This window comes from Amycolatopsis sp. NPDC057786 (genome assembly GCF_042797905.1).
GTDB lineage: Bacteria > Actinomycetota > Actinomycetes > Mycobacteriales > Pseudonocardiaceae > Amycolatopsis.
Map to the genome: position 1 here is coordinate 1 of NZ_JBHVKW010000061.1, position 51698 is coordinate 51698.

Sequence of the window (51698 nt, forward strand, 5' to 3'; positions counted from 1 at the left end):
GTTCTAACCCGAAACGCCACTCACGACCACCTGCACCCCGCGTCAGCCCAAGGTGCCGCCGACCTTGACGTGGCCCTTCAGCAGGTTGCGCGCGATGGTCCGGCGCTGGATCTCGTCGGTGCCCTCGTAGATCCGCAGCAGCCGCAGTTCGCGATACCAGCGCTCGACCGGCAGTTCCCGCGTGTAGCCCATCCCCCCGTGGATCTGCAGGACGCGGTCGACGATCTCGTTCGCCTTCACGCCGCCGTACAGCTTCGCCATCGACTGCGCGTGCCGCGAGTCCAGCTTCTGGTCGACCTGCCAGGCGGCGTGCAGCACCAGCCAGCGCAGGGCCTCCAGCTCGGTGCCGGAATCCGCGATCATCCACTGGATGGCCTGGCGCTCGGCGATCTTCTGCCCGAACGTCTCCCGCGTGTTCGCGTGCTCGATGGCCATGGAGATCAGCCGCTCGCAGGAGCCGATCGCGCGGGCGGGCAGCAGGTAACGGCCGGCGCCGATCCACTGCATCGCCAGGTCGAAACCGTGGCCGAGCTCGCCGAGGATCTGCGTCTCCGGCACGCGGACGTCCTCGAAGACCAGCGACGCCGGGCCCCATTCGCCCATGGTGTCGATGTACTCCGACTTCCAGCCGGCGTCGCGGTCGACGAGGAAGCAGGTGACGCCGCCGTTCGCGCCCTTCTCGGGGTCGGTGATCGCGAAGACCATCACGAAGTCGGCCTCGTTACCGCCGGTGATGAAGGTCTTCTCGCCGTTGATGATCCAGTCGGTGCCGTCCTTGCGGGCGGAGGTCCGGATGGCCTTGGCGTCCGAACCCGCACCCGGTTCGGTGATCGCGAAACACGACTTGCGCTCGCCCGAGATCGTCGGGAGCAGGTAGCGCTCCTTCTGCTCGTCGTTGGCGTAGTACAGGATGTTGTCCGCGGCGCCGCCGAAGCGGAACGGCACGAACGTGCGGCCGAGTTCGGCCTCCAGCAGCGCGGTCATCACCGCGGACAGGCCCATGCCGCCGTACTCCTCGGGCGTCTGCACCCCCCAGAAGCCGGATTCCTTGGCCTTCAGCTGCAGCTCGCGCAGCTCGTCGCCGGTCAGGCCGGGCTGACCGGCGCGTTCGCGGCGCAGCACCTCCTGCTCACGCGGCATGAGGTCGCGCTGGACGAACGTGCGGACCCAGTCGCGCACCTCGCGTTCCTCGACGCTCAGAGAGAAATCCATGGTCAGCCCGCTCCTGTTCGACAGTGACTAAGCGCTCGCTTAGCTCAAGCGTACCGCTTCGGTTGTCGATCGCCGAGGAGTTGTCATAAGTTTTCGCAACCTGTCCCCACCTCGTCGAAGGGCACCCATGAGCACGGCAGCACCCGCGGCGAAGCGGGATCGCACTCATTACCTCTACATAGCCGTCATCGCGGCGGTGGCCCTCGGCATCGCCGTCGGCATCCTGTTCCCCGAGGTCGGCAAGGAACTGAAGCCGCTCGGGACCGGGTTCGTGAACCTGATCAAGATGATGATCTCGCCGATCATCTTCTGCACGATCGCGCTCGGCGTCGGCTCGGTGGCGAAGGCCGCGAAGGTCGGCCGCGTCGGCGGGCTCGCGCTCGGCTACTTCCTGACCATGTCGACGGTCGCGCTGGTCATCGGCCTGGTCGTCGGCAACATCCTCCAGCCGGGCACCGGGCTGCACCTGACCCCCGAGATCGCCGAAAAGGGACAGGACCAGATCGCCAAGAGCGAGGGCACCGTCGACTTCCTGCTCGGGATCATCCCGAAGACGCTGGTCTCGGCGTTCACCGAAGGCGAGGTGCTGCAGACGCTGCTGGTCGCGCTGCTCGCCGGGTTCGCGCTGCAGAAACTGGGCACGAAGGGCGAGCCGATCCGCCGCGGTATCGAGCATATCCAGCGGCTCGTGTTCCGGATCCTGGCGATGATCATGTGGGCGGCCCCGGTCGGCGCGTTCGGCGCGATCGCCGCCGTCGTCGGCGAGACCGGCTGGAAGGCGCTGCAGAGTCTCGCGGTGATCATGCTCGGCTTCTACATCACCTGCGCGTTGTTCGTGTTCGTGGTGCTCGGGCTGATCCTCGGCCTGTTCGCCAGGGTCAACATCTTCAAGCTGCTGAAGTACCTCGGCCGTGAGTTCCTGCTGATCCTGTCGACGTCGTCGTCGGAGTCGGCGCTGCCGCGGCTGATCGCGAAGATGGAGCACGCGGGCGTCTCCAAACCGGTCGTCGGCATCACCGTGCCGACCGGGTACTCGTTCAACCTCGACGGCACGGCCATCTACCTGACGATGGCGTCCATCTTCATCGCGGACGCGCTCGACAAACCGCTGACCATCGGTGAGCAGATCTCCTTGCTGGTGTTCATGATCATCGCGTCGAAGGGCGCGGCCGGGGTCACCGGCGCGGGGCTCGCGACGCTGGCGGGTGGGTTGTCGTCGCACCGGCCGGAGCTGGTGGACGGCGTCGGGTTCATCGTCGGTATCGACCGGTTCATGTCCGAGGCCCGCGCGCTGACGAACTTCGCGGGCAACGCCGTCGCGACCGTGCTGATCGGCACTTGGACCAACGAAGTCGACCGCGAGCAGCTGGACCGGACGCTGGACGGCCGATCGCCGTTCGACGAGGCGACGCTGCTCGACGAAAACGCGAGTGATGCCAGTGTCGAATCGGGTAGAAAGGAGACGTGATCGAATGCGCGGTCCGCTGGTCGGAGCCCCTGCCCGCCGAACCCCGGTTCCTGGCCCTGCTCGACGAGCTGGAGCAGGGCCGGTACGGAAACTACCGCCAGGACATCGACAAACGCCGGTTCCTGACCGGCAGGGTCCTGGCGAAGACGGTCGCCGCCGAGCGGCTCGGCATGGCCGTCGAGGACGTGAGCTTCGACGCGACCTGTGACGACTGCGGCAAACCGCACGGGCGCCCCAGGGTCCCCGGTGCGCCGCTGATGCTGTCGATCTCGCATTCCGGCGACCTCATCGGCGTCGCGGCCACCGCGGGGACGCCGGTCGGCCTCGACGTCGAGACGGCCACCAGGCGGGCCGAGGACTCGCTCATGGAGTACGCGCTGACCCCCACGGAGCTGGCCGCGATCTCCGGGCTGTCCGACGACGAACGCGCGACGGCGTTCTTCACCTACTGGACGCGCAAGGAAGCCGTCATGAAGGCCACCGGGAAGGGCCTCAAGATCCCGCTGCAGAGCATCACGTTCTCCGGCCACGGCGAGCAGGCGCGGCTGGTGCGGTCGAGCCATCAGGCCCTCGACCCGGAACGCACCCGGCTCGCGGATCTGAAGGCGGCCGAGGGCTACCGGGCGGCCGTCGCGCTGCTGACGTCGGACGACATCTCGGTCACCGAAGCCTTCGCGACCCTCTGACCCGGACCGCATTCAGAGGACTGAACGCGTCAGATCTCCAGGCCCATGGCGGCCAGCAGCGTGCGGAACTTCGCCGACGTCTCGTCGAGCTCGGTCCGCGGGTCGGAAGCGGGCACGATGCCGCCGCCGGCGTACAGCCGCATGGAGGTGTCGGCGATCTCCGCGCACCGGATCCCGACAGCCCATTCGCCGTCCCCGGCCGCGTCGACCCAGCCGACGGCACCCGCGTAGTACTCGCGGTCGAACGGCTCCAGCTCCTGGACCAGCGAGCGCGCGGCCCCGGTCGGCGTGCCGCAGACGGCGGGAGTGGGATGCAGGGCGGCGGCGAGGTCCAGCGCGGTGACGTCCTGGTCGATCAGCTCGCCGGTGACCGTGGTCGAGAGATGCCAGATCGCCGGGGTCGAGACGAGTTCCGGGCCGCGGACGTCGAGGGTGCGGCAGAACGGCCGCAGGATCTCGACGACGGACTCCACCACGACGGCGTGTTCGACGTGGTCCTTTTCGGACGCCAGCAGCGCCTCACCGTTCGCCTTGTCGATCGCCGGGTCCGCGGACCGGGGCATCGACCCGGCATGCGGCCGGGACACCACGGCACCGCCGGTGCGGGAGAGCAGGAGTTCGGGAGTGGCGCCGACCAGCGTGCGCCCGCCGGGCAGCTGCGCGGCGTAGGTGGTGTGCCGGGGGTTCCCGTTCGCCAGGTTCCGGACGACGTCGGCGACCGGGACGGCTTCGTCGAAGTCGAGATCGAGCGCACGGGCCAGGACGACTTTGCGCAGGTCACGGTCGCTCAACGCGGTGACGGCCGCGCGGACGGCGGCCAGATGCGCCTCGGGTTCGGGCACGGGGGTGACCTTGACCGGCTGGGGAAGCGCGGTACGCGGCAGGACGGCCGCGTGGTCGGAAGACGCGCGATGGATCGCACGGGGCAGGACCAGATGCCCCGGCATCGAGGTGGTGTCGAAGGGCAGCACACCGACCGCGATCGACGCGCCCGAGTCGGTGAACAGCCCGGGGAGCACCCCGGACAGCCGCGACGGCTCGGTCTCGGTCGCGGTGGCCACGACCCCGCTCGCGAGGAGCGCGTGCCGTGCCGTGGCCAGGAGGAAGTCGCCCCGCTCGTAGCGGGCGGCGAGGTCTGCCGGGGTCGCCGGTGCGGTACTGGTCGTCACCCCACCAGCGTCCCAGGCTCCGGCTGAGACCAGGGGAAAGTGTTGCCCGGGCAACAGCCTCTCAGGCAACACCTTCCCCGGGACAGCCCGTGACCTGGGCGGTGTCTCTCAAAAGCGCGCTGCCGGATTTCCGCAGCCGGGCCGTGGCAACGGCTGGTCACTCGCCCAGCCATGTCAGCGGCCCGCCTCCGCGATATCCGAGGCTTCCGGCCGAGAGAGACGCGCCCGCGTTACTTCAGCGCCTCGAGAAGGGCCTCGCGCTGCCGCTCGCCCAGGCCGGCGGCACGCCGGTCCGGGTCGATCCCGGCCTGTTCCAGCAGGGCGGCGACCTTGACCGCGCCCAGGCCGGGCACGGCCTTCAGCAGCTGCGTGACCTTCGTCTTGCCGATGGTCTTGTTCTCCTTGGCCTGCTTGAGCACCTTGTCGATGCTCTCCTTGCCGGACTTGATCGACGCAAGCAGCTCGGAGCGCGCTTTGCGAGCCTCAGCCGCCTTGGCGAGGGCATCGGCGCGCTGCTCCGGAGTCAACGTGGGCAGAGCCAACGTAGTAGTCCTTTCATCTCAGGTCTCCGCTTTCGCGGCCGACGGCCTTTAAACCATGCTTGCAAGAGCAAGCGCTGGCCAGCCGTCTCTGTACCACGGCTCCAGTAAACGCCACCCGTTCCTCGGCCGTGAAACCGACACGCACTTATTACCCCTCGACCACGCCGCGGGCAACCCGCCCCAGCCTGCGGAAACACGCCGTTCGAGCGGCGATTCGCCCGCGTTCATCACCCTTATGAGCGATGTCATCACTTCGCACAGTCGGCCATTTTTCGTTTCATGGCAGGAAAAATACGAATTATTGATGATCTTGATCCGAACTGGCGAACACCCGTTAGCGCGACACTGTGACCGAACGGTTGCCTGCGATGTTACTGACCGGTTCACCCCTCCCGGATTAGAGTCGGCGCAACCCCAGTTCACCGGAGAACGAGCACCACGGGAGTACGCGATGTTGAGCACGATGCAGGACGGGCAGCTGTCACTGGGCAGGCTGCTCCGCCACGGCACCACGGTGCACTCCGAAAGCGAAGTCATCACCTGGACCGGTTCAGAAGCCCGTCGCGAAACCTACGGCGAGCTCGGCAGGCACGCCGCGCGCCTGGCCAACGCCCTCCGGAGCCTCGGCGTCACCGGCGACCAGCGCGTCGGCACCTTCATGTGGAACAACGCGGAGCACATGGCCGCGTACCTGGCCATCCCGGCGATGGGCGCGGTACTGCACACGCTGAACATCCGGCTGTTCCCCGAGCAGCTCGTCTTCGTCGCCAACCACGCCGAGGACCAGGTCGTCATCGTCGACGGCACGCTGGTCCCGCTGCTGGCCAAGCAGCTGCCCGAGCTGAAGACCGTGCGTCACGTCATCGTGGCCAACGGCGACGCCTCCAGCCTCCCGGCGCCCGACGGCGTCCAGGTGCACTCCTACGCCGAGCTGCTGTCCGGCCAGCCGGACAGCTTCGACTGGCCCGAAGTGGACGAGCGGTCGGCCGCCGCGATGTGTTACACGTCGGGCACCACGGGTGACCCGAAGGGCGTCGCGTACTCCCACCGGTCGATCTGGCTGCACTCCATGCAGGTCACGATGTCCGACAGCATGCGGCTGGCCCAGCACGACAAGGCACTCGCGATCGTCCCGATGTTCCACGCGATGGCGTGGGGCATGCCGTACGCGGCGATGATGGTCGGCGCCTCGCTGCTGATGCCGGATCGCTTCCTCCAGCCCGCGCCCATCGCCCAGATGCTCGATGCCGAGAAGCCGACCTTCGCCGGCGCCGTCCCGACGATCTGGCAGGGCCTGCTCTCCCACCTCGACGCGAACCCTCAGGACATCTCGCATCTGCGCGAGGTCGTCGTCGGCGGCTCGGCGGCGCCGCCGTCGCTGATGCACGCGTTCGAGGACCGCTACGGCGTGCCGATCCTGCACGCCTGGGGCATGACCGAGACGTCGCCACTGGGCAGCGTCGCGCGTCCGCCCGCCGCCGCGACCGGCGAGAAGGCGTGGGAGTACCGCTACACCCAGGGCCGGTTCCCGGCGTCCGTCAGCGCCAGGCTGATCGGCGACAACGGCGAGGAACTGCCGTGGGACAACGAAAGTGTCGGCGAGCTGGAAGTGCAGGGCCCGTGGATCGCGGCGTCGTACTACAGCGGCACGAGCGGTGACGAGCCCGACCCGGAGAAGTTCCACGACGGCTGGCTGCGCACCGGCGACGTCGGCAGGATCAGCCCGGACGGCTATCTCACGCTGACCGACCGCGCGAAGGACGTCATCAAGTCCGGCGGCGAGTGGATCTCGTCGGTGGAGCTGGAGAACCAGGTGATGGCGCATCCCGCGGTGGCCGAGGCGGCCGTGGTCGGCATTCCCGACGAGAAGTGGGACGAGCGCCCGCTGGTCGCCGTCGTCCTCAAGGAGGGCCAGAGCGCCACGGCCGAGGAACTGCGCGAGTTCTTGTCCGACAAGGTCGCGAAGTGGCAGCTTCCGGAGAATTGGACCTTTGTGGACGAAGTCCCGAAGACCAGTGTCGGCAAGTTCGACAAGAAGCGGCTGCGGGCGTTCCACTCCGAAGGCAAACTCGACATCAGTCAGCTCTAACGGGTTAATCTCCCGCGCGCCTGCCCTTCCGTGAAGGCCATCTTGAGGGACGCTGGTCCCCGAAGGTGGCCTTCACGGCTTTCGGCGAAGGGTTTGTTGGTGCGCAAGACAAACAGGCGAACGTTCCTGGCACTGGCGGGGACGACCCTGCTCTCCGCCTGCGGGTCCAACACCGTCCGAACAGGAAACCCGCCACCTTCGACGGCCTACTCCGCCGGGGTGACCAAGCCGAAACCGAAACCGGTGGACCTCGCGCAGTGGTACCACCCGTATCCCGAGGCCGGGGTCCAGGAAGCCGTCACGCGTTACGCGGCCGCGTACCAGAAGTCCAAGGTCGCGGTGCAGTGGAATCCCGACGACTACGAGACGAAACTGAACGCCGCGCTGCAGGCAGGCCCGGTCCCCGACATCTTCGAAGGCCAGGTCACCGTCGATCGCGTCCGGCAAAACCTCCTCGTCCCACTGGACGACGTGATCGGGCCCGTACGCGGGGATTTCAACCCTTCGGTACTGGCGGCGCGGACGGTCGACGGCAAGGTCTACGGGATCCCACAGGCACTCGACACCCAGGTCCTCTTCTACCGCAAGAGTTTCCTGCAGGAGGCCGGGGTCCAGCCGCCGCAGACACTGGACGAACTCGTCGACGCGGCGAAGAAACTGTCCAAGGACGGCGTGAAAGGACTGTTCGCCGGGAACGACGCGGGCGCGGCGGCGCTCGCCGGGCCGCTGCTGTGGTCGGCCGGGCTCGACTACGTCAAGGACGGGAAATCCGTCGGCTTCGACGATCCGCGCGCCGCCACGGTGTTCGCGAAACTCCACGAGCTCAACGGTTCATTGCTGCTGGGCGCTTCGACGGACTGGGCCGATCCGCTCCCGTTCATCGACGGGCTCACGGCCATGCAGTGGACCTGGCTGTGGAACCTGCCGAAGATCCAGGACACCGTGAAGGACGACTTCGGCGTCCTGGCCTTCCCCCGGCTCGACGCGGCGGGCGCACCGTCCGTCCCGGTCAGCGGATTGAGCGCGATGGTGCATTCCAAGAGCCTGAACCCCAACGCCGCCAAGGACTTCGTCAAGTGGCTGTGGCTGGAGCGCACCGACTTCCAGCAGGAGTTCGCCACCAGGTTCGGATTCCATCTGCCCGCACGACTGAGCGTGCTCGACAAGGTCGCCGCGGCGGCCGACGCCGCGAAGCTGGTCAAGGAGAACGGCCGCGCCGCCGGTCCACTGTGGACACCGACGGCGAACACCGCGCTCGTCGACGCGCTGGGCCGGATCGCCCGCGACGGCGCCGACCCGGTCGCCGAGACCAAGGCCGCCGTCGAGGCCGTCAAAGCCGAACTGGGTCGCCTGGCGGCCTAAGCCGTCGCGAATGCAGGTCCCTATTCCCACACACCACTCACCCTCGGTGACACTTCAGCCGCCAGTGCTCACCTTCAGTCCCCGGAGACGCCCCAGATCGCCAGCTCCACCGCGACGTCGTTCTCGTACAGCAGCGCGCAGTTCGCGCTCCACCGCGGGCGCCGCTCGTACGGCAGCCGCCCCGCCTTGTCGAGTTCGTCGAAGTCGGCGACGGACGGCTCCTCGGTACCGAAGGCGGCCACGAGTTCGGCGTCGGTCAGTGGCCGGATCGTGCCGAAGTCGTCCTCACCCGTGGCGCTGATGAACTCGTGGACGTCCAGCACTGAGTGGGTCCCGGACTCCTGGACGCTCTCCACCTCGTACAGCTCGTCGATCGAGTCCGGACGGCCGAGTTCGTCCTCCTCCCAGAGGTAGTCGCCCTCCTCGAAGACGCGTGCCTTCATCGCGTCCAGCGCCGCTTCCGGATCGCCGTCGAACCGGCCGCGGACGGACCAAGCCGAAGCACCCACCCGGCCACCTCCCACGCTCGCCAAGCGGCCAGCGTAACCAGCCCGCTTGGCTGCCCCGGCATTCCACCGAACGTGACAAATTTTCGCATTACCCTTTTCTGGCGTTCACCTCACGGCTAACGTCTTGCGGCATCGTCCTTCCGCGACATCCATCCGCGACGACTGGGGGCACCGCCATGTCCGTCATCTCGAGGCGCACCTTCACCGCGGCGGGCGCCGCCGGCGTCGGCCTGCTGCTGTGCACGCCGACCGCCAACGCGCTCGACCGGGCGCTGGCGCGCACCACGACCCGCGCGGTGCGCACCGCGGGCACCACGCTCGAAGCCGCGGCGGCCCCGCTGAAAACCGGTCCGGGCTATACGCGGCTGACCGCGGGCCCCGGCTGGCCGCTCGTCGTCCGCGGCGATCTGGCCGCGCCGAAGTCCGGCCGCGACGACCGGCGCCGCGCGATGGCCTCCTTCGCGCAGTTCACCGACCTGCACTTCACCGACGCCGAGAGCCCGGCGCGGTTCGAGTACCTGCACCCGTTCGTCGGCTCGGCGCACCGGCCGCAGGAAACCCTCGGCCCCGTCGCGACGACGGCGCTGGTGGAGCGGGTGAACAGCCTGAAGACCGGCCCGTTCACCGGACGGCCGATCGACTTCATGGTCACCACCGGCGACAACACCGACAACCACGAGCTCATCGAGCTCGAATGGTTCCTGAAGGTGCTCAACGGCGGCACGGTGAACCCGACCTCGGGCGACCCGAACATGCACGAAGGCGTCCAGACGTCCGGGTCCTCGCACTACTGGAACCCCGGCAAGACGCTGGACGACGCGTACACGAAGAAGGGTTTCCCGCAGTTGCCCGGCCTGCTCGACGCGGCCTCGAACACCTTCACGTCGCCCGGCCTCGACGTCCCGTGGTTCTGCACCTTCGGCAACCATGACGACAGCATCGTCGGCACGGTGCCGGATCTGCCGGGGATGGACGCCTGGTACACCGGCCGCTTCAAGGTGATCGGCAAGGACGAGACGACGTCGCGGAAGCTCGCCAAGGCGATCGGGTCCGGCTCCGGCGTCCCGGTCACGGAGCTGTTCGGCGGCTCGGGCACGATCCGCGAGATCACCCCGGACGAGCGACGGCGGCCGTTCAGCACCGCGGAGTTCGTGCGGCACCACCTCGACTCCGCCAACACCGGGCCCGGCCCGGTCGGCCACGGGTTCAGCGAGAACAACGCCGACGGGCGGAACGTGTACTACACCTTCCGCATCGCGCCGGGGATCACCGGGATCAGCCTCGACACCACGACGATGGCCGGGCTGGCCGACGGATCGATCGGACTCGGGCAGTTCACCTGGGTGGAGAACACGCTCAAGCGCAACAGCTCGACGTACTACGACTTCTTCGGGCGCAAGGTCACGCAGAACGTGACGGACGAGCTGTTCATCCTGTTCAGCCACCACACCAGCGACACCATGGGCAACGTGCTGCCGGACGCACGGCACCCACTGGAGATCCGGCTCAACGGCGACACGTTCGTCTCGCTGCTGCACCGGTTCCCGAACGTGCTGGCGTGGGTCAACGGGCACACGCACCACAACAAGATCACCCCGCACGCCGGCAAGACCGCGAAGCAGAGCTTCTGGGAGATCAACACCGCTTCGCATATCGACTTCCCGCAGCACGCGCGGATCATCGAGGTCGCCGACAACGCCGACGGCACATTGTCGCTGTTCACGACCCTGATCGAGGCGGAGGCCCCGTACGAGGCGGCGTACTCGGACACCTCGACGCAAGCGCTTGCGTCGCTGTACCGGGAGTTCTCGTACAACGACATCCACGCCTCGCTTTCCGCCGTCGGCACCGCCCAAGACCAGAACACGGAACTGCTGCTGCCGAACCCGCTCGCCTGAGTTACGCCTTCGATCACGCGAGTTCGCCGCCTGATCACGTGAGTTACGCCCTCGATCACGCGAGTCCCGTCCGCCGCCACGGCCGAACGACGTGACTCATGTGCTTGAAGGCGTAACTCGCGTGATCAGGGGCGTAACTCGTGCGATCGGGGGTAACTGTTTACATACCTCGCGTGACCGGCGAAAATCCCTTCCCTACTGGGTGGACACGAGGGATGGAGCGGGGATGCGCATACGAGGCCTGGTCACGCTGCTGACGATCGCGACGATGACCGCGGTGACGGCACAAACGGCGGAGGCCGGTCCCGGCCGCCCGGACGACGAAGCGATCGACTACCACGAATGGTCCGGTCACCACGGTTTCCGTGACGGCAGGCTCGAAGGGCTCGGTGTCGACCACGGCGCGCTGCGCATCGACCGCCCGATCGGCACGATCGAGCACACCGAACCCACGCTCGGCACCACGAAGACCTACGAATACGGCCAGTGGACGTCGGGGAGCCACACGCAGGGCTTCGACGCCTCCCAGCTGGTCGCCTCGTGGAACGCGAAGACGCCGGCCAAGACGTGGATCAAGGTCGAGGCGAAGGGCCGCACCGCCACGGGCACGGAGACGTCGTGGTACGTCATGGGCCGGTGGGCCAGCGGGGACGCCGACATCAAACGCACCAGCGTCGACGGTCAGAGCGACACCAACGCCGCGGTCGACGTCGACACGCTGGTCATGAAGGCCGGTGTCGCGCTCCGCTCGTACCAGCTGCGGGTCAGCCTGTACCGCGAAGCCGGTTCCCGTGCCACGCCGTCGGTGACGTCGGTCGGCGCGATGACGTCGCTGGTCCCGGACCGCTTCGAGGTCAAGGCGACCAAGCCGGGCCGCGCCACCGGCATCGAGCTCAAGGTGCCCGCCTACGCACAGAACCTCCACAAAGGACAGTTCCCGGAGTACGGCGGGGGAGGCGAGAACTGGTGCAGCCCCACGTCCACCGAGATGGTCGCCGAGTACTGGGGCAAACGGCCCAAGCCCGAGGACATGAAGTGGATCCCGGAGGGTTACGTCGATCCGACCGTCGCGTACGCCGCCCGCCACACGTTCGACTACGCCTACGACGGAACAGGCAACTGGCCGTTCAACACCGCGTACGCCGCTTCACTCGGACTGCGTGGGCACATCACCCGTTTGCACTCCTTGAACGAACTCGAGAACTACATCGCGCGCGGCATCCCGGTGATCACCTCGCAGTCGTTCAAGGCCGAGGAACTCGACGGCGCCGGCTACGGCACCGCCGGGCACATCATGGTCGTCGTCGGCTTCACGAAGGACGGTGACGTGATCGCGAACGACCCGGCCGCGAACAGCAACGACCGGGTCCGGAACGTCTACAAACGACACCAGTTCGAGACGATCTGGCAGCGCACCAAGCGGTACAACACGAATGGCGGCGTTTCCAGCGGTCCTGGCGGAATCGCGTACATCATCACGCCTGGGCACTGAATCGGTACCGCACCCGAGCGGATGTCGCGATCCCGGCCGCCCCCGTGGCAAGCTACGGAGTCGACTACTCGGAGGTGCGCATGCCGTACGAGGTCCAAGGCGTCGTTTCCCGCGCCAAGGGTGAGCCGGTCTCGCTGGAGTCCGTGACGGTGCCCGATCCCGGGCCCGGCGAGGCCGTCGTCTCGGTCAAGGCGTGCGGTGTCTGCCATACCGACCTGCACTACCGCGAGGGCGGGATCAACGACGAGTTCCCGTTCCTGCTCGGCCACGAGGCCGCGGGTTTCGTGGAGGCCGTCGGCGACGGCGTCACCGACCTCGAACCGGGCGACTACGTGATCCTGAACTGGCGCGCGGTCTGCGGCACCTGCCGGGCCTGCCGCCGGGGCAAGCCCTGGTACTGCTTCTCGACGTTCAACGCCGCCCGGCCGATGACGCTGGCCGACGGCACCGCCCTGTCGCCCGCGCTCGGCGTCGGTGCCTTCCTGGAGAAGACGCTGGTCCACAGTGGACAATGCACGAAGGTCGACCCCGCAGCCGAACCGGCCGTCGCCGGTCTGCTCGGCTGCGGGGTGATGGCCGGTCTCGGCGCGGCGCTGAACACCGGCGCCGTGAGCCGCGGCGATTCCGTCGCGGTCATCGGCTGCGGCGGGGTCGGTGACGCCGCGATCGCCGGGGCGAACCTGGCCGGCGCCAAGACCATCGTCGCCGTCGACACCGACGACCGGAAACTCGCCTGGGCCAAGGACTTCGGCGCCACGCACACGCTGAACAGCAAGGGGCTGAGCGAAGAGCAGGTCGTCGAGGCGATCCGGGAGTTCACCGATTCGTTCGGCGCGGACGTCGTGATCGACGCGGTCGGCAGGCCCGAAACGTGGCGGCAGGCGTTCTACGGCCGCGATCTGGCGGGCACGGTCGTGCTCGTCGGCGTCCCGACCCCGGACCTGCGGCTGGATCTGCCGCTGATCGACTTCTTCTCGCGCGGCGGCTCGCTCAAGTCGTCGTGGTACGGCGATTGCCTGCCCTCCCGCGATTTCCCGATGCTGATCGACCTCTATCTCCAGGGCAGGCTTCCGCTCGACAAGTTCGTCACCGAGCGGATCGCCCTCGACGGCGTCGAGCAGGCCTTCGAGCGCATGCACCACGGCGACGTCCTCCGCAGCGTGGTGACGTGGTGAAACTCTTCACCGACGCCGATTTCCCGGCCGATCCGTATCCGGGAGCGCGGCCGGGGCATTCGTTCGTCCACTTCGACGGCGCCGGGCACAGTCTCGACACCGCGCCGGAAGGCTGGCGCGAACGCCAGGCCGTGCTCGCCTACGGCTCGAACGCGTGCCCGTCCAAGATCACCTGGTTGCGGGAGAACATGGGCTTGGAAGGCCCGGTCGTCGTCTGCCACGCGCGCTGCACCGACCTCGCCGCGGTCTGGGCGTCCGGCCTGCGGTTCCGTGATGGGCAGCGGCCCGCGACGCTGGCCGCCGCGCCGGGCGTCGTCGAGGAGCACTCCGTCTGGTTCGCGACGCCGGAGCAGCTCGCCGTCCTCGATCGCTGTGAGGGCAAAGGGCAGCGCTACAACCTCGTGCGGCTGACCGCCCCGGCCATCACCCTCGACGACGGTACCGTGCTCGACGACGTCGTGGCGTACGTCGGCGCCGCGGACATCCGCCTGCCGATCCTGGTGGACGGCAGGCATATCCGCGTCGCCGACCTCGAACAGCGCCGGGCCGCGGCACTGGAAGGCATCCCGGCCGAAACGCACGGTCTGGACTGCACGCTGGTCGAGGCCGGGACGCTGCTCAGACAATCGGGTGGTGAACCCGCGTCCGCGATCGACGTCGGCAGGGCGAGACTTGATCGTCCAGCTCACGAAGGTGCCGAAGGCGCCCTGCCACCGCGATAGCGGGGCCGTCGGCCGGGTGGGTTCACGCGTCGAGTCACTCTCCGAAAAGTCCTCAGCTCCGCGTCGGCTCAGAGGAGCTTCCCTGGATTGAGGATCCCGGTCGGGTCGACGGTCTTCTTCGCCGCCCGCAACACTTCGACGCCGATCTCGCCGATCTCCGCCGCCAGATAGCGCGCGTGGTCGACGCCGACGGCGTGGTGATGCGAGATCGTGCCGATCCCGGTGATCGCCTCCGACGCCGCCGCCTTCGCCCGCTGCCATTGGCCGACCGGGTCGGCCTCGTCGCGGGCGGTGAGCACGGTGAAGTACAGCGACGCGCCCGTTTCGTACGCGTGAGAAACGTGGCACATGATGATGGCGTTGCCGAGCGTCGCGGTGAGCGCGGCACGGACGGCGTCACGCAGGTCGCTCAGTTCCGTCCAGTACGCGGCGGTTTCGAGGGTTTCGACGCAGACACCGTTGTCCATCAAGGCATCCCGTTGCCGAGGACCGGAGAACCGGCCGCGACGCCAGGATTCGCCGAGCGCGGCCCCGATGCGAACGGCGCCGAACTCCTCCAGCACACGGGTCGTCTCCTGACGGCGCCGGGCGACTTCGCGCTTCGACGCGCCCTCCCAGCCGACGATCAGCAGGCAGGGCGCGTGCACTCCCCGCGCCTTGAGATACCGGCGCAGCGCCTTGGTCTTCAGGCTGTCGTTGAGCGCCAGCGAAACCTCGCTCTCGTCCACATCGGACAGCCGGGTGACGTCCGCGAGCACGTGCCGCTGGGCGAGTTCGCGGACCGCGTCGGTGCCTTTCTCCCAGCCATCCAGGACATAACCCTCGTAACGGCGCACTTCCGGCACCGGGCGGACCCGGAGCGCGACCTCGGTGATCACCCCGAGCGCGCCTTCGCTGCCGATGGCCAGATGCCGCAGGTCGGGGCCCGCGGCCGACGCCGGCGCGACACCGAGTTTCCATTCCCCGCGCGGCGTCGCGAGCCGGACACCCGAAACCATGTCCTCGAACCGGCCGTAGCCCGACGAAGCCTGCCCGGCGGATCGGGTGGCGGCGAATCCGCCGATGGTGGCCCGTTCGTAGGACTGGGGCACGTGCCCGAGGGTTAAACCGTGCGCGGCGAGCAGGCGGTCCGCCTCCGGGCCGGTGACGCCCGCCTGCAGGACCGCGATCCGGGAGACCGGGTCGACGGAGACCAGGTCGCCGAGCCTGGTGAGGTCGAGCGCGATCACCGCGCTCTTGTCCCCGCGCAGCGCCGCGACCCCGCCGACCACCGACGTCCCGCCGCCGAACGGGACGACGCCGACGTCGTGCCGTGCACAGATTTCCAGTACCGACTGGACTTCGGCGGGATTCTCCGGCAGGACGACGGCGTCCGGGACCGGAAAATCACCGAACCCGCGCCGCCGCACCAGGTCCAGATAGGACAGACCACTGGCCCGCGCGAGTCGTTCCCCCGGCGCCAGCAGGACATGGTCGGCGCCGACGAGTTCCCCGAGGTCTCGTTTCGGCTCTTCGCCCAGCGCCGAATCGGCAACGGACAGCGCGGAATCGGGCGCGAGGGGCGCCGCGGAGCCCAGCGGACCGATACGCTGGACGAGCCACCGCAAGGCCTTCGCCGGAAGGTGGGCCGCGTCACCGCCTTCGGGCGTCCAGGATCGTCTTAACCGGTGGTCAATAAGCTCCGTCACGACTACAGTGTTACATATGGACGTAAAACGTCACTCACCTGCGGAAACAGGCGTTTCGGCGCTGGCGGACACCCGATCCCGCCAGGCCTCCACGCGTGTGTCCGACGACGTTCTGCTCGACGCCGCGAAGAAGTGCGTGCTCGCCGTCGGCGTGCGGCGGACCACCCTCGCCGAGATCGCCCGTACCGCGAAGGTCAGCCGGATGACCGTCTACCGCCGGTTCCCGGACGTGCGCAGCGTGCTCGCGACCCTCATGACCCGTGAATTCGGCGGCCTGCTGCAGGGAGCCGCCGAGCCGGAGGTCGAGCCAGCCAACTTCCGCGAGAAGCTCGTTCAGAGTTCGGCGGCCGCGGTCGCCGCGCTGTCGGGCGACCCGTTGTTCCGCACCCTGCTGGATCTCGACTCCGAACTGGTCCTTCCCTACATCGTCGAGCGGCTGGGCAAGACCCAGCGCTTCGCCGAAGGCGTGATCCTGCACCTGCTGAAGTCGGGCCACGAAGACGGTTCGATCCGCAAGGGCGACCTGCCCTCGCAGGCGCGCACCCTGCTGCTGCTCATCCAGTCCTTCGCGTTCTCCTACCGCCCCGCCACCGCGGACGTGAACGAGAAGGAGCTGATGGCGGAGTTCGCCCACGTGCTCGACGCGGCGTTGCGGCCGTGACGCCGGGCTCGCTCAACGCCCTGCGGCGCGACAGGGAACTCACGGCGCTTGCCGGCGGCGAGCGGGTCGATCTGGTGGTGGCCGGCGGGGGCGTCACCGGCGCGGGGATCGCACTGGACGCGGCCGCGCGCGGGCTCTCGGTGGCCTTGATCGAGGCGTACGACCTGGCGTACGGGACGTCGCGCTGGTCGAGCAAGCTCGTCCACGGCGGCCTCCGGTATCTGGCCAAGGGCGATCTGGCGCTGGCGCACGAAAGCGCCGTCGAACGCGGGATACTGATGACCCGCACCGCCCCGCATCTCACCAGGGCGATCCCGCAGCTGTTCCCGATGTACCGCAAGACCTCCCGCGGCCAGCAGGCCTTCATCATGACCGGTCTCGTCGCCGGTGACGGCCTCCGCCGCGCGGCCGGGACCCCGGCGTCGGTGCTGCCGCGGCCGAGGTCGATCCCGGCCGCGGAGGCGCTGGCGCTCGCACCCGGCCTGTCCCCGAGAGGTCTGCGCGGCGCGCTGCTGGCCTACGACGGCGCGCTGACCGACGACGCGCGTCTGGTCGTGAACCTTGCCCGCACGGCGGCGTCACGCGGCGCGAAGATCCTGACGAAGGTCGAAGCGCTCCGGCTCGACGGGGAATCGGTGCTGGCCAGGGACAGGCTCACCGGGCAGGAGATCGAGATCCACGCCCGCCAGGTGATCAACGCGACCGGCGTCTGGGCGGGCGAACTGGCGGAATCGGTACGGCTGCGACCTTCCCGGGGTTCGCATCTGATCCTGGCTTCGGGTGCGGCACCGATCGGCGCGACGTCGGTCAACGTGCCCGTCCCCGGCGAGAACAACCGCTTCGTCTTCCTGCTGCCGCAACCGGACGGCCACGTGTTCGTCGGGGTCACCGACGAACCGACCGACGGGCCGGTCCCGCGGGTGCCGTCGGTGCCGGAGTCCGATGTGGACTTCCTGCTCGAAGTGGCGTCGACGGCGTTCACCCGCCCGCTGACGCGTGCCGACGTCGCCGGCTCGTTCGCCGGGCTGCGGCCGCTGGTCGAAGGCGGCGGCGGAAGGAGCGCGGACCTCTCGCGCAAGCACGCCGTCGTGACCGGCGCGGACGGCGTGCTCACCGTCGTGGGCGGCAAGCTGACGACGTACCGGAAGATGGCCGAGGACGCCGTCGACGCGGCGCTGAACCGGTCCGGGCTCCTCGCCGGGCCGTCGACCACGTCCCGGCTCCCACTGCTCGGCGCGACACCACGCGACCGTCTGTCTACTGTGGACGCTCCGTCGCGGCTGGTCGCGAAGTACGGCACCGAAGCACCGCGGGTCGCGGCACTCGGCGAGGTCGATCCGGAACTGGGCCAGCCCCTGTTCGACGGGACCGAGATCAGCGCGGCGGAAGTCGTCTGGGCCGTGCGGCACGAGGGCGCTCTCGACGTCGAGGACGTCCTGGAGCGCCGCACCCGGCTCAGCCTGGTCACCCCGGACGCCGAGGCCGCCCGCGGCCGCGTCCAGGACCTTGTCGACAAATCGCTCGCCGGTCTCTCCTGACGCCCTTCCGCATTTAGTCCTGGATGCGGTGAAGTGCGCCACAAACTTGACGCTTCGTTGGGTTTTTGCAACAGTATGTTCCATGAGTCCGGTCAGACGCGGCAAAGAGCTGCCGATCTACAACCGGCTTCCCGTGCTCCGGGCGGAGCGCGGACTGAGCAGGGCCGCCCTCGCGGCGGCCGTCGAGGTCAATCCGCAGACCATCGGCGCGCTCGAACGGGGGGACCACTATCCGAGCCTGGACCTGGCGTTCCGCATCTGCGCGGTGTTCGACCTCCCGGTCGAGGCCGTGTTCAGCCGCGAACCGTTCACGCCACTGTCCACTCAGGTCTACCGGGAGGGGGGAGCATGAGTGAAGGGCGCGGCCGGCTCGCGGCGTACTGGGAGCGCCAGCAGGAACGGCTGGACGAACTGGAACGCAAGCGAGCGCTGAGGCTGCCGGCCTGGCGTACGAGGAAGCGGCGGCGGACGTTGAGCGTGCTGGTGGTGGCGGGCGATCTGATGCTGATCGGCGGAGCCGTCTTCTACCAGACAGGCCAGACGGAAGCCTTCCTCGTGGGCTGGCTCGGCGGAGGCGTCGTGGCGGGCGGCGCGCAGTACCTGCTTCGCATCCTCACCGGCAAGATGAGCGGCGGTTTCTCGATGCGGCTCGACGAGCGCGAGCGGGAGATGCGTCACCGCGTGACCTACGTCAGCTACCAGATCCTGGTGACGATGATGCTGTTCGCGGTGGTGTACAGCCTCCTGGTCCCCGGCCCCAAGGGCGGTGGCGCGATGATGGCCTGTGCGCTGCTGGTCGCCGGCACCACGGTGCCCGTCGTCATCCTCGGCTGGTCGCTGCCGGACGACGATCCGGAAGATTTCGAGGGGGTGCCTCCGGTATGACCGGGGACAAGAAACGGTACAGGTTGTCCATCGGCGTGGTCGCCGTCGTGCTGGTGGCGGGTGGGGTCCTCGCCGGCGCGGGCCGGGCGGTCCTGGTGTACCGGGCCACCTCGGTGATGAGCAACGTCGAGCTGGACGGGCTGATCCAGCGGAACCGCACGGTTTCCGGCGTCCATCGGGGATTCACGGCGCTGGTGCGGTATTTCGAAGAGGGGAAGTGGAAATGAGCGAGGGGAAGCTGGAGATCGACCGGATCTCCAAGAAGTACGGCGCGAAGGTCGCGCTGGACGAGGTGAGCTTCGAGGTCCAGCCCGGTGAGCTGTTCGGGTTCGTCGGCAGCAACGGCGCGGGCAAGACCACCACGATGCGGATCGTGCTCGGGGTGCTCGCGGCCGACTCCGGCCAGGTGCGCTTCGGCGGCGCCCCGATCACCCACGAGACCCGCACCCATATCGGGTACATGCCGGAGGAACGCGGGCTGTACCCGAAGATGAAGGTGCTGGAGCAGCTGGTCTATCTCGCCGAACTGCACGGGATGTCGGCCAACGACGCCCACCGCAGCGCCGAGAACTGGATCGCCCGCCTCGGGCTGACCGAACGGCGCAAGGACGAGGTCCAGAAGCTGAGCCTCGGCAACCAGCAGCGCGTGCAGCTCGCCGCGGCGCTGGTGCACGATCCGAAGGTGCTGGTGCTGGACGAGCCGTTCTCCGGCCTCGACCCGCTGGCCGTGGACGTGATGAGCGGCGTGCTGCGCGAGAAGGCCGCGACCGGCGTGCCGGTGGTGTTCTCCAGCCACCAGCTGGATCTGGTCGAGCGGCTGTGCGACCGGGTCGGCATCATCCGAAGTGGACGGATGGTCGCCTCCGGCACCGTCGCCGAGCTGACGGCCGGCGCGGGCAACGGTCTCGTCGTCACCGCGCCCGATGCCGCGCCCGGCTGGGCATCGTCCGTTCCCGGTGTCCGAACGGTCGAGCAGAGCGGCCCGACGACGATCCTCGAACTGGAGGCCGGCGCCGACGATCAGGCCGTGCTCGCCGCGGCGCTGGCCACCGGCCCGGTCACCGAGTTCACCAAACGCAGGCGTTCGCTGACCGAGCTCTTCCGCGACGCGGTCGCCGAGAAGCCGGCGGCACAGGGAGTTTCCGCATGAACACCGTATCTTCGTGGCGCGCGGTCTGGCTCATCGCCAAACGCGAGCTGAACACCCGGCTGCGCACCAGGTCCTTCGTGGTCGGCACCGCCGTGCTGCTGGTCATGCTGATGGGCTACGTCCTGCTGCAGTCCACGCTGATCAGCAACGAGGACAAGAGCAAGGTCGGGCTCACCGGCCAGACCGCCGGGATCGCGCAGCAGCTCAAGACCGCGGGCGAAGCGATCGGCGAAAAGATCGAGACCGTCACCGTCGCCGATCCGGCGCAGGGCCGGTCGCAGGTCGAGAACGGCGACCTGGACGCGTTGCTGTCCGGCAACGCCACCGAGCTGAAGGTGCTCGTCAAGTCCGAATTGGACACCAAGCTGCGCACCCTGCTGAACGGCGTGTCCCAGCAGGAAGTGCTGAACGGCATCCTTTCCGAGGCCCAGAAGTCGCCGGACGAGGTGATGCGGACGGTCCACCAGACCCAGGTCGAGGTGGACTCGATCAAACCGCCGGACCCCGAGAAGGCGCAGCGGATGGTGATCGGGCTGATCGTGGCGGTGCTGCTGTACATGAGCATCGTGACCTACGGGACGCTGGTCGCGCAGGGTGTGGTCGAGGAGAAGTCCAGCCGGGTGGTGGAGATCCTGCTGTCCACGGTCCGGCCGTGGCATCTGTTGCTGGGCAAGGTGATCGGGCTCGGCCTGGTCGGGCTGACACAGCTGGTGATCATCGGCGGTGCCGGGTTGATAGTCGCGTCGGCGACCAACGTGCTGACGCTGTCCGGGGTCGCGACGAGCGCGCTGCTGTGGGGTGTGGTCTGGTACCTGCTCGGGTTCCTGCTGTACGCCACCGTCTACGGCGCGATGGGTTCGCTGGTCTCGCGGCAGGAGGACACCCAATCGGTGATCGGCCCGGTCAACATCGTGCTGATCCTCGGCTTCGTCGTCGGGTTCAACCTGCTGGCCCAGGCACCGGAGGGCACCGGCACGAAGGTGCTCTCCCTGGTGCCGCTGCTTTCCCCGGTACTGATGCCCGCCAGGATCGCCGCCGGGACCGTGGAGGTGTGGGAGATCGCGCTGTCGCTGGGCCTGACCGTGGGTGCCATCGCCCTGTTCACCTGGCTGGGCGCGCGGATCTACCAGAACAGCGTCCTGCGGGTCGGCAGCCGGATCAAGCTTTCGGAAGCGCTGAAGGGCTAACCTTTGATGGCGCCGTAGCGCTCCAAGGCGACCTGCCGTTCGTGCGCGTGGTCGACCATCGGTGCCGGATAGTTCTCGACGTTCTCCGGTTTGTGCACGGCTTTGCCTTGCACAGACCGGAGTTCGGGGACGTAGCGGCGGACGTAGTCGCCAGACGGGTCGAACTTCTCCCCCTGCGTTGTCGGGTTGAAGATCCGGAAGTACGGCGCGGCGTCGGTGCCGCTGCCCGCGACCCACTGCCAGTTCAGCTGGTTCGACGCGAGATCGCCGTCGACCAGATACCGCATGAAATGCCGCGCGCCGAGCCACCACGGCAGATGCAGATCCTTGACCAGGAAGCTCGCCACGATCATCCGGACACGGTTGTGCATCCAGCCCTCGGCGAGCAGCTGCCGCATCCCGGCGTCGACGATGGGGAACCCGGTGCGCCCCTCGCACCACCGCCGGAATGCCTCGTCGTCGCTCTCGTATTCCATGGCGTCGAACCGGGAATCGTAGTTCTTCCGTGCGGTTTCGGGGCGGTGCCACAGAACGTCCGCGTGGAACTCGCGCCAGGCGAGCTCGCCGCGCAACGCCTTCGCGCCGGATCCCTCGTTCCCGGCGAGATCCGCCAGCAGAGTGCGCGGGTGGACGCAACCCCAGCGCAGATACGGCGAAAGCCTTGTCGTACCAGGACGATCCGGCCGGTCACGATCCTCGTCGTAGGTCTCGACGCCGCCGTCCAGGAACTCGTGCCAGCGTTCCAGCGCCGCCTGCTCACCGGGCTCCGGCAGCTCCATTCCCTTGAGCGACGGGGACTTCGGGAGCCTGACCGATCGCGGCGGCTCCACCCAGTCCACTATGGACTTTCCCGTGTCCGCGGGCCGTGGCCAGCCATGACGCACCCACGCGCGGTGGAACGGGGTGAACACGCGATAGGGGTCGCCGTCGGGTTTGACGACCCGGCCCGGCGTGATCGCGTACGAAGAACCTGTCTCGACCCAGGCGATGTCGTTCTCCGCCAACGCCTTCTTGACCTCGTCGTCGCGGCGGCGGCCGTACGGGCCGGTGTCCGCGCTGACGTGCACCGCCGCCGCGCCGACCTCGCGCGCGGCCTTGACGACCTGCTCGGCCGGGTGGCCTTTGACGAGCATCAGCCGTCCGCCGAGCTGATCGTCCAGCGCCTTCAGGCAGCCGTGCAGGAACGCGACGCGCGGGGCACCGGAGGGGTTGAGGAGCGCGTCGTCGAGGACGTACAGCGCGAGGACGTGCTTGCTGTGCTTCGAGGCTTCCAGCAGGGCGGCGTGGTCGCCGAGGCGGAGATCGCGACGGAACCACAGCACTACCGGGGCTTCTCTGGTCACCCCGGAAACCCTAAGCGCGCTTCCGTGCCCTCGCACGCCCGGATGCCATGAAAGGTCCTTTCCTTGCAAATTTCGCAAGGAAAGGACCTTTCATGGCGCTTGCCGGAGGGGGATCAGCGCTCCGAGATGGGCGCGTAGTCCCGCGACGCGTAGCCGGTGTAGATCTGCCGCGGGCGGCCGATCTTGGTGGCCGGGTCCTGGATCATCTCGCGCCAGTGCGCGATCCAGCCCGGCAGGCGGCCGAGCGCGAACAGCACGGTGAAGTACTTCGTCGGGAAGCCGAGCGCCCGGTAGATCAGACCGGTGTAGAAGTCGACGTTCGGGTACAGCTTCCGCTCGATGAAGTAGTCGTCCGAGAGCGCGGTCTCTTCCAGCTTCTTCGCGATGTCGAGCAGCTGGTCGCCGCCCTTGAGCTTGGAGAGGATCTCGTCCGCGGTGTTCTTGATGATCTTCGCGCGCGGGTCGTAGTTCTTGTAGACCCGGTGCCCGAAGCCCATCAGGCGGACACCCTTTTCCTTGTTCTTCACGCGGGTGACGAAGTTCGCGACGTCGCCGCCCTCGGCCTGGATGCCCTCCAGCATGTCAAGGACCGCGCTGTTGGCGCCACCGTGCAGCGGGCCGAAGAGCGCGTTGATCCCGGCCGAGATCGAGGCGAACAGGTTCGCCTCGGAGGAGCCGACGAGGCGCACGGTCGAGGTCGAGCAGTTCTGCTCGTGGTCGGCGTGCAGGATGAACAGCAGGTCGAGCGCCTTGGCGACGTCCGGGTCGACCTCGTAGGGCTCGGCGGGGAACCCGAAGGTCATCCGCAGGAAGTTCTCGACCAGGCCGAGCGAGTTGTCCGGGTACAGCAGCGGCTGGCCGACGGACTTCTTGTACGCGTACGCGGCCAGGGTCGGGACCTTGGCCAGCAGCCGGATGGTGGACAGCTCCACGTTCGGTTCGTCGAACGGGTTGAGCGAGTCCTGGTAGAACGTCGACAGCGCGGATACGGCGCTGGATAGCACCGGCATCGGGTGCGCGTCGCGCGGGAAGCCGCTGAAGAAGGCCTTGAGGTCCTCGTGCAGCAGGGTGTGGCGCTGGATCTTCTCGGTGAACTCGGACAGCTGCGTCTGCGTGGGCAGCTCGCCGTAGATGAGCAGGTACGAGACCTCGATGAAGGTCGACTTCTCGGCCAGCTGTTCGATCGGGTACCCGCGGTAGCGCAGGATGCCGGCGTCACCGTCGATGTAGGTGATGGCCGACGACGCGGCACCGGTGTTCACGAACCCCGGGTCGTGGGTGATGTACCCGGTCGTCGCCAGCAGCTTCCCCAGCTCGATCCCAGGCGCGCCCTCGACCGGGTGGATCACCTTGAACTCGTGCTCGCCGTTGGGCAGGCGCAGCGTCGCGGTCTCGCCGGACTGCCCCGCAGCCGTCGTCGCGTCGGACATGTAAGTCCCTCTCACGTTCAGCACGGGCCGGCGGCGCCTGTAGGTTCCACAGGTACGCCCTCTTTCACGCGCGTGACCCACGGCCTCGCTGCACACCGCCCCGCTGGGGTATGAATTCCCCTCTACGCTAGTCGAGAATGGGGTCGATGCGCAGCGGGTGAGTTGCTCACAACAGCCCCTTTGGGACCAGGTTCACACGGCGGATGCCATATCGCCCGCCGTCGGCGGTTCCGCCCCGCTCCGCGAGACGGTGATCGACGCCGCTTTCGCCGCGAATTCGAGCGCCGTACGCCAGCCGTCCGCGTCGAGAGTGGACAAGTCACGCACCCCGTTCGAGTACAGCCACGCCAGCAGGGCTCCCTGCACGGTGTCACCGGCGCCGATGGTGTCGACGACGTCGACCCGGCGTGACGGGACCTGCGCGATTTCGCCCGCTCGTGTGATGACGGACAACCCCTGCGCGCCCCGGGTGAGCACGACGGCATCGACTCCGCAAGAGGTCCAGACCTTTGCCGCGTCGACCGGGTCGGCACCCTCGGCGAGCCATTCCGTGTCGTCGTCGGAGATCTTGAGCAGGCGGATATGCGGCAGCCAGGACTCGAACCTCGCCCGGTACGCCGCCGGATCGACGATCAGCGCCGCACGGATGTTCGGATCGAGCACGGTCAGGACGCCGCGGCCGGATTCGCGGCGCAACACGGTTTCGTAGGTGCTCGCGCCCGGCTCCAGGACCATGCCGAGGGTGCCGAGCGAGAGCGCCGTCACATCCTCCGGCAGCGGGCCGGGATCGGCGACCAGCCGGTCCGCGGTGCCCTCGGTGTAGAAGGTGTACCGCGCGGAACCCTTCTCGTCGAGCGCGACCACCGCGAGTGTCGTCGGCTCTTTTCCCCGCTGCAGCAAGGCGGTGTCGACACCGGAGGCGTGCAGCCGGTCCACCAGCGCGACGCCGAAGCGGTCTTCGGAGACGCGCGAGAGGAAGCCCGTCGGGACGCCGAGCCGCCCGGCGGCGAGCGCGACGTTGTAGGGACCACCACCCATCCGGGGCAGCAGCGCGCGCAACCCACCGTCCACAGTGGAATCCAACGGTGCACCGGGAACGAGGTCGACCAGCGCCTCTCCACCTACGACGATCACGGGCGCGATGCTAGCCGAGTCGGCGGCGGGATCACCAGAATTGTCAGTTCAGGACATTTTTTGTCGCGATACCGCCGAGCAAAAGCTCCGACAAAGCGGTGAACGCTTCGGCGTCGGTCACCCCGGTGCGCTGACCGACGACACCGGTCTGGATTCCCTCGATGATCAGCCCCGCCATTTCCGCGATCAGCCGCGCGTGCACCTCGCGGAAAACACCGTCGGTGACGCCGCGATCGATGAACGACCGGATCCGGCCTGCCGCGACCCGGCTGTTGAGCTGATAAGCGTCCCGCGCCGGCGCGAATTCGGCGATGTCGGTCATGAAAGCGGCCGAAGCGCGATTCAGGTACTCGGAGATCCCTGCCAGGTACTCCCCGAGGATCTTGCGGGCGTCGTCGATCCCGGCGATCCGCTCTTCCAGCAGCTCGGCGGCACCCTTGAAAAAGTGGGTGACGACCTTGACCGCGAGCTGCTCCTTGCTGGGCGCGAGCGCGTAGAGGGTCGACTTCGAACAGCGGAGCCTGGCGGCCAGGTCGTCCAGCGTGAACTGGGAGAACCCTTCGGCGAGGAAGACCGCTTCAAGCTCCGAGAGCAGCGCTCTCTGACGCGCGGTCGGCTGGCGGCGCGAGGTCATCGGATCACTATCCCCTACGCGAACGGTGTCCCCCCAGCGCCGTCTACTGTACGCTGAATCAGCCCACAGTACTGTTTTTAGTACAGCTCGGAGGAGCCATGCCGGCGGACCGTCTGCTGCCCAGCACCGAGGCCCAGGATCTGATCGACCTGGCCAAGGAGATCGCGCGCGAGGAGCTCGCCCCGATCGCGAGCAAGTACGAGGAGACCGCGCACTTCCCGCGCGAGCAGTTCCGGCTGCTCGGGCAGGCCGGGCTGCTCGGCCTGCCGTACTCGGAACGCTGGGGCGGCGGCGAGCTGCCGTACGAGGTCTACCTGCAGGTTCTGGAGGAGATCGCGGCCGCGTGGATGTCGGTCGGCGTCGGGCTCTCCGTGCACACGATGTCCTGCTTCGCGCTGGCGCACCATGGCACCGACGAGCAGCGTGACCGCTGGCTGCCCTCGATGCTGGAAGGCGGCCTGCTGGGCGCGTACGCGCTCTCGGAGACCCACGCCGGCTCCGACGCGGCCGCCCTCTCGACCCGCGCGCGGCTCGACGGCGACCGGTATGTCGTGAACGGCACGAAGGCGTGGATCACCCACGCGGGTGAGGCCGACTTCTACACGACCATGGTGCGCACCAGCGACGACGGCGGCCAGGGCATCTCCTGCCTGCTCGTCGACGCGGCGACGCCGGGCCTGTCGGCGGCGCCGCCCGAGCGGAAGATGGGCCTCACCGGGTCGACCACGGCGCAGCTGATGTTCGAGGACGCCGCCGTGGACGCCGACCGGCGGATCGGCGAAGAGGGCCAGGGGCTGAAGATCGCGCTGTCGTCGCTCAGCTCCGGACGGCTGGGCATCGCCGCTTGCGCCGTCGGGCTGGCGCAGGCCGCGCTGGACGAGGCGCTCGAGTACGCGAAGGGCCGCACGCAGTTCGGGCGGCCGATCATCGAGTTCCAGGGGCTGGAATTCCTGCTGGCCGACATGGCCGCGACCGTCGAGACGTCGCGCGCGATGTACCTCGACGCGGCCCGCCGCCGCGACCGCGGGCTGCCGTTCCAGCGGCAGGCGTCGATCGCGAAGCTCGTCGCGACCGACGGCGCGATGAAGGTGACCACCGACGCCGTGCAGGTCCTCGGCGGCGCCGGGTACACGAAGGACTTCCCGGTGGAGCGGTACATGCGGGAGGCGAAGGTGCCGCAGATCTTCGAGGGCACGAACCAGATCCAGCGCATGGTGATCGCGCGGGAACTCCGGAAAGGCTGACTCTCCGCACTGATACGATCACCAGTGGTCACTCGAGAGTCGTGAGACACTGTGGAAGACGTGAGGAGACGCTGTGACAGCCCTTCCCTATTCCACGACCGGGTCGCACGGTGAGCCAGGGTGGGCCATCCAGGATCACCTGCTGTCGGTCGCGGAGTACGCGGCGCTCGGTGAGCCCGATTCCGGATTCACCGAGCTCGTGGAAGGCCGCCTTGTCCTGTCACCGAGCCCCAAGAGGAGACACAACAAGGCGCTCTACGCCTTGGCGAGGCAGCTGGAATCGCAGCTGCCCGATCACCTCGAATTCGTCCAGGACATCGACGTCGATCTCGGGTTGGTGCCGCCTGGTGAGCCGGGTTTCGCCAGGCGGCCGGATCTGATCGTCGCCCTTCGCGAGGCGGGCGAACGGATCGACGAAGAAGACACGATGTACCACGCGGACGACGTCGTCGTGGTGGTCGAGATCGTGTCACCTGGCTCGAAGCGCACCGACTACGTGACCAAACACGGCGAGTACGCCGACGCGGGGATCCCGCATTACTGGATCGTCGATCTCAGCGAGCCGGTCTCGCTTGTCGCCTGCCACCAAGCGGGCGAACTCGGGTATCAGGACGCTCCGGCCATGACCGGCGAATTCGCCGCCACCGAGCCGTTTCCGGTGAAGCTGGACCTCGGTAGGCTGCTCTCGTGAGCGGCAAGGAGGGCGCACGGGTGGCGTTCGCGTGCCGGGAGGGACGACACGCGTGATCGGCCACGAGACCTGACCCCTTCGATACCGGTACCTCTTCCCGTACCGCAGGGGTCGCGCTGGGTGGATTGTCCCGCCGGACGTTGCGAAAGTGGCTTTCGCAACGTCGGCCGTGGCCAGGTAGGCACCCAAGACACCTTTGGCTAGAACCGCCCCACCACTCAGGAGCCGCCGTGCCCCGGCGGGCCGAACCGCTGTGGCGGCGGACCGGCCTGCGGCGGCTGCTGCGGCCATCCGGTCTGCGGCGGATAAGGCCGCTGCCCCGGCACGGGCTGCCACTGAGGCGGGGACTGAAACCGGGCGCCGGGGGCCTGCTGCTGAGCGAAACCCGGCCACTGCGCGTCCTGCCGAGCCGCGGCGACGGCGCGGTCCTTGCGCCGCTTCCCGCGGATCAGCATCGTCGTCCCCAAGCCGGTCAGCGCCACCCCGACCCCGGCCATCCAGAGCCCATGGTCGCGGAACGTCTCGGCCCTGGACTCGGCGGCGGCCTTCATCTGGTCGTAAGTGTCCACGTCGACGACGCGGCTGCCCTTGGTGCTTTCGCAGACGTCGCCGGGACCCATGATCCGGCCACCGCATTTGACGACGTCCGGATCCTCACGCGCGAACAGCAGGGTGACGACCAGGAAACCGATACCGACGACCAGAACGAAGACCCAGCGCTTCATGTGTTACACATCCTCCCCCGTGTGTAACACATGAGAGCACGGGCCCGTCGTTCTGACAAGGCCGGGTTCAGCCTTCGCGGTAACGCCGCTCCTCGGTGACGCCGACGCCGGTCTCCTCGTCGAAGTGGTAGACCTCGCGTCCGCGCACGAACACCCGCATGGCCCGGTTCATCACGTCCAGCGGGTCACCCGACCAGATGACCACGTCGGCGTCGAGGCCCGGCTTCAGCGAGCCGACCTGGTCGTCGAGGTCCAGCATCGCGGCCGGGTTGACGGTCAGCGCCTTCAGCGCGGTCTCCGGGTCGAGGCCGTCCTTCACCGACAGCGCGGCCTGGTACACCAGGAAGTTGATCGGCACGACCGGGTGGTCCGTGGTGATCGCGATCCGGACACCCGCCCTGGCGAGGATGCCGGGCGCGCGCAGGGTGCGGTTGCGCAGCTCCACTTTGGACTTGGTGGTGAACAGCGGGCCGAGGATCACCGGCACGTCCCGCTCGGCGAGCAGGTCCGCGATCAGATGCCCTTCGGTGCCGTGGTTGATCACCAGTTTGTAGCCGAACTCGTCGGCCAGCCGGATCGCGGTCACCATGTCGTCGGCGCGGTGGACGTGCTGGTCCCAGTACAGCTCGCCGTCGAGGACCTTGGCCAGCGTCTCCTTGGTCAGGTCGACGTCGAACGGCTTGCCCTCGCCGGCGGCGTGGTCGCGCTGGGCGGCGTAGTTGCGCGCGGCGGTGAACGCGTCACGGATGGTCGACGCGACACCCAGCCTGGTCGACGGCGTCTGCTTCTTCTCGCCGTAGACCCGCTTCGGGTTTTCGCCGAGCGCGCTCTTCACGCTGACGCCCTCGGCGAAGATCATGTCGAGCACCGTCCGGCCCCAGGTCTTGACGCCGATCGTCTGCCCGCCGATGGGGTTCCCGGAGCCGGGTTTGATGACCACACTGGTGACGCCGCCCGCGAGCGCGTCGTCGAAGCCGGGCTCGTACGGGTCGATCCCGTCGATCGCCCGGAACCGGGCGCCGTTGGGATCGGTCATCTCGTTGGTGTCGTTCCCGGACCAGCCTTCGCCGTCTTCGTGCACGCCGAGGTGGGCGTGCGCGTCGATGAATCCGGGCAGCACCCAGCTGCCCGCGGCGTCGATCAGTTCGGCGTCGTCGGGGACGTCGACGTCGGCGTCCGTGCCGACCGCGGCGATCTTCCCGTTCTCGATGAGGACCGTGCCGCCGTCGATGGGATCACCGTCGACCGGGACGACGTAACCACCGACGATGGCCTTGACCTGTGCTTTGTCAGACATACTTTGACACGCTAACGAACTGGGCCGCCGGTCCGCACGCGGGGCTTTTCGAAGTGGACCAGTTCGTAGTGCTTCTCGGGCGTGCGGTGCGTCTCGACGTAGCCGAGCTTCCGGTACATCCGCAGCGGACCGGCGCTCCGCTCCCCGGTGAACAGGCGGAACACGGTCACCGAAGGCGGGGCGGCGGCCTCGGCGGCGAGCAGCAACGAACTGCCGAGGCCGTGTCCCTGCCTGTCCGGCGCCACGATGAGCCTGCCGACGAGACCGGCCTCGCCGTCCACGACGATCCGGACGCTCGCCACCAGCCGTCCGGATTCCCTGATGCCCCAGGCGAAACACGCGGGGTCACCCAGGGCCTCCTTGGCCTGTTCGAAGGTCTCCAGCAGCGGCGGGAGGTCGAGGTTCTCGTGCTCCCTGGCCTCCGGGACGTACGCCGCGCGCTGCAGCGTGAGCACCTCGCCCGCGTCCACGGGTCCCAGCCGGAGCAGTGCCGTCATCAGCGGACCCGGATTCCCCAGCTGCCGGTCCACGAAGTGGCGGGCTCCAGATCGATCAGGTCGGTGCCGGTGTTGAGCGCGTCCGCGGGGCAGGTCATCGGCTCGATCGCCACCGCCCGGCCGCGGCCGACCAGGTCTGCCGGGGTGAACACCTGCGCCCAGCGGAAGTCCGGCCCGGCCCAGACCAGCAGCTCCCGCTCCCCGTGCGAGAGGACGTGGTGGTGGTTCCCGTCCTCGGCCACGCTCAGCCCGCCGAACGCCGTATCGAGGTCGACGCCTTCGAGCACCTTGCCGGACCGGAAGTCGTACTCGGTCCCCTCCACGTCCTGCTCGTCGGCGTAGGGCATCTGCTCGTCGCCGAGATACGGGCGGACCCGGCTCGCGGGCAGCGTCAGGGTCAGCTCGTCGGTGGGCACGTCGCCGATGCGGAAGTAGGGGTGCGTGCCGAGCCCGACGCCGATCGGGCTCTCGCCCTCGTTGCGGATCTCGTGCGTCACGACCAGTTCGCGCGGCGAGATCTCGTAGGTGATCGTCGCGCGCAGTGGCACCGGCCAGCCACCCTGGGCCGGGACGTCGATGGCCAGCGTGATCGACGACTCCGCGTGTTCGAGGAGTTCCCACTCCTCGTGCCGGGTCAGGCCGTGGATCGCGTTGCCGCGCGCCTCCTCGGTGATCGGGAGCTGCTGTTTCTCACCCTGGTACACCCACTGGCCGCCCTTGGTGCGGTTCGGCCAGGGCAGCAGCACCTGGCCCGCGCCCTTCGGTGGCTTCTCGTCCTCGGCGAACGCCTCGACATAGGGCACTCCGCCGACCTCGAACGCGCGCAACCCGGCACCGATCTCGGTGACGACGGCGCGCGCGTTGCCGCGGGTGATCTCGAACTGCTCTCCGGTGGGATTGGCCATGCGGACGAGGTTACCGGCGGCCTTGCCCGAAGTAGTGTGGGAGCGCCACGCCCGGACGAAGGAGACCGCCGCGATGACCGTTCCCGGCTACCCCAGCACCGTCGGCCGCGTCCTGGAACGGAGCGCGCGACGCGTCCCGGACCGGGTCGCGCTCACGTTCGCCGATCGCGTGTGGACCTACGCGGAACTCGACCGCGCGGCGGGCCGGGTCGCGGCGAAGCTGCTCGGCCGCGGGCTCGCCCACGGTGACCGCGTCGCGGCCTTCGGCAAGAACTCCGACGCGTACCTGTTGCTGTACCTCGGTTGCGCGCGGGCGGGGCTGGTGCACGTGCCGGTGAACTTCAACGCGCGCGGTGAAGAACTCGAGTACCTGCTCACGCAGTCCGAACCCGCCGTCGCCTTCGTCGACCCCGCGCTGGCCGGGCACGCCGGTGTCGATCATGTGTCCACACTGGACGTTCTGGACTGGGCGCTGGACGAATCCGTCGAGCCGCACGAGGAGTCCGGGGTCGCGGACGAAGATCTGGTCCAGTTGCTCTACACGTCCGGGACGACCTCGCGGCCGAAGGGCGCGATGCTCACCCACCGCGCGCTGGTGCACGAATATTCGTCCTGTATCGCGGCGCTCGACCTGAGCGACCGCGACGTGCCACTGCACGCGCTGCCGCTGTACCACTCGGCCCAGATGCACGTCTTCCTCATGCCCGGTCTGGCCGTCGGTGCGACGAACCACCTCGTCGAGGCACCCGACCTCGGCGACATCCTCGCGCGGATTCCCCGCCAGGGCATCACTTCCCTGTTCTTCCCGCCGACCGTCTGGGTGGGCCTCGCGAACCATCCCGGTCTCGCGGACGCGGATCTGAGCTGCCTCACCAAGGCCTACTACGGCGCGTCGATCATGCCGGTCCCGGTACTGAAGGCACTGCGCTCACGGCTGCCGGAAGTCGGGTTCTACAACTGTTTCGGCCAGTCGGAGATCGGTCCACTCGCGACAGTGCTGCGGCCCGAAGAGCACGACGCGCGGCCGGATTCCGTCGGCCGCCCGGTCCTCTTCGTCGAGACGCGGGTGGTGGACGCCGAGATGAACGACCTCCCGCCTGGCGAACTCGGCGAGGTCGTCTACCGCTCTCCCCAGCTGTGCACGGGCTACTGGGGCAAACCCGAGGAGTCGGTGGAGGCGTTCGCGGGCGGCTGGTTCCACTCCGGCGATTTGGTGCGACAGGACGAAGAGGGCTACCTGTTCGTCGTCGACCGGATCAAGGACGTCGTCAACACCGGTGGCGTCCTGGTCGCTTCGCGCGAGGTGGAGGACGCGCTGTACGCGCATCCCGCCGTCGCCGAGGTCGCCGTCGTCGGCCTGCCCCACGAACGCTGGATCGAAGCGATCGCGGCGGTGGTCGTGGCGAAGGAATCCGTTGAGGAAGCGGAACTGATCGAGTTCGCCAAGAAGTCGCTGGCGGCGCACAAGGTGCCGAAGTCGGTGCATTTCGTCGGTGAACTGCCGAAGAACGCTTCCGGGAAGCTGCTCAAACGCGAGCTGCGGCAACAGTTCGGCGGGTCGGCGTCCGCGATCGGCGTCTAGCGACTCGCAGGCTCGCGCACCCGGCCTCGGGCGCCAAGGCGTAACTCGCGTGATCAGACACGTAACTCACGTGATCAGGCGCGTAACTCGCGTGATTGGAGGGCGAACTCGCGAGTGCGGCGCTTGATCACGTGAGTTACGCCTTCAATCACGTGAGTTCCGTGTCTGATCACGCGTGTGCGGCATCGCGAGTCTTACTAGACCGGTCGTCATAGTTTGAGCTACAGTCGGTCGCATGGTCCGCCGCACCGACACCCGGCAGCGCATGCTCGATTCCGCCGCCGAGCTCTTCCACCAGCAGGGTTACCACGCCACCGGTCTCAACCAGCTCGTCGCCGCCGTCGGCGCGCCCAAGGGATCGCTCTACTTCCACTTCCCCGGCGGCAAGGAGCAGCTGGCCGCCGAGGCCATCCGCCAGTCCGCCGACCGGCTGTGCGACCGGTTGCGCACTATCGCGGCGGACGCGCCCGACGTCGTCACCGGGATCGAGAACGTGGTCGAAGCGCTGGCGACCTCGTTGGAGGAGTCGGATTTCCAGCGCGGCTGTCCACTCGCGACGGTCGCGCTGGACGCGTCGGGTGACAGCGAGGTGATCCGTCAGGCCTGCGCCGACGGCTACACGTCCTGGCACACCGTCATCGCCGGCGCGATCGACACCGACAAGGCGGACCACCTGGCCACGGTCGTCCTCGCCGCCATCGAGGGCGGCTTGCTGCTGGCCAAGACGTTGCACGACACCGCGCCGCTGCGCGCGATCGCCCCTCACCTCCGTGCCACCCTCGAACGGGAGCTGTCCTGATGCGCGTCCATCACCTGAACTGCGGAACCATGCGGCCGGTCGGCGGCAAACTCATCGACGGCAGGCCCGGTCTGTTCCGGCGCGCCGAACTGATCTGCCACTGTCTTCTCCTGGAGACAGACACCGGGCTCGTGCTCGTCGAGACCGGTGTCGGAACGCCGACCGTCACCCGCCCGGTCGAATGGCTCGGCGCCGGTTTCGTCCGGCTCGTCCACCCCGACAGCGACGACGACCTCAGCGCCACCACCCAGATCCGCAAGCTCGGTTTCGACCCGGCCGACGTGCGCGACATCGTGCTCACCCACCTCGACCTCGACCACGCGGGCGGGCTCGTCGACTTCCCCCAGGCGCGGGTCCACGTCCACGATCGCGAACTCCAGGCGCTGGAGAAGCCGATCGACCGCAAGGAGGCGAGCCGCTACCGGAAGGTCCAGTTCAGCCACGGTCCACAGTGGAGGTCGTACCGCGCCGACGGCGAGCCGTGGTTCGGTTTCGACGCCGTCCGCGAACTCGAAGGGGTCCCGGACGTCCTGATCATCCCCCTCGCCGGGCACACCCGCGGGCACGCCGGCGTCGCGGTCGACACCGGCGACGGCTGGCTCCTCAACGCCGGTGACGCCGTCTTCCACGGCGGCGAACTGGAGCGAAAGCCGCATATCCCTCTGGCCTTGGGCTTCTTCGAGTCGTACATGCAGACGGAGAAGACCGCACGACTGGACAACCAGCGCCGGCTGCGCGAACTTGTCAGTAACAACGGTGACGAGGTGACGGTCTTCGCCGCGCACGACGCCACCGCATTCGAACGGCTCAGCCAGAGGAGCAGGCTATGAAGGTGCACCACCTGAACTGCGGCACGATGCGCGCACCGGGAGGCAAGCTGCTCGACGGCCAGCCCGGACTGCTGCGCCGCTCGGAGCTGGTGGCGCACTGCCTGCTCATCGAGACCGGCGACGGACTCGTACTGGTGGACACCGGTTTCGGCCGCAAGGGCGTCGAGAATCCCGGTGCGTGGCTCGGCACGCCGTTCACGCTCATGGTCGGCGCGAAGCCGGTCGAGACGGAGACCGCGGCTCACCACGTCGAGGCACTCGGCCACAAGCTCGAAGACGTCCGGCACATCATCTGCACCCACCTCGACGTCGACCACGCGGGCGGGCTCGCGGACTTCCCGAACGCCGTCGTGCACGTCCGCACGGCGGAGCACGACGCGGCGACGTCACCGTCCAACCAGAGCGAGAAGTTCCGGTTCCGCGCCAACCAGTTCGCCCACCGTCCCTTGTGGAGTCAGTACGACGAGGCCGGGGACGAGTGGTTCGGTTTCCAGGCCGTCCGCGAACTGAAAGGCCTGCCGCCGGAGATCCTGCTGGTACCGCTCGCGGGACACACCAAGGGCCATACCGGGGTGGCCGTCGACACCGGCGACGGCTGGCTGCTGCACGCGGGCGACGCGTACTTCTTCCACGGTCAGCTGGATCCCGTGAAGCCGCACTGCCCGCCGGGGATGACCGCGTTCCAGAACATGGTGCAGACCCTGCGCAAACCGCGGCTGGAGAACGTCGAGCGGCTGCGGGAGCTGAGCCGAGAACACGCCGACGAGGTCACCGTGTTCTCGGCCCACAGCCCGGTGGAGTACCAGTCGCTCAGCCGCGGTTGAGCGTCAGCCGACCGGCGGCTCGACGGGCTGCCGGTCCTCTTCCTTGTGCGTGGCCCGCATGATGAGCCAGTTGATCCCCCAGAGCACGATGCCGACGCCGAGCAGGATCGCGGCGACCTTGTAGTCGCGCGCGGGCCGCCCGGACAGCGGCGTCACCAGGTAGACGCAGAAGATCGCGGCCAGCACCGGGATGATCGTCGGCGCGCGGAAATGCTTGTGCGTCGACTTCTCCTTGCGCAGCACCAGGACCGCGACGTTGACGATGGCGAACACCGCCAGCAGCAGCAACGCCGTCGTGCCGCCCAGCACCCCGATGTCCACAAAGGACACAAGGCCGATCGCGATCAGGCTGGTGAACACGATCGCCACCCATGGGCTGCGGCGGAACGGGTGCACGGTGCCCAGCTGCTTCGGGATGATCCGCTGGTTCGCCATGCCGTAGAGCAGACGGCTGGCCATCAGCATGTTGATCAGCGCCGAGTTGATCACCGCGAACAGGCCGATCGCGGAAAAGATCTCACGCGGGAAGCCGGGCGCGCCGACGTCGAGGACCTTCAGCAGCGCGCTGCTCTTGGCCGCCTCCAGCTCGTCCGCGGGCACCAGCAGCGAAGAGGTCACGGAGACCATGATGTAGATGGTCGCGGCGATGACCATGCCCCACAGCATCGCCTTCGGGAAGATCCGGATCGGGTCCTTGCACTCCTCGGCCATGTTCACCGAGTCCTCGAAACCGACCATCGCGAAGAACGCCAGCGACGTCGCCGACGTGATCGCCACCAGCATCGTCTGGTTCTCGGTGTCGAACTCGACCAGCCGGGAGGCGTCCCCGCTGCCGTTGAGCACCGCCCACACACCGACCCCGATGATGATCAGCAGGCCGGCGATCTCGATGCAGGTCAGCACCACGTTGGTCTTCACCGATTCGGAGACCCCGCGGAAGTTGATCAGCGCGAGGCCGATCACGAACAGGATCGCCACCAGCGGCATCGGCGCGGTGATGAACTCCTTGAGGTAGGTCTCGCCGAAGGCCTTCGCCGCCGACGAGGCCGACGTGATCCCCGAACACATCACCGCGAACGCCACCATGAAGGTGAGGAAGCGGAGCTTGAACGCCTTGTGCGTGTAGAGCGCGGCCCCCGCCGCCTGCGGGTACTTCCCGACCAGTTCCAGGTAGCTGAACGCGGTCATGAACGCGACCACGAACGCGATCAGGAAGGGAAGCCACAGCGCGCCGCCCACCCGGCCCGCCACCTGCCCGGTGAGCGCGTACACGCCCGTCCCGATGATGTCCCCCACCACGAAGAACAGCAGGAGTTTGGAACCCATCACCCGCTTGAGGCTCGGTTGACCGGCCGGACCGGTCTGTTCTGTTGTCGTCGTGTCCGCCATGCGGCAAGAGTGTGCCGTATCACGTCTGGTGCCGACAGTCCGGTTTGGTCAGTTCTTCGTCACGGGTTGACGAAGCACGCCTTTGGGTAATCCGCTCAGTTGGCGTCGACCGCGGTCTTCACCAGCGGGAGCATCATTTCCTGCGTCATCTTGGTCGGCCCGGTGTAGTTGACCAGTACCGGCACGTTGTCCACGAGCTCGGCGGCCGCCAGCGTCGCGGTCTTGTTCTCGTCGGTGTAGTAGATGGCGCCTTCGCCGACACCGGCGACGTCCTTCGCGTTCTGCTTGGCCTTCTTCAGCGCGGCGACCATCTCGGCGGGCTTGATCTTGTTGCCCTCGAAGCGGGTGACCGCGAGCGCGCCGATCTGCTTGCCCGCGGCGGAGTAGACACAGCTCTTGGCCTTGCCACCGTTGGCGGCGTTGTCCTGCACCGGACCCGGCGCCGACGTCACGCCCTGGATCGAGACCGCCTTGCCCACGGCCTCGGCGGGCAGCAGCGCGCACGGCTCCTTCGATCCGTTGCCACCGGTGGGAGCGGCCGAGGAACTCGGCGCGGCGGAAGGAGCGGGAGCCTGGCTCGACGGCTTGGCCGCGTTGTCCGTCTTCTCGTCCCCGGACGAACAGGCGGAAAGGGTCGCGATGACAGCGGCGAACAGGATGATCGCCCGTGAAATACGCATGGGCCCGACGATAGCCCGGAAGGCTCAGTCCACCGGGGCCCGGTACCGCCAGAACGACGGCACGAGCAGCGCCGCGCCGATGACCAGGACGATGACCAGCACTCCGCCGCCGGAGGCCGCTGCGGCGGTGCCGACACCGGCGGCGGCCCAGCCGTGGGTGAGGTCGGCGATCCGCGGGCCGCCCGCGACGACGACGGTGAACACGCCCTGCAGCCGTCCGCGCATCTCGTCGGTGGTCGCGAGCTGCAGGATCGACATGCGGTAGATCGCGCTGACCATGTCGGCGGCCCCGGCGAGGGCCATGAAGAACACCGCGAGCCACAGCGAGTTCGCGAGCCCGAAACCGGCGACGGCGGCGCCCCAGACACAGATCGAGACGATCACGCCGACACCTTGTTTGCGGATCCTGGTCAGCCAGCCGGAAAAGAGGCCGATCAGCATCGCGCCGGCGGGGAGCGCCGCGTACAGCCAGCCCAGGGCCGGGCCGCCGCCGGGCGGGTCGCCGAAGGTGCGTTCCGCCATCTCCGGGATCAGCGCGCGCGGCATGCCCGCGACCATCGCGATGATGTCGACGAGAAACGAGGCCAGCAGGATCTTCTGGGTCGCCAGGTATTTGAAGCCGTCGATGATGTCGCGGAGGCCGGCGCGGCGCGCGATCTCGCCGAGCGGCGGGATCGGGGGCAGCTTCCAGACCGCGATGAGGGTCAAGGTCAGTGCGATGACGTCGATCAGGTAGAGCGTCGAGAGGCCGAGGATCGGGATCAGCGAACCGGCGAGCAGCGGGCCGAAGACCGCGCCGAAGGTGGACATCGTGCTGCTGAGCGCGGTCGCGGGAGCGATGAGGCTGTCCGGGACCAGCCGGGCGACGACGGCACCGCGGGTCGGCATGTTGATCGCGAAGAACGCCTGGTTGACCGCGAGCAGCCCCAGGACGAGCCAGACGGAACCGAGGTTCAGGAACGCCTGGAGCCACAGGACGGCCGAGGTGAGGGTGACTCCGACATTGGTGACGAGCAGGAGTTTGCGGCGGTCGACGGCGTCCGCGATGGCGCCGCCCCAGAGACCGAAGACGAGCAGCGGGATCAGTGCGACCAGGCCGGTCAGGCCGACGTACGCCGACGAGCCGGTGAGGTCGAAGACCTGTTTGGGGACCGCGACGGCGGTGAGCTGGCTGCCGACGGCGGTGACCGCGGTGGACAGCCAGAGGCGGCGGAACGCGGGGATCTTGAGCGGCCGGGTGTCGACGACTATCGAGCCGAACAGCTTGCGGACACCTTTGCGCTGGTCAACCCCCACGTCGTCACTCACAACCAGACAGCTTAGCCGCGCTAACTAACCATCCGCGCGCGATTTACCTCACCGGGCCGCGCGTGAAGGCCCCCTTCCCCTCGTCAGACGCGGTGAAGGCCGCTATCGCCGCGTCTTATGAGGTGAAGGGCCCCTTCAGCCCGCCACGCAGCCGCACCGAGACTCGGTGACCCAACGGTCTCCCGGGAGCGCGCCAGCGCGACGGGGAGACTTCACCGTCGAGCGCCCTCTTTCGGGCCGAAGGCCCACGAAAACGCGATGAAGGGGCGCCCTCCGCTCCCAACGCGAGTCGCAAGCGGTCTGGGCGCCCCTTCGGCGCGCTTTTCGTCAGCGCTCGACAAAAAACACAGACAAATATCACGGCGCGACGCGCTCAACCTGCCAGCCGTCGTCGGTGCGGACGTAGCGGAGCCGGTCGTGCATGCGGTCCTCGCGGCCCTGCCAGAACTCGACGACGTCCGGCCGGATGCGCCACCCGCCCCAGTGCGGCGGGAACGGGATGTTCTCGACGTCGGCGAACCGGCGTTCGATCCCGTGGAGCGCGTTCTCGAGGGCACGGCGGCCGTCGACGACGCGGGACTGCGGCGACGCCCAGGCGCCGAGCTGCGAACCACGCGGGCGGGACGCCCAGTACTCGGCGGTCTCGGCGACGTTGACCTTCTCCACCTCGCCGCGTACGTGGACCTGACGCTGCAGGGCGTACCACGGGAAGGTGATCGACGCGTAGCGCGTCGCGGTGAGGTCGTGGCTCTTGGTCGAGGTGTAGTTCGTGTAGAAGACGACACCGCGCTCGTCGAGGCCCTTGCACAGGACGGTCCGGGAGGACGGCCTGCCTTCCGGGTCGGCGGTGGCGAGCACCATCGCGTTCGGTTCGGGGATCCCGGCGGAGACGGCCTGGTTCAGCCAGTCCTGCAGCTGGGCGGTCCACGTCTCCGCCAGCGCGGACTCGTCGAAGGCGGCCCCTTCGTAGGCCACCCTCATTCCGGGCAGGCGAACGACGGCGTCGTCGGCGCCCTCTTTGATCTCCGGCATCATCCGCCAAACCTCCGTACCCGATCGGGGCCATGACTTCGGCTTTGCCGCCGACGGTATTGCCTAGACGGCGGCGGCGAAACCCACTGAACGGTGACACCCGCCACCCCTGCCCGATCATCTGTGTGTAGCCGCTGGACCGCAAGCCGTCACCTCCCCGTTACCTGGCCCGACCTGATCGATCAAGGTCGATCGTCGGTCACCCGAGGCCTTCGCCTCGATTCCGTCCGCTCGCCCATGAATTCGCACCCGGCCGCGCAAACGACGGAAAGCGCCTGCACAGACCGGGTCCGCACGGAGCGACAAGGAATTGCCGATCACCCTTTTCCGCTTTTGTTTCGTCGAAGTTTCGGCGCTTCACGAACAATTCTTCCGGTTTTCACGACGGGCCCGCGCCCTCCCGAGCCAATTCTGTCGATTGACAGAAATTACCGCGCGCACCATCTCCGTGAGATGTGCCGGCGAAGGCCGGTTCCGGGACGCCGATTCGCGTCCCGAAACCGGGTTCATGACTTCCGCCGCGCTGTCAGTTCGTGACCGTGAACTCGGCGCGGACGATCCAGCCCCAGCAGTCGTACGACGCCGTGTACCGCCCCGGCACCGTCCCCACCGGACCGTCGCCGCGCAACGCGACACCGATGCCGCCGGTGCCGCCGTCTCCCACCACCCGCAAGGGAATCGGCGCGGCGAGCCCGTCCGCGACAAGGGTCGCCGCGAGCTCGCCCGCCCCCGACGGACGCAGGCAGTAGATGTCCGCCGTGACCGTCCCACCTGCGACGACGGCGCTCGGGCTCAGGACCAGACTCGACGGTCTGGTCGCGTTCGCCTGCCCCGCACCGGCCAAGGTGGACAAGAGCGCCGCACCCGCGACGCACAACGCGGCCGCACGAAGTTTCATCCTCTGCTCCCTCCGGACGACGGGCGAAATTTTCACCCGACACCCGATGGACGTACGGCGCCCGAAGCGGGGTTGCCGGCCTGACGAGACTCCGCCCTTTGGGGCGAACGGCCGGATTTAGCAGAATGTGACAGCGAATCGTGCAAGAGCCGACGATCACACTAGGTAGACCTTGCGCCACTCGATAGGATCGCCGCCGAGAGCAACGGGGTGATCACCTCTATCCAGAGTGTTCAGAGGTTTTGATGGGACGGCCGGGTGTGCGGCCGCGCCATCGCCATTGCCGGCCGGGCTTCCGTGAGGGAGTTCGACACCGGTTGATCAGTCCTGCGCTCGAACAGCCGGAACTTTCCACGCCCGAGTTACTCCCCTTCCCCAGGAGTGCGTTGTGATTTCCCGTTCCCGCCGTCTCGTGACGGCGTTGTTGTGCGTCCTTTCGCTGGCGGGCGTGACCGCCCTTTCGGCTTGTTCCGACAGCACGGCCGCTTCCGGCACCAAGGTCACGATCGGTTACAGCGCCTGGCCGGGCTGGTTCCCGTGGGCGGTCGCCCAGGAGAAGGGACTCTTCGAGAAGAACGGCGTGAACGTCGACCTGAAGTGGTTCGACAGCTACACCGAGAGCATCAACGCCCTCTCCTCCGGCGCGATCGACGCGAACAGCCAGACCCTGAACGACACGCTCGCGTCGGTCAGCGGTGGCGCGAAGCTGTCGGTCGTGCTGGTCAACGACAACTCGACCGGCAACGACAAGGTCATCGCCCGCCAGGGGATCACCAGCGTCGCCGACCTCAAGGGCAAGAAGGTCGCCGTCGAGCAGGGCACCGTCGACCACTACCTGCTGCTGTTGGCGCTGCAGGAGGCGAAGCTGACCGAGAAGGACATCGAGCTGGTCCCGCTGCTGACCGACGCCGCCGCGGCCGCGTTCGTCGGCGAGCAGGTCGACGCCGTCGCCGCCTTCGCGCCCTTCACCACGAAGGCGCTCGAGCGCCCGGGCAGCCGCGCGATCGCGACGTCCGCCGAGTTCCCCGGCGCCATCCCCGACCACCTTGTCGTCTCCGAGCAGATGTCGAAGGAGCGCAAGAAGGAGGTCCAGGGGCTGGTGAACACCTGGTTCGAGACCATCGAGTGGATCAAGCAGAACCGGGACGAGGCCGTGCGGATCATGGCCAAACGCGGCGCGGTGTCGGTCGAGGAGTACAAGAGCTACGACGCGGGCACCACGATCTTCACCAAGCAGCAGAACCTCGACGCGTTCACCCCTGGCGTCACCCCCGCCCACCTCAACTTCCAGGCGGGCAAGATCGCCGACTTCATCGTCTCCAACGGTCTCGCGCAGAGCAGGCCGAACTTCGACGGGCTGTTCGACGACCAGTACGTCAAGGCGGTGAAGTGAGCGCCACGGACGCGTCGGGGCGGGCCGCTCAGCGGACGGACGCCGCCGACGAGGCCGAAGCGCGCCGCCTCGACGACGAACAGCGGCTAGCCGAAGCGCAGGAAGAGCGGCGCGGCGCGCGACCGGACTGGTCGCCGCTGCCCCGCCGGGCGGGCCTCAAGCCGAACGCCTCGCCGCTGCTCTCACTCCGTACGCCGATCCCCACGCGCTGGCGGTGGACACTGGCGGTGGCCTCGTTCGTGATCCCGCTGCTGATCTGGGTGACGCTGAACGCGCTGGGCACGATCAAGCCGATGTTCCTCCCGACGCCGGTCGCGGTGTTCGACGCGCTGCTGAAGATGATCGAGTCCGGCGAACTGTTCAGCGATCTCTGGGCCACCACGCAGCGTGTACTGCTCGGCTTCGGGCTCGCGATCCTCGTCTCGGTGCCGCTCGGCATCGTGATGGGGACGTTCGACGCGGGACTGGCGCTCTTCGAGCCGGTCATCGCGATGCTGCGCTACCTGCCGGCGAGCGCGTTCATCCCGCTGCTGATGATCTGGCTCGGTCTCGGCGAACCGTCGAAGGTCGCGGTCCTGTTCCTCGGCACGGTCTTCTTCAACACGCTGATGATCGCCGACGCCGTCCGCGGGGTGCCTCGTTCGCTGCTCGACGTGTCGTACACACTCGGCGCGCGGCGGGGCGAGGTCCTGCGCAAGGTGATCGTCCCGCACGCGCTGCCCGGGATGATCGACGCGACCCGCGTCAACGCCGCGGCCGCGTGGAACTTCGTGGTGGTCGCCGAGCTGATCAACGCCACCGCCGGGCTCGGCCTGCGGATCATGCGGGCGCAGCGGTTCACCCAGACCGACCGGATCTTCGCGCTGCTGATCGTGATCGGCCTGCTCGGACTGGTCATCGACATCGCCTTGCGGTTGCTGCGGGCCCGGGTCGGGAAGTGGGCGGCATGACGCTTCAGCTGAAGGCGGTCGCCAAGGACTACACGGTCCGCGGCAAGACCACCCGGGCGCTCGACGGGATCGATCTCGACGTCACGCGCGGCGACTTCGTCTGCGTGGTCGGCGCGAGCGGGTCCGGCAAATCGACCCTGCTTTCGCTGATCGCGGGACTGACCGAGCCGACCGAAGGCCTGATCACCCTCGACGGCGACGTCGTGACCGGGCCGGGCCCGGATCGCGGACTGGTGTTCCAGCACGGCGCGCTGTACCCGTGGCGCACGGTGGAGAGCAATGTCGCGTTCGGACTCGAACTGCTGAGCATCGACAAGGCCGAACGAGCCCGCCGGGTCGACTGGTATCTCGACGAGACGGGCCTCGGTCACCTGCGGAAGTCGTTGCCCAAACAGCTTTCCGGCGGGCAGAAGCAGCGGGTCGCCATCGCGCGGGCGCTGGCGTGCGAGCCCGACGTGCTGCTGCTGGACGAGCCCTTCGGCGCGCTCGACGTCCAGACCAAAGAGGACATGCAGGTCCTGATCCGCCGGATCTGGACCGACACGCACACCACCGTGCTGATGGTGACCCACGACGTCGAGGAGGCCGTTTTCCTCGGCCGTCGCGTCGTGGTGCTGGCCTCGGATCCGGGCAGGGTGGCCGCCGATATCGCGGTCGACCTGCCCGCCGAACGCGACCTCGCGGTCAAACGCGCGCCGGAGTTCGTCGCGCTGCGCGCGTCCATCGAAGACCTCGTCCGGGAACAGCACCGCGGACACCTCGGGCGGAGCCGGGGAGAAAGGTGACCATGAGGCACGGGAAGACCCGGCCCGAACGCGGGCCGCGGTCCGGATTGCTCGGCAGGCTCGGTATCCGGGGCAAGCTCAACCTGCTCCTGATGCTGCCGCTGACCGCCGTGGTCCTGGTGTCGGTTCCTTACGTCGCGGGGGAGATCGACGACGCCCGGTCCGCCCGCACCACCGCCGACGTCGCCTCGCAGGCCCGCGCGCTCGGCACGCTGGCCTGGGAACTGCAGCGCGAACGGCTGCTGACGGCGCACTACATCGCGTCATCGTCGGCGAGCAGTGCGGCGATGCTGAAACAGCAGACCGTCGTCGCCGACACGGTGAACCAGGTGCGTTCGCAGCTGAGCGCCGACGCGCCGGAAGAACTCGCGGCGGCGCTGGTGCGCATCGGATCGCTGAACGAGATCCGGGAGAACGCCCTCCGGCGTGGCGCCTCGCTCGACAGCGTGGCGCGGACGTACCACGCGGTGATCGACGCGGTCATCAACTCGCTCCGCCTGGTCCCGCAGCAGACCAGTGACGCGGAAGGCACCCAGCAGCTGACCGCGCTCGACGCGCTGCTGCGCGCGAACGAGGAGAACTCGTTGCGCGGGATGGCGTTGATCATCGTGCTGGTCACCCCCGAATCGGGTACGCCCGTGCTGGCCGACGCGAAACAGCAGTCGTCGCTGTTCCTCGAACGGTTCGTGCAGCAGGCCGACGTCGCCCAGGCCACGCAGGTCGTCGCGGTGGAACAGGGCGAGACGGGCCGCCGGGTCGACGCGCTGGAAGCCAGGCTCCCGGAGGCCCGCGGTCCGCAGGCCGTGCAGAGCCTGCTGCCGGACATCCTCGGCGCCGTCGACGCCCAGTCGAACCAGCGGCGCCTCGCCCAGGACGCGGTCACCACCGGCATCACCGACGCCGCGACCGCGCGAGCCGACGCCGCGCAGAACCTGGCGTGGACGATCGGTATCGGCGCCGGGGTGCTGTTCCTGCTGGTCGGTGGGCTCGCGATCGCGGTCAGCCGGTCGATCGCCGATCCGCTGCGGAAGCTGACCACGGCGGCGACGTCGGTCGCCGACCTCGCGAGCACCGAACTGGTCCGCGTCACCGACACCGAGCAGGCCGAAGAACTCGCGCCGCGGCTCGCCACCATCGAAGTGTCCTCACAGGACGAACTCGGCAAACTGGCCGAGGCGTTCAACCGGGTGCAGGCCACCGCGGCCGAACTGGTGGAACGGCAGGCCGTCACGCGGCGCAACGTCGGCCTCATGTTCGCCAACGTCGCGAAGCGCACGCAGAACCTGGTGGGCAGGCAGCTCGCGCTGGTCGACGAACTGGAGCGCAACGAGCAGGACGTCGCCCTGCTGGCCAGCCTCTACCGGCTCGACCATCTCTCCACCCGCCTGCGCCGGAACGCGGACAACCTCCTCGTCGTGTCGGGAAACCGTGACGAGGCAAGGATTTCCGGTCCGATCGAACTGTCGACGGCACTGCGTTCGGCGCTCGCGGAGATCGAGGACTACCAGCGGGTCCGGCTCGGTTCGGTGGGCGACGTCCTGCTGTCGTCGCCGTTCGGCTCCGATCTGGTGCTGATCTTCGCCGAACTGCTGGAGAACGCGACGTCGTTCTCCCCGCCGGAGTCCTTTGTGGACGTCGGAACGAAGATCCTCCCCGACGGCTCCTGCCTGATCGTGATCGTGGACCAGGGCATCGGCATGACCGCGGAACGCCTGGCCGAGGAGAACCGGCGGCTGGTCGAACGCGAACGGCTCGAACTGGCGCCGACCAGTGTGCTCGGGCTGTTCGTGGTCGGACGGCTCGCGCGGCGGCACGGGCTCAAGGTCGAACTGACCGAGACCGAGCCTGGCGCGGGGATCACCGCGCGGCTCACCGTCCCGCCGAACCTGCTGACGTACCGGCCGCCCACGCCGAAGTCCGTCCCGGCGCCACCCGTGTGGCCGACCGCGGAACCGAGCGACGAGCCCGAGCCTCCGTCCCGGCCGGAGCCGCGAGAAACGCACGAGCCCCCGACGCTGGCGATCGCCGGGATGATCCCGCGCGACGGCATGCGTCCCAAGGACTTCCGGTGGTTCCGCAAAACCGACGGGGAGATCCCGGAACCCGCGCCCGCTCCGGTGCCGGTGCCCGAACCGGCGCCCGTGTACCAGGCGCCCGCGCCGACGCTCACCGCCGCCGATCCCGGCGAGACTCGCGGCGGGCTGCGACGGCGGGTCAAGGGCGCGCAGCTCCCCGGAGCCCCCGAAGCGCCTTCGCGACCGAAGTCCAGGCATGATCCAGAAGCGGCCAAGGCTGCCTTCGACGGCTTCGAGGCCGGGCTGGCGAAGGCCACCGCGCCGCCGGCGGCCGTCCCGGCGCCGATGCCCACCCCGACGCCAGTGCCCGCCGCCTCGCGCGGCGGTCTCACCAGAAGGGTCCCCGGCGCGCAGCTGGCGCCAGGGCTCGCGAAAGGTCCGGCCGCGCGGCACCAGACCGCGCGGACGGCGCTGAACACCACCAAGCCCAAGGGCATGCGTGACCCCGAGGCCGAGCGTGCCGCGTTCGACGCCTTCAGTGACGGGTTGGAGAAAGCCGTCAACCCGGAGATGCAACAGAGAGAGAAGAGCAAGAGATGACGACCGGAGTCAGCGTCGAAGCCCGGAACTTCAACTGGTTGGTGACGCGCTTCGCGCAGAACACGGCGAGCGCGATGGGCGCGATCGCCGTCTCGGCCGACGGTTTGCTGATCGCGATGTCGTCCGAGCTGGAGCGGGCCAACGCCGACCGGCTGGCCGCGATCTGCTCGGCGATGCTCGGCCTCGCGCACGGCGTCTCCGAGAGCCACCCGCTCGGCTCACCCGACAAGATCATCATCGAGCTGGAGCAGGGCTACCTCCTGGTCTGCACGATCAGCATCGGGTGCTCGCTCGGCGTGCTCGCCACCAAACAGGCCAGCCTCGGCACGATCGCCTACGAGATGGCGATGTTCGCCAACCGCGCGACCGAGGTGCTCACCCCCGCGCTGATCGAGGAACTCAAGAAGAGCGTCGGCAGCTGAACTGACGAGGGGACAAGGGAATGAGCGACGACCAGGTACCTCAGCCACGGGGCGCCGAACAGGGCATCTCGCCGCTACGCCCGTATCTGCTCACCGCCGGCCGCGCGCAGCCGGTGGACGGCACGCTCGAAATCGAGGCTCAAGTGCTCACGAGCAGGCTCGGCGCGGCTTCGCACGCGAGGCTGACCTTCGAACGGCGGGAGATCGTTTCCCTTTGCCGGGAAACGAAATCCGTCGCCGAAGTGGCGGCGATGCTCGGCCTGCACATCGGCGTGGCCAGGGTGCTCGTCGCGGATCTCGCCGCACTCGGCTACGTCGTGCTCCGTCGCCCCGCCGGAGCCTTCACCCAGGACCTCGGCATGATCGAAAGGGTCATTCGTGGACTCGAAGCAATTCGCTGAACCGGTGCCTGCCAAGCCGCCGACACCGGTCAAGATCGTCATCGCCGGCGGGTTCGGGGTCGGCAAGACCACCACCGTCGGCGCGATCTCCGAAATCAAACCGCTGACCACCGAGGCCGCTATGACCTCGGCGGGCGCGGCCGTCGACGGCTCCGGCGGGGAGGTGCCGTCGAAGACCACCACCACGGTGGCGCTGGACTTCGGCTGCATCACCATCGACGAAGAGGTGAAGCTGTACCTCTTCGGCACGCCGGGACAGGACCGGTTCGGGTTCATGTGGCACGACCTGGTGCTGGGCGCCCTCGGCGCGCTCGTCATCGTCGACACCCGGCGGCTCGACGACTGCTATCCGGCCGTCGACTACTTCGAGAAGGCGGGATTGCCGTTCGTGGTCGGGGTGAACGTCTTCGACGGTTCGCTCAAGCACGACCTCGAAGACGTGCGCTGGGCTCTCGCGGTGGGTGAGGACGTCCCGCTGATCACCTTCGACGCGCGACAACGGCTTTCGGTCCGCGACGCGCTGCTGGCCGTGCTGCACAACACCTTCCGGCGGGCGTCCGCCGCCTCGTAGCCCGATCGCGGAGAAGAAGTGACAATTCAACCCAATACGTCACAGTAGCCTGTTACCCTCGACCGCATCCCGCCCCGTCCGGCCGCGGGACGCGAAACGGGGTGGGTGCGATGTCCGGCGAGTACATGAGCGGAAGCGAGTATTCGGCAACGCTCACCGCTGCGCTCAACAGTTACTGGCAGACGCTGGAGAAGCGCTGGCTGCACGACGCCGGCCAGCTGCTGCGGGGTGGCGTGAGCCAGTTCCCCGGGGCACCGGAGCCCACTCGATGGCAGGCCCCGGTCGACTCGTGGGGCCATCTGACGGTCTGCCCGATCGTCCAGTGGGCGGTCAATGACGGAACCGCGGCGAACCGGCCACAGGCGGAGGCCTGTGATGGCTGGAGCGTGCGGGACGCGAAGTACGTCGAGTGCCGGGCGCTCGACGTGTTCACCCAGGTCGCGGATTGGGCGTGGCGGAAACGGGAACAGCTGGCGACCGCGATCCCGGATCTCGCGGGCGGGCCGGAACTGTCGTCGCTCGAAGAGGCTTACAGCGCCTTCTCGTCCGTCGAGAAGAAGATGCGGGTCGGCAACGCGATGGGCGACCACGACTTGGACAACCTGATCGCGCTCCTCGCGGGCAGCAACAACGAGTCAGGCACCAGGGCCTGGATGACCGGCTGGATGGGGCTCGCGGCGAACAGCCTCCAAGACGGTTTCCTCGCGACGGTCCTCCCCACCCTCACCCATCAGGACATCCTGGTGAAGTGGCTCGGGAACAGCTACTCGTGCCGGGCCACGATCATCCACGCCGCCAGGAACAACATCCTGCAGCTCATCGCGGAGGCCACCACCGCGCTCAACGAAGCCGCCCCCGCTCCGGCGGAACCCCCCAAGGAGAAGCTGGTACTGAGCGCCATCACCGACAAGTGGGAGTACGCCAAAACCATCATCGGCGCTTTGGGCCGTACGGCTCCGCCCGGCGTCAGCAACGCGCTGGTCCTGCTCGAGTTCGCGATGAACATCACCGCGCGGCCGTTCAACTCGGACCTGCGGTTCCCGCAACTGGACGCGTTCTTCGCCCATGTGGACACCGGCGTCCGCGAACTCCACAGCGACCTGGACAAGGCCGAGAAGGATTACCACGACGCCATCAAGGCCATCGAGAAGGAGATCGCCGGGGTCGACCGCATCGATCTCGAGCTCTACGACATGACGCAGCCCCCGGCGAAAGGCGGCGCCAAACCAGGATCGGACGGAACCCAGCGCTACGCCGTGGACGTCACGGTCGTGCTGCAACTCGCCGAAGCCTGCTACGGAGCGGCCGAGATCTACTCGGGCTTGCTCGGGGAACTCGCGAAAACCTCTTACGCCGACGGCCAGCTCGTCGGTCGCGGGGTCGTCCCCACCGAAGGCGACACCGCGTTGAAGCAGTTGCGGAACGACGTCGAGTCCTTCTTCCAGAAGACGACCGCGCGCTACCTGGCCGCGGGCGACCGCATCAAGGAAGCCGCCGAGAAGTACGCGCAGACCGACGCCGAGCAGAAGGAGCGGCTCCAGAGCGCGATCGGCACGCTCGGCGATTGGGCCAAGGAAGGGCCGGGCGGGAAGCCCGAGGGCGAACGGCGGGACCGGATCGACCTCGACCCGGACAAGGAAGGCGCCCAGAACTGACGTTCAGCCGGGCCGGGTGATGGCGGCCAGCATCAGGGCCCGGAGTTCGGCCGCGACGTCGGCGACCGGCAGCGGCGGGCTGTGCGCCTGCCACTCGCGCAGCAGACCGGTCGCCGCGCCGACGAGCGCGATCGCCGTCAGGCGGTAGTCGCGATCCGGCGCCACCCCGTGCGCGGCGGCGTGCCGGGCCTCGGTTTCGATGAACGCGGCCCACCGGTCGACCCATTCCTGGTGCTGCGCCTCCAAAGCGGCACTGACGCCGACGGCCTCGACGTAGTTCAGCCTCGGCATCCGGGGATCCGACGTCACCGTGCCGACGAAGACGTCCAGCAGGGTCCCGATCCGGGTGACCGCGTCGGCGTCTTCCAGTCGCTCCAGGGTGCCGGTGACGTGCTCCAGCGCGAGCGCGTTGATGCGCTCGTGCAGGGTCAGCAGCACCTTCTCCTTGCTCTCGAACTCCTCGTAGAAGTTCCGCGTCGAGACTCCGGCGCGCGTGCACAACTCGGTGATCTTCGCCTGCTGGTAACCCGTCGAGGTGAACAGGTCCAGTGCAGCCGAAAGCAGGCGTTCACGCCGCTCGGCGCGCCGTCGCTCGGGCGCGACCCCGCCATAGGTGCGGGCCACTCGACCTCCCCCGATTCGGTAACAGGGATTGCCAGATGCTAGCAACACCGCCTACATTGCGAAAATCTCAATTACCAAACTGGAGGCAACGGTGCTTCGGACAGTTCTGGTCGCAGCTCTCACCGCCACCCTGATCGGCGCGCCCGCCGCGCAAGCCGCGCCGAGCGCGCCCGGGGACCTGGTCGACTACAAGCAGGTCATCGCCACCGCCCCGGCGAAGGCATGGAAACTCCACTACCGCTCCACCTCGGCGACGGGACAGCCGAACACGGTGTCGGGCATCCTGCTGGTCCCGCACTCGCCGTGGACGAAGGGCGCCCGCCCGCTGGTCAGCTACGCCGTCGGCACCCACGGCCTCGGCGACCGCTGCGCGCCCTCGACCCGGCTGACGAACGGGTCCGAGAACGAAGTCCTTCTGATGAGCCAAGCGCTTTCGCGCGGCTGGGCGGTCGTCGTGACCGACTACGAGGGCCTCGGCACGCCGGGCACGCACACCTACGCCGTCGGCCAGTCCGAAGGCCGGGCCGTCCTCGACGCCGCCCGCGCCGCGTCGAACGTCCCCGAAGCGGGCCTCTCCAAGACCGGGCCGGTCGGTGTTTTCGGTTACTCACAAGGCGGTCAAGCCGCGGCCTTCGCCGGAGAACTCCAGCCGTCCTACGCCCCCGACGTCAACCTGGTCGGCGTCGCGGAGGGTGGTGTCCCGGCGGATCTGAACGCCGTCCTGAAGTTCAACGACGGCGGGCCGGCGTTCGGCCTGGTGCTCGGCGCCGCCGTCGGTTACGCGACCGCTTATCCGGAGCTGCCGTTCGACGAGGTGCTCAACGCGAAGGGCGAGAGGGCCGTCGCGAAGGTCAAGGAAGCGTGCACCGTCGAACTCGGCGCGGCGGCCCCTTTCGCGCGGCTCAACGACTTCACGACCGTGCCGAACGTTTCGTCCGACCCGCGCTGGCAGGCCCGGCTCGGCGAGAACCTGGCGGGTAAGACCAAACCGGGCGCGCCGGTCTTCCTGTACCACGCGTCGCTGGACGAACTGATCCCGCTTTCGGTCGGCAAGGGACTGCTCGATCGCTACCGCGCCCTCGGCGCCGACGTCACCTGGCAGGAGTTCCCGCTGCTGGAACACATCGGCGGTGTCGCGGCGGGTGGTCCGGTCGCGATGACCTGGCTGGGCACCAAGTTCTGAGGCGCGGGGTGATGACGCGAAAGCCACTTTCGCAACGTGCTTCCGCCGCCACACGAGCCCACCAGCCACTCCAGAGGGGAGCAAGGGACCTCTAGTAACGCTAGGTTTTCTAGCAACGCTAGACCGGCGGCCGGCCACCCCGTGACCGAACGGACGACTCACGTGGCCAGATGGACGACTCGCGTGATTGGACGGACGACACGACCGACGCCGGATTTCGCCGCGTGTCGTCCGTCCAGTCACGCGTGTCGTCCGTCTGATCACGCGTGTCGTCCGTCTGATCACGCGTGTCGTCCGTCTGATCACGCGTGACGTCCGGTTGCGACCAACTAGCTTGAGTTTTAACCTGTTCGTCGGGGTCGTGGGTTGGTGGTCTTGGGTTTCTGTCTGTGGCTGGGTTTCTGTCTGTTTGGGCTGGTCGCGG

General features: G+C 68.3%; 49 protein-coding genes. 30 read left to right on the forward strand and 19 right to left on the reverse strand.

The window, feature by feature from the left end; translation table 11 throughout:
- Positions 1-42: 42 nt before the first annotated feature.
- Positions 43-1212 (reverse strand): acyl-CoA dehydrogenase family protein, encoded by a 1170-nt coding sequence (locus tag ACFVM3_RS26730; RefSeq protein WP_378442732.1) that lies wholly within the window; start codon positions 1210-1212, stop codon positions 43-45.
- A 127-nt stretch (positions 1213-1339) separates the two neighbouring features.
- Between ACFVM3_RS26730 and ACFVM3_RS26735 the strand changes: the two genes are divergently transcribed.
- Both ACFVM3_RS26735 and ACFVM3_RS26740 read left to right on the forward strand, forming a co-directional pair.
- The gene (locus ACFVM3_RS26735; protein WP_378442733.1) at positions 1340-2680 is read left to right on the forward strand and encodes a cation:dicarboxylate symporter family transporter; all 1341 of its coding nucleotides are present in this window, start codon (positions 1340-1342) and stop codon (positions 2678-2680) included.
- A complete protein-coding gene (locus ACFVM3_RS26740; RefSeq protein ID WP_378442734.1) occupies positions 2677-3366 on the forward strand; it encodes a 4'-phosphopantetheinyl transferase family protein in 690 nt (229 codons plus the stop codon). Before ACFVM3_RS26735 ends, ACFVM3_RS26740 begins: the two co-directional genes overlap by 4 nt.
- Positions 3367-3395: 29 nt before the next feature.
- Here the strand turns inward: ACFVM3_RS26740 and ACFVM3_RS26745 are convergent, their stop codons facing one another.
- A complete protein-coding gene (locus tag ACFVM3_RS26745; protein ID WP_378442735.1) occupies positions 3396-4535 on the reverse strand; it encodes an isochorismate synthase in 1140 nt (379 codons plus the stop codon).
- 230 nt (positions 4536-4765) lie between these two features.
- Positions 4766-5077, reverse strand: coding sequence for an integration host factor, actinobacterial type (gene mihF, locus ACFVM3_RS26750; RefSeq protein WP_005155963.1), 312 nt, complete (start codon positions 5075-5077; stop codon positions 4766-4768).
- Positions 5078-5528: 451 nt separating this feature from the next.
- Here mihF and ACFVM3_RS26755 point away from each other — a divergent pair, with 451 nt between their 5' ends.
- Both ACFVM3_RS26755 and ACFVM3_RS26760 read left to right on the forward strand, forming a co-directional pair.
- Positions 5529-7166 carry a long-chain fatty acid--CoA ligase gene (locus ACFVM3_RS26755; protein WP_378442736.1) on the forward strand — a complete coding sequence of 546 codons (1638 nt, stop codon included), beginning with the start codon at positions 5529-5531 and terminating at the stop codon, positions 7164-7166.
- A gap of 99 nt (positions 7167-7265) precedes the next feature.
- Positions 7266-8528, forward strand: a complete 1263-nt coding sequence (locus tag ACFVM3_RS26760; RefSeq protein WP_378442737.1) for an ABC transporter substrate-binding protein — start codon at positions 7266-7268, stop codon at positions 8526-8528.
- A 74-nt stretch (positions 8529-8602) separates the two neighbouring features.
- On the opposite strand, the gene ACFVM3_RS26765 is transcribed toward ACFVM3_RS26760, so the two are convergent.
- A complete protein-coding gene (locus ACFVM3_RS26765) occupies positions 8603-9037 on the reverse strand; it encodes a hypothetical protein (RefSeq protein ID WP_016337460.1) in 435 nt (144 codons plus the stop codon).
- A gap of 176 nt (positions 9038-9213) precedes the next feature.
- Between ACFVM3_RS26765 and ACFVM3_RS26770 the strand changes: the two genes are divergently transcribed.
- From ACFVM3_RS26770 to ACFVM3_RS26785, 4 genes are all read left to right on the forward strand, one after another.
- Positions 9214-10935, forward strand: coding sequence for a TIGR03767 family metallophosphoesterase (locus ACFVM3_RS26770; RefSeq protein WP_378442738.1), 1722 nt, complete (start codon positions 9214-9216; stop codon positions 10933-10935).
- A 226-nt stretch (positions 10936-11161) separates the two neighbouring features.
- The gene (locus tag ACFVM3_RS26775) at positions 11162-12427 is read left to right on the forward strand and encodes a C39 family peptidase (RefSeq protein ID WP_378442739.1); all 1266 of its coding nucleotides are present in this window, start codon (positions 11162-11164) and stop codon (positions 12425-12427) included.
- An 80-nt stretch (positions 12428-12507) separates the two neighbouring features.
- Positions 12508-13602: an S-(hydroxymethyl)mycothiol dehydrogenase gene (locus tag ACFVM3_RS26780; protein ID WP_378442740.1), complete on the forward strand. Its 1095-nt coding sequence runs from the start codon at positions 12508-12510 to the stop codon at positions 13600-13602.
- Entirely contained in the window at positions 13596-14324 is a 729-nt protein-coding gene (locus tag ACFVM3_RS26785) for a gamma-glutamylcyclotransferase (RefSeq protein ID WP_378442741.1), read from the forward strand. The genes ACFVM3_RS26780 and ACFVM3_RS26785 overlap by 7 nt, the downstream gene beginning before the upstream one ends.
- 68 nt (positions 14325-14392) lie before the next feature.
- Here ACFVM3_RS26785 and ACFVM3_RS26790 read toward each other — a convergent pair whose 3' ends face one another.
- Positions 14393-16012, reverse strand: a complete 1620-nt coding sequence (locus tag ACFVM3_RS26790) for an FAD-binding oxidoreductase (protein WP_378442742.1) — start codon at positions 16010-16012, stop codon at positions 14393-14395.
- Between the two features lie 97 nt (positions 16013-16109).
- Between ACFVM3_RS26790 and ACFVM3_RS26795 the strand changes: the two genes are divergently transcribed.
- From ACFVM3_RS26795 to ACFVM3_RS26825, 7 genes are all read left to right on the forward strand, one after another.
- Positions 16110-16673 carry a TetR/AcrR family transcriptional regulator gene (locus ACFVM3_RS26795; protein ID WP_378442773.1) on the forward strand — a complete coding sequence of 188 codons (564 nt, stop codon included), beginning with the start codon at positions 16110-16112 and terminating at the stop codon, positions 16671-16673.
- Positions 16670-18211 (forward strand): glycerol-3-phosphate dehydrogenase/oxidase, encoded by a 1542-nt coding sequence (locus ACFVM3_RS26800; RefSeq protein ID WP_378442743.1) that lies wholly within the window; start codon positions 16670-16672, stop codon positions 18209-18211. Before ACFVM3_RS26795 ends, ACFVM3_RS26800 begins: the two co-directional genes overlap by 4 nt.
- Positions 18212-18293: 82 nt before the next feature.
- The gene (locus ACFVM3_RS26805; RefSeq protein ID WP_126730549.1) at positions 18294-18563 is read left to right on the forward strand and encodes a helix-turn-helix transcriptional regulator; all 270 of its coding nucleotides are present in this window, start codon (positions 18294-18296) and stop codon (positions 18561-18563) included.
- Positions 18560-19096, forward strand: a complete 537-nt coding sequence (locus tag ACFVM3_RS26810) for a hypothetical protein (protein ID WP_378442744.1) — start codon at positions 18560-18562, stop codon at positions 19094-19096. Before ACFVM3_RS26805 ends, ACFVM3_RS26810 begins: the two co-directional genes overlap by 4 nt.
- Positions 19093-19323 carry a hypothetical protein gene (locus tag ACFVM3_RS26815; protein ID WP_378442745.1) on the forward strand — a complete coding sequence of 77 codons (231 nt, stop codon included), beginning with the start codon at positions 19093-19095 and terminating at the stop codon, positions 19321-19323. The genes ACFVM3_RS26810 and ACFVM3_RS26815 overlap by 4 nt, the downstream gene beginning before the upstream one ends.
- On the forward strand, positions 19320-20246 hold the full coding sequence (locus ACFVM3_RS26820) for an ABC transporter ATP-binding protein (RefSeq protein WP_378442746.1): 927 nt from the start codon (positions 19320-19322) through the stop codon (positions 20244-20246). The genes ACFVM3_RS26815 and ACFVM3_RS26820 overlap by 4 nt, the downstream gene beginning before the upstream one ends.
- Positions 20243-21433: an ABC transporter permease gene (locus ACFVM3_RS26825; RefSeq protein WP_378442747.1), complete on the forward strand. Its 1191-nt coding sequence runs from the start codon at positions 20243-20245 to the stop codon at positions 21431-21433. Before ACFVM3_RS26820 ends, ACFVM3_RS26825 begins: the two co-directional genes overlap by 4 nt.
- On the opposite strand, the gene ACFVM3_RS26830 is transcribed toward ACFVM3_RS26825, so the two are convergent.
- The 4 genes from ACFVM3_RS26830 to ACFVM3_RS26845 form a co-directional block, all read right to left on the reverse strand.
- Positions 21430-22776: a cryptochrome/photolyase family protein gene (locus ACFVM3_RS26830; RefSeq protein WP_378442748.1), complete on the reverse strand. Its 1347-nt coding sequence runs from the start codon at positions 22774-22776 to the stop codon at positions 21430-21432. The two genes, ACFVM3_RS26825 and ACFVM3_RS26830, sit on opposite strands and share 4 nt — an antisense overlap.
- Before the next feature lie 113 nt (positions 22777-22889).
- Positions 22890-24206 (reverse strand): citrate synthase, encoded by a 1317-nt coding sequence (locus ACFVM3_RS26835; protein WP_007033295.1) that lies wholly within the window; start codon positions 24204-24206, stop codon positions 22890-22892.
- Positions 24207-24398: 192 nt separating this feature from the next.
- Positions 24399-25340 carry a carbohydrate kinase gene (locus ACFVM3_RS26840; RefSeq protein ID WP_378442749.1) on the reverse strand — a complete coding sequence of 314 codons (942 nt, stop codon included), beginning with the start codon at positions 25338-25340 and terminating at the stop codon, positions 24399-24401.
- 43 nt (positions 25341-25383) lie between these two features.
- Positions 25384-25974: a TetR/AcrR family transcriptional regulator gene (locus ACFVM3_RS26845; RefSeq protein WP_378442750.1), complete on the reverse strand. Its 591-nt coding sequence runs from the start codon at positions 25972-25974 to the stop codon at positions 25384-25386.
- Positions 25975-26072: 98 nt separating this feature from the next.
- On the opposite strand from ACFVM3_RS26845, the gene ACFVM3_RS26850 reads away from it, so the two are divergent.
- Together ACFVM3_RS26850 and ACFVM3_RS26855 are read left to right on the forward strand one after the other, a co-directional pair.
- A complete protein-coding gene (locus tag ACFVM3_RS26850) occupies positions 26073-27218 on the forward strand; it encodes an acyl-CoA dehydrogenase family protein (protein ID WP_378442751.1) in 1146 nt (381 codons plus the stop codon).
- A gap of 73 nt (positions 27219-27291) precedes the next feature.
- Positions 27292-27909 (forward strand): Uma2 family endonuclease, encoded by a 618-nt coding sequence (locus ACFVM3_RS26855; RefSeq protein ID WP_378442752.1) that lies wholly within the window; start codon positions 27292-27294, stop codon positions 27907-27909.
- A gap of 218 nt (positions 27910-28127) precedes the next feature.
- Here the strand turns inward: ACFVM3_RS26855 and ACFVM3_RS26860 are convergent, their stop codons facing one another.
- The 4 genes from ACFVM3_RS26860 to ACFVM3_RS26875 all read right to left on the reverse strand — a co-directional run bounded on the left by ACFVM3_RS26860 (position 28128) and on the right by ACFVM3_RS26875 (position 31333).
- Entirely contained in the window at positions 28128-28634 is a 507-nt protein-coding gene (locus tag ACFVM3_RS26860) for a hypothetical protein (RefSeq protein ID WP_378442753.1), read from the reverse strand.
- 67 nt (positions 28635-28701) lie between these two features.
- Positions 28702-29931, reverse strand: a complete 1230-nt coding sequence (locus ACFVM3_RS26865; protein WP_378442754.1) for an amidohydrolase — start codon at positions 29929-29931, stop codon at positions 28702-28704.
- An 11-nt stretch (positions 29932-29942) separates the two neighbouring features.
- The gene (locus ACFVM3_RS26870; protein WP_378442755.1) at positions 29943-30428 is read right to left on the reverse strand and encodes a GNAT family N-acetyltransferase; all 486 of its coding nucleotides are present in this window, start codon (positions 30426-30428) and stop codon (positions 29943-29945) included.
- Entirely contained in the window at positions 30428-31333 is a 906-nt protein-coding gene (locus ACFVM3_RS26875) for an aldose 1-epimerase family protein (protein ID WP_378442756.1), read from the reverse strand. The genes ACFVM3_RS26870 and ACFVM3_RS26875 overlap by 1 nt, the downstream gene beginning before the upstream one ends.
- A 73-nt stretch (positions 31334-31406) precedes the next feature.
- Between ACFVM3_RS26875 and ACFVM3_RS26880 the strand changes: the two genes are divergently transcribed.
- The 4 genes from ACFVM3_RS26880 to ACFVM3_RS26895 all read left to right on the forward strand — a co-directional run bounded on the left by ACFVM3_RS26880 (position 31407) and on the right by ACFVM3_RS26895 (position 35368).
- Positions 31407-32915 (forward strand): fatty acyl-CoA synthetase, encoded by a 1509-nt coding sequence (locus ACFVM3_RS26880; protein WP_378442774.1) that lies wholly within the window; start codon positions 31407-31409, stop codon positions 32913-32915.
- Between the two features lie 235 nt (positions 32916-33150).
- Positions 33151-33714 carry a TetR/AcrR family transcriptional regulator gene (locus tag ACFVM3_RS26885; RefSeq protein ID WP_378442757.1) on the forward strand — a complete coding sequence of 188 codons (564 nt, stop codon included), beginning with the start codon at positions 33151-33153 and terminating at the stop codon, positions 33712-33714.
- Positions 33714-34544, forward strand: a complete 831-nt coding sequence (locus tag ACFVM3_RS26890; protein WP_378442758.1) for an MBL fold metallo-hydrolase — start codon at positions 33714-33716, stop codon at positions 34542-34544. The genes ACFVM3_RS26885 and ACFVM3_RS26890 overlap by 1 nt, the downstream gene beginning before the upstream one ends.
- Complete coding sequence (locus ACFVM3_RS26895; RefSeq protein WP_378442759.1) at positions 34541-35368, forward strand: MBL fold metallo-hydrolase; 828 nt, start codon at positions 34541-34543, stop codon at positions 35366-35368. Before ACFVM3_RS26890 ends, ACFVM3_RS26895 begins: the two co-directional genes overlap by 4 nt.
- A gap of 3 nt (positions 35369-35371) precedes the next feature.
- Here the strand turns inward: ACFVM3_RS26895 and ACFVM3_RS26900 are convergent, their stop codons facing one another.
- From ACFVM3_RS26900 to ACFVM3_RS26920, 5 genes are all read right to left on the reverse strand, one after another.
- A complete protein-coding gene (locus ACFVM3_RS26900) occupies positions 35372-36757 on the reverse strand; it encodes an APC family permease (RefSeq protein WP_378442760.1) in 1386 nt (461 codons plus the stop codon).
- A 95-nt stretch (positions 36758-36852) separates the two neighbouring features.
- Positions 36853-37437: a DUF3558 domain-containing protein gene (locus ACFVM3_RS26905; RefSeq protein WP_378442761.1), complete on the reverse strand. Its 585-nt coding sequence runs from the start codon at positions 37435-37437 to the stop codon at positions 36853-36855.
- 24 nt (positions 37438-37461) lie between these two features.
- Positions 37462-38745: an MFS transporter gene (locus tag ACFVM3_RS26910; RefSeq protein WP_378442762.1), complete on the reverse strand. Its 1284-nt coding sequence runs from the start codon at positions 38743-38745 to the stop codon at positions 37462-37464.
- 357 nt (positions 38746-39102) lie between these two features.
- Positions 39103-39780, reverse strand: coding sequence for a pyridoxamine 5'-phosphate oxidase (gene pdxH, locus ACFVM3_RS26915; RefSeq protein WP_378442763.1), 678 nt, complete (start codon positions 39778-39780; stop codon positions 39103-39105).
- A gap of 523 nt (positions 39781-40303) precedes the next feature.
- Positions 40304-40675: a hypothetical protein gene (locus ACFVM3_RS26920; RefSeq protein ID WP_378442764.1), complete on the reverse strand. Its 372-nt coding sequence runs from the start codon at positions 40673-40675 to the stop codon at positions 40304-40306.
- A 388-nt stretch (positions 40676-41063) separates the two neighbouring features.
- Between ACFVM3_RS26920 and ACFVM3_RS26925 the strand changes: the two genes are divergently transcribed.
- The 8 genes from ACFVM3_RS26925 to ACFVM3_RS26960 all read left to right on the forward strand — a co-directional run bounded on the left by ACFVM3_RS26925 (position 41064) and on the right by ACFVM3_RS26960 (position 49467).
- On the forward strand, positions 41064-42068 hold the full coding sequence (locus ACFVM3_RS26925; RefSeq protein ID WP_378442765.1) for an ABC transporter substrate-binding protein: 1005 nt from the start codon (positions 41064-41066) through the stop codon (positions 42066-42068).
- Positions 42065-43018 carry an ABC transporter permease gene (locus tag ACFVM3_RS26930; RefSeq protein WP_378442766.1) on the forward strand — a complete coding sequence of 318 codons (954 nt, stop codon included), beginning with the start codon at positions 42065-42067 and terminating at the stop codon, positions 43016-43018. Before ACFVM3_RS26925 ends, ACFVM3_RS26930 begins: the two co-directional genes overlap by 4 nt.
- Complete coding sequence (locus ACFVM3_RS26935) at positions 43015-43803, forward strand: ABC transporter ATP-binding protein (protein WP_378442767.1); 789 nt, start codon at positions 43015-43017, stop codon at positions 43801-43803. Before ACFVM3_RS26930 ends, ACFVM3_RS26935 begins: the two co-directional genes overlap by 4 nt.
- A gap of 2 nt (positions 43804-43805) precedes the next feature.
- Positions 43806-46418 carry a nitrate- and nitrite sensing domain-containing protein gene (locus ACFVM3_RS26940; RefSeq protein ID WP_378442768.1) on the forward strand — a complete coding sequence of 871 codons (2613 nt, stop codon included), beginning with the start codon at positions 43806-43808 and terminating at the stop codon, positions 46416-46418.
- Positions 46415-46840 carry a roadblock/LC7 domain-containing protein gene (locus tag ACFVM3_RS26945; RefSeq protein WP_005156032.1) on the forward strand — a complete coding sequence of 142 codons (426 nt, stop codon included), beginning with the start codon at positions 46415-46417 and terminating at the stop codon, positions 46838-46840. The genes ACFVM3_RS26940 and ACFVM3_RS26945 overlap by 4 nt, the downstream gene beginning before the upstream one ends.
- Before the next feature lie 20 nt (positions 46841-46860).
- Positions 46861-47241 (forward strand): DUF742 domain-containing protein, encoded by a 381-nt coding sequence (locus tag ACFVM3_RS26950; RefSeq protein ID WP_034308529.1) that lies wholly within the window; start codon positions 46861-46863, stop codon positions 47239-47241.
- Complete coding sequence (locus ACFVM3_RS26955; protein ID WP_378442769.1) at positions 47219-47812, forward strand: ATP/GTP-binding protein; 594 nt, start codon at positions 47219-47221, stop codon at positions 47810-47812. Before ACFVM3_RS26950 ends, ACFVM3_RS26955 begins: the two co-directional genes overlap by 23 nt.
- 110 nt (positions 47813-47922) lie before the next feature.
- The gene (locus ACFVM3_RS26960) at positions 47923-49467 is read left to right on the forward strand and encodes a hypothetical protein (RefSeq protein ID WP_378442770.1); all 1545 of its coding nucleotides are present in this window, start codon (positions 47923-47925) and stop codon (positions 49465-49467) included.
- Between the two features lie 3 nt (positions 49468-49470).
- Here the strand turns inward: ACFVM3_RS26960 and ACFVM3_RS26965 are convergent, their stop codons facing one another.
- Positions 49471-50091 (reverse strand): TetR/AcrR family transcriptional regulator, encoded by a 621-nt coding sequence (locus ACFVM3_RS26965; protein WP_378442771.1) that lies wholly within the window; start codon positions 50089-50091, stop codon positions 49471-49473.
- Positions 50092-50182: 91 nt separating this feature from the next.
- Between ACFVM3_RS26965 and ACFVM3_RS26970 the strand changes: the two genes are divergently transcribed.
- Positions 50183-51274: a lipase family protein gene (locus ACFVM3_RS26970; protein ID WP_378442772.1), complete on the forward strand. Its 1092-nt coding sequence runs from the start codon at positions 50183-50185 to the stop codon at positions 51272-51274.
- Positions 51275-51698: the final 424 nt, after the last annotated feature.

Excerpts from the sequence above, each read along its gene's own strand:
- ACFVM3_RS26805 (WP_126730549.1), top strand. The coding sequence starts at position 18,294 with ATGAGTCCGGTCAGACGCGGCAAAGAGCTGCCGATCTACAACCGGCTT.
- ACFVM3_RS26895 (WP_378442759.1), top strand. The coding sequence starts at position 34,541 with ATGAAGGTGCACCACCTGAACTGCGGCACGATGCGCGCACCGGGAGGC.
- ACFVM3_RS26755 (WP_378442736.1), top strand. The coding sequence starts at position 5,529 with ATGTTGAGCACGATGCAGGACGGGCAGCTGTCACTGGGCAGGCTGCTC.
- ACFVM3_RS26770 (WP_378442738.1), top strand. The coding sequence starts at position 9,214 with ATGTCCGTCATCTCGAGGCGCACCTTCACCGCGGCGGGCGCCGCCGGC.
- ACFVM3_RS26885 (WP_378442757.1), top strand. The coding sequence starts at position 33,151 with ATGGTCCGCCGCACCGACACCCGGCAGCGCATGCTCGATTCCGCCGCC.
- ACFVM3_RS26860 (WP_378442753.1), bottom strand. The coding sequence starts at position 28,634 with ATGAAGCGCTGGGTCTTCGTTCTGGTCGTCGGTATCGGTTTCCTGGTC.
- ACFVM3_RS26905 (WP_378442761.1), bottom strand. The coding sequence starts at position 37,437 with ATGCGTATTTCACGGGCGATCATCCTGTTCGCCGCTGTCATCGCGACC.
- ACFVM3_RS26825 (WP_378442747.1), top strand. The coding sequence starts at position 20,243 with ATGAACACCGTATCTTCGTGGCGCGCGGTCTGGCTCATCGCCAAACGC.
- ACFVM3_RS26940 (WP_378442768.1), top strand. The coding sequence starts at position 43,806 with ATGAGGCACGGGAAGACCCGGCCCGAACGCGGGCCGCGGTCCGGATTG.
- ACFVM3_RS26730 (WP_378442732.1), bottom strand. The coding sequence starts at position 1,212 with ATGGATTTCTCTCTGAGCGTCGAGGAACGCGAGGTGCGCGACTGGGTC.
- ACFVM3_RS26950 (WP_034308529.1), top strand. The coding sequence starts at position 46,861 with ATGAGCGACGACCAGGTACCTCAGCCACGGGGCGCCGAACAGGGCATC.
- ACFVM3_RS26810 (WP_378442744.1), top strand. The coding sequence starts at position 18,560 with ATGAGTGAAGGGCGCGGCCGGCTCGCGGCGTACTGGGAGCGCCAGCAG.
- ACFVM3_RS26835 (WP_007033295.1), bottom strand. The coding sequence starts at position 24,206 with ATGTCCGACGCGACGACGGCTGCGGGGCAGTCCGGCGAGACCGCGACG.
- ACFVM3_RS26935 (WP_378442767.1), top strand. The coding sequence starts at position 43,015 with ATGACGCTTCAGCTGAAGGCGGTCGCCAAGGACTACACGGTCCGCGGC.
- ACFVM3_RS26780 (WP_378442740.1), top strand. The coding sequence starts at position 12,508 with ATGCCGTACGAGGTCCAAGGCGTCGTTTCCCGCGCCAAGGGTGAGCCG.
- ACFVM3_RS26960 (WP_378442770.1), top strand. The coding sequence starts at position 47,923 with ATGTCCGGCGAGTACATGAGCGGAAGCGAGTATTCGGCAACGCTCACC.
- ACFVM3_RS26845 (WP_378442750.1), bottom strand. The coding sequence starts at position 25,974 with ATGACCTCGCGCCGCCAGCCGACCGCGCGTCAGAGAGCGCTGCTCTCG.
- ACFVM3_RS26820 (WP_378442746.1), top strand. The coding sequence starts at position 19,320 with ATGAGCGAGGGGAAGCTGGAGATCGACCGGATCTCCAAGAAGTACGGC.
- ACFVM3_RS26865 (WP_378442754.1), bottom strand. The coding sequence starts at position 29,931 with ATGTCTGACAAAGCACAGGTCAAGGCCATCGTCGGTGGTTACGTCGTC.
- ACFVM3_RS26775 (WP_378442739.1), top strand. The coding sequence starts at position 11,162 with ATGCGCATACGAGGCCTGGTCACGCTGCTGACGATCGCGACGATGACC.
- ACFVM3_RS26890 (WP_378442758.1), top strand. The coding sequence starts at position 33,714 with ATGCGCGTCCATCACCTGAACTGCGGAACCATGCGGCCGGTCGGCGGC.
- ACFVM3_RS26735 (WP_378442733.1), top strand. The coding sequence starts at position 1,340 with ATGAGCACGGCAGCACCCGCGGCGAAGCGGGATCGCACTCATTACCTC.
- ACFVM3_RS26945 (WP_005156032.1), top strand. The coding sequence starts at position 46,415 with ATGACGACCGGAGTCAGCGTCGAAGCCCGGAACTTCAACTGGTTGGTG.
- ACFVM3_RS26850 (WP_378442751.1), top strand. The coding sequence starts at position 26,073 with ATGCCGGCGGACCGTCTGCTGCCCAGCACCGAGGCCCAGGATCTGATC.
- ACFVM3_RS26900 (WP_378442760.1), bottom strand. The coding sequence starts at position 36,757 with ATGGCGGACACGACGACAACAGAACAGACCGGTCCGGCCGGTCAACCG.
- ACFVM3_RS26875 (WP_378442756.1), bottom strand. The coding sequence starts at position 31,333 with ATGGCCAATCCCACCGGAGAGCAGTTCGAGATCACCCGCGGCAACGCG.
- ACFVM3_RS26920 (WP_378442764.1), bottom strand. The coding sequence starts at position 40,675 with ATGAAACTTCGTGCGGCCGCGTTGTGCGTCGCGGGTGCGGCGCTCTTG.
- ACFVM3_RS26815 (WP_378442745.1), top strand. The coding sequence starts at position 19,093 with ATGACCGGGGACAAGAAACGGTACAGGTTGTCCATCGGCGTGGTCGCC.
- ACFVM3_RS26880 (WP_378442774.1), top strand. The coding sequence starts at position 31,407 with ATGACCGTTCCCGGCTACCCCAGCACCGTCGGCCGCGTCCTGGAACGG.
- pdxH (WP_378442763.1), bottom strand. The coding sequence starts at position 39,780 with ATGATGCCGGAGATCAAAGAGGGCGCCGACGACGCCGTCGTTCGCCTG.
- ACFVM3_RS26870 (WP_378442755.1), bottom strand. The coding sequence starts at position 30,428 with ATGACGGCACTGCTCCGGCTGGGACCCGTGGACGCGGGCGAGGTGCTC.